Annotated in this window: 59 protein-coding genes and 1 pseudogene (2 of these 60 cut by a window edge); 21 read left to right on the top strand and 39 right to left on the bottom strand. The window is 55.7% G+C overall.

Features of this window, described 5'->3' with window-relative positions:
* The 6 genes in view from FE783_RS19380 to FE783_RS19355 are tightly spaced (at most 1 nt apart) and all read right to left on the bottom strand, a layout consistent with a single transcriptional unit that may run on beyond the window.
* Positions 1–838, bottom strand: partial view of a baseplate J/gp47 family protein gene (locus FE783_RS19380; RefSeq protein ID WP_138881034.1) — the 5' portion only. The gene continues 716 nt to the left of window position 1, outside the view; the window shows 838 of its 1,554 coding nt (coding positions 1–838); its start codon is at positions 836–838; the stop codon falls past the left edge of the window.
* Positions 838–1,299, bottom strand: a complete 462-nt coding sequence (locus tag FE783_RS19375; RefSeq protein WP_138881033.1) for a DUF2634 domain-containing protein — start codon at positions 1,297–1,299, stop codon at positions 838–840. Before FE783_RS19375 ends, FE783_RS19380 begins: the two co-directional genes overlap by 1 nt.
* Before the next feature lies 1 nt (position 1,300).
* Positions 1,301–1,669 (bottom strand): hypothetical protein, encoded by a 369-nt coding sequence (locus FE783_RS19370; protein ID WP_138881032.1) that lies wholly within the window; start codon positions 1,667–1,669, stop codon positions 1,301–1,303.
* Positions 1,656–2,666: an XkdQ/YqbQ family protein gene (locus FE783_RS19365; RefSeq protein ID WP_138881031.1), complete on the bottom strand. Its 1,011-nt coding sequence runs from the start codon at positions 2,664–2,666 to the stop codon at positions 1,656–1,658. Before FE783_RS19365 ends, FE783_RS19370 begins: the two co-directional genes overlap by 14 nt.
* Positions 2,663–3,337 carry a LysM peptidoglycan-binding domain-containing protein gene (locus tag FE783_RS19360; RefSeq protein WP_338015876.1) on the bottom strand — a complete coding sequence of 225 codons (675 nt, stop codon included), beginning with the start codon at positions 3,335–3,337 and terminating at the stop codon, positions 2,663–2,665. The genes FE783_RS19365 and FE783_RS19360 overlap by 4 nt, the downstream gene beginning before the upstream one ends.
* A complete protein-coding gene (locus FE783_RS19355; protein WP_138881030.1) occupies positions 3,334–5,433 on the bottom strand; it encodes a ribosomal eL19 family protein in 2,100 nt (699 codons plus the stop codon). Before FE783_RS19355 ends, FE783_RS19360 begins: the two co-directional genes overlap by 4 nt.
* 361 nt (positions 5,434–5,794) lie before the next feature.
* Here FE783_RS19355 and FE783_RS19350 point away from each other — a divergent pair, with 361 nt between their 5' ends.
* On the top strand, positions 5,795–6,007 hold the full coding sequence (locus tag FE783_RS19350; RefSeq protein WP_138881029.1) for a hypothetical protein: 213 nt from the start codon (positions 5,795–5,797) through the stop codon (positions 6,005–6,007).
* 168 nt (positions 6,008–6,175) lie between these two features.
* Here FE783_RS19350 and FE783_RS37995 read toward each other — a convergent pair whose 3' ends face one another.
* The 8 genes from FE783_RS37995 to FE783_RS19315 form a co-directional block, all read right to left on the bottom strand.
* Positions 6,176–6,334, bottom strand: a complete 159-nt coding sequence (locus FE783_RS37995; RefSeq protein WP_202916216.1) for a hypothetical protein — start codon at positions 6,332–6,334, stop codon at positions 6,176–6,178.
* A gap of 23 nt (positions 6,335–6,357) precedes the next feature.
* Complete coding sequence (locus FE783_RS19345) at positions 6,358–6,747, bottom strand: phage tail assembly chaperone (RefSeq protein ID WP_138881028.1); 390 nt, start codon at positions 6,745–6,747, stop codon at positions 6,358–6,360.
* Between the two features lie 26 nt (positions 6,748–6,773).
* Complete coding sequence (locus tag FE783_RS19340) at positions 6,774–7,178, bottom strand: phage tail tube protein (protein ID WP_138881027.1); 405 nt, start codon at positions 7,176–7,178, stop codon at positions 6,774–6,776.
* A gap of 14 nt (positions 7,179–7,192) precedes the next feature.
* The gene (locus FE783_RS19335) at positions 7,193–8,662 is read right to left on the bottom strand and encodes a phage tail sheath family protein (RefSeq protein ID WP_138881026.1); all 1,470 of its coding nucleotides are present in this window, start codon (positions 8,660–8,662) and stop codon (positions 7,193–7,195) included.
* Positions 8,662–8,883: a YqzN/YkzM domain-containing protein gene (locus FE783_RS19330; protein ID WP_138881025.1), complete on the bottom strand. Its 222-nt coding sequence runs from the start codon at positions 8,881–8,883 to the stop codon at positions 8,662–8,664. The genes FE783_RS19335 and FE783_RS19330 overlap by 1 nt, the downstream gene beginning before the upstream one ends.
* A 42-nt stretch (positions 8,884–8,925) precedes the next feature.
* Positions 8,926–9,759 (bottom strand): hypothetical protein, encoded by an 834-nt coding sequence (locus tag FE783_RS19325; RefSeq protein WP_138881024.1) that lies wholly within the window; start codon positions 9,757–9,759, stop codon positions 8,926–8,928.
* A gap of 116 nt (positions 9,760–9,875) precedes the next feature.
* Positions 9,876–10,097, bottom strand: a complete 222-nt coding sequence (locus tag FE783_RS19320) for a hypothetical protein (RefSeq protein WP_138881023.1) — start codon at positions 10,095–10,097, stop codon at positions 9,876–9,878.
* Between the two features lie 322 nt (positions 10,098–10,419).
* Positions 10,420–11,052: a hypothetical protein gene (locus tag FE783_RS19315; RefSeq protein ID WP_138881022.1), complete on the bottom strand. Its 633-nt coding sequence runs from the start codon at positions 11,050–11,052 to the stop codon at positions 10,420–10,422.
* A 461-nt stretch (positions 11,053–11,513) separates the two neighbouring features.
* Between FE783_RS19315 and FE783_RS19310 the strand changes: the two genes are divergently transcribed.
* The 3 genes from FE783_RS19310 to FE783_RS19300 all read left to right on the top strand — a co-directional run bounded on the left by FE783_RS19310 (position 11,514) and on the right by FE783_RS19300 (position 13,282).
* On the top strand, positions 11,514–11,894 hold the full coding sequence (locus tag FE783_RS19310) for a helix-turn-helix domain-containing protein (RefSeq protein ID WP_138881021.1): 381 nt from the start codon (positions 11,514–11,516) through the stop codon (positions 11,892–11,894).
* A gap of 346 nt (positions 11,895–12,240) precedes the next feature.
* On the top strand, positions 12,241–12,873 hold the full coding sequence (locus tag FE783_RS19305) for an ImmA/IrrE family metallo-endopeptidase (RefSeq protein WP_138881020.1): 633 nt from the start codon (positions 12,241–12,243) through the stop codon (positions 12,871–12,873).
* A complete protein-coding gene (locus FE783_RS19300; protein ID WP_138881019.1) occupies positions 12,860–13,282 on the top strand; it encodes a LexA family transcriptional regulator in 423 nt (140 codons plus the stop codon). The genes FE783_RS19305 and FE783_RS19300 overlap by 14 nt, the downstream gene beginning before the upstream one ends.
* 12 nt (positions 13,283–13,294) lie before the next feature.
* Here the strand turns inward: FE783_RS19300 and FE783_RS19295 are convergent, their stop codons facing one another.
* Genes FE783_RS19295 through FE783_RS19285 form a run of 3 tightly spaced genes read right to left on the bottom strand, consistent with a single transcriptional unit; the run spans position 13,295 to position 15,561 of the window.
* Positions 13,295–14,407 carry a PAS domain-containing sensor histidine kinase gene (locus tag FE783_RS19295; RefSeq protein ID WP_420799751.1) on the bottom strand — a complete coding sequence of 371 codons (1,113 nt, stop codon included), beginning with the start codon at positions 14,405–14,407 and terminating at the stop codon, positions 13,295–13,297.
* A complete protein-coding gene (locus FE783_RS19290) occupies positions 14,400–15,053 on the bottom strand; it encodes a response regulator transcription factor (RefSeq protein WP_138881018.1) in 654 nt (217 codons plus the stop codon). Before FE783_RS19290 ends, FE783_RS19295 begins: the two co-directional genes overlap by 8 nt.
* A 58-nt stretch (positions 15,054–15,111) precedes the next feature.
* Entirely contained in the window at positions 15,112–15,561 is a 450-nt protein-coding gene (locus tag FE783_RS19285) for a GAF domain-containing protein (protein WP_138881017.1), read from the bottom strand.
* Positions 15,562–15,856: 295 nt separating this feature from the next.
* On the opposite strand from FE783_RS19285, the gene FE783_RS19280 reads away from it, so the two are divergent.
* The gene (locus FE783_RS19280) at positions 15,857–16,600 is read left to right on the top strand and encodes a Crp/Fnr family transcriptional regulator (protein ID WP_238403156.1); all 744 of its coding nucleotides are present in this window, start codon (positions 15,857–15,859) and stop codon (positions 16,598–16,600) included.
* A gap of 116 nt (positions 16,601–16,716) precedes the next feature.
* On the opposite strand, the gene FE783_RS19275 is transcribed toward FE783_RS19280, so the two are convergent.
* On the bottom strand, positions 16,717–17,223 hold the full coding sequence (locus FE783_RS19275; protein ID WP_138881016.1) for a CcdC family protein: 507 nt from the start codon (positions 17,221–17,223) through the stop codon (positions 16,717–16,719).
* A gap of 266 nt (positions 17,224–17,489) precedes the next feature.
* Between FE783_RS19275 and FE783_RS19270 the strand changes: the two genes are divergently transcribed.
* Together FE783_RS19270 and FE783_RS19265 are read left to right on the top strand one after the other, a co-directional pair.
* On the top strand, positions 17,490–18,236 hold the full coding sequence (locus tag FE783_RS19270; RefSeq protein ID WP_138881015.1) for an ABC transporter ATP-binding protein: 747 nt from the start codon (positions 17,490–17,492) through the stop codon (positions 18,234–18,236).
* The gene (locus FE783_RS19265) at positions 18,233–20,197 is read left to right on the top strand and encodes an ABC transporter permease (protein WP_138881014.1); all 1,965 of its coding nucleotides are present in this window, start codon (positions 18,233–18,235) and stop codon (positions 20,195–20,197) included. The genes FE783_RS19270 and FE783_RS19265 overlap by 4 nt, the downstream gene beginning before the upstream one ends.
* Positions 20,198–20,231: 34 nt before the next feature.
* Here the strand turns inward: FE783_RS19265 and FE783_RS19260 are convergent, their stop codons facing one another.
* The gene (locus tag FE783_RS19260; RefSeq protein WP_138881013.1) at positions 20,232–21,236 is read right to left on the bottom strand and encodes a sensor histidine kinase; all 1,005 of its coding nucleotides are present in this window, start codon (positions 21,234–21,236) and stop codon (positions 20,232–20,234) included.
* Positions 21,233–21,904 (bottom strand): response regulator transcription factor, encoded by a 672-nt coding sequence (locus FE783_RS19255; RefSeq protein WP_138881012.1) that lies wholly within the window; start codon positions 21,902–21,904, stop codon positions 21,233–21,235. The genes FE783_RS19260 and FE783_RS19255 overlap by 4 nt, the downstream gene beginning before the upstream one ends.
* A 166-nt stretch (positions 21,905–22,070) precedes the next feature.
* Here FE783_RS19255 and FE783_RS19250 point away from each other — a divergent pair, with 166 nt between their 5' ends.
* The 4 genes and pseudogenes from FE783_RS19250 (at position 22,071) to FE783_RS19235 (ending at position 26,838) form a co-directional block, all read left to right on the top strand.
* On the top strand, positions 22,071–22,571 hold the full coding sequence (locus tag FE783_RS19250) for a MarR family winged helix-turn-helix transcriptional regulator (protein ID WP_138881011.1): 501 nt from the start codon (positions 22,071–22,073) through the stop codon (positions 22,569–22,571).
* Positions 22,540–24,300, top strand: coding sequence for an ABC transporter ATP-binding protein (locus FE783_RS19245; protein ID WP_238403155.1), 1,761 nt, complete (start codon positions 22,540–22,542; stop codon positions 24,298–24,300). The genes FE783_RS19250 and FE783_RS19245 overlap by 32 nt, the downstream gene beginning before the upstream one ends.
* Positions 24,301–24,343: 43 nt before the next feature.
* A pseudogene (locus tag FE783_RS19240) lies at positions 24,344–26,158 on the top strand (ABC transporter ATP-binding protein).
* 206 nt (positions 26,159–26,364) lie between these two features.
* Positions 26,365–26,838 carry a hypothetical protein gene (locus tag FE783_RS19235; protein ID WP_138881010.1) on the top strand — a complete coding sequence of 158 codons (474 nt, stop codon included), beginning with the start codon at positions 26,365–26,367 and terminating at the stop codon, positions 26,836–26,838.
* A 52-nt stretch (positions 26,839–26,890) separates the two neighbouring features.
* Here the strand turns inward: FE783_RS19235 and FE783_RS19230 are convergent, their stop codons facing one another.
* From FE783_RS19230 to FE783_RS19200, 7 genes are all read right to left on the bottom strand, one after another.
* Positions 26,891–27,424 carry a DinB family protein gene (locus FE783_RS19230; protein ID WP_138881009.1) on the bottom strand — a complete coding sequence of 178 codons (534 nt, stop codon included), beginning with the start codon at positions 27,422–27,424 and terminating at the stop codon, positions 26,891–26,893.
* A 62-nt stretch (positions 27,425–27,486) separates the two neighbouring features.
* Positions 27,487–28,119 (bottom strand): hypothetical protein, encoded by a 633-nt coding sequence (locus FE783_RS19225; protein WP_138881008.1) that lies wholly within the window; start codon positions 28,117–28,119, stop codon positions 27,487–27,489.
* Between the two features lie 46 nt (positions 28,120–28,165).
* On the bottom strand, positions 28,166–28,375 hold the full coding sequence (locus FE783_RS19220) for a YwbE family protein (protein ID WP_138881131.1): 210 nt from the start codon (positions 28,373–28,375) through the stop codon (positions 28,166–28,168).
* Complete coding sequence (locus FE783_RS19215; protein ID WP_138881007.1) at positions 28,372–28,983, bottom strand: class I SAM-dependent methyltransferase; 612 nt, start codon at positions 28,981–28,983, stop codon at positions 28,372–28,374. Before FE783_RS19215 ends, FE783_RS19220 begins: the two co-directional genes overlap by 4 nt.
* 182 nt (positions 28,984–29,165) lie before the next feature.
* The gene (locus FE783_RS19210; protein ID WP_138881006.1) at positions 29,166–29,531 is read right to left on the bottom strand and encodes a response regulator; all 366 of its coding nucleotides are present in this window, start codon (positions 29,529–29,531) and stop codon (positions 29,166–29,168) included.
* A 140-nt stretch (positions 29,532–29,671) separates the two neighbouring features.
* Positions 29,672–30,262 carry a TVP38/TMEM64 family protein gene (locus FE783_RS19205; RefSeq protein WP_138881005.1) on the bottom strand — a complete coding sequence of 197 codons (591 nt, stop codon included), beginning with the start codon at positions 30,260–30,262 and terminating at the stop codon, positions 29,672–29,674.
* A 110-nt stretch (positions 30,263–30,372) separates the two neighbouring features.
* Entirely contained in the window at positions 30,373–31,728 is a 1,356-nt protein-coding gene (locus FE783_RS19200; protein WP_138881004.1) for a dicarboxylate/amino acid:cation symporter, read from the bottom strand.
* Positions 31,729–32,029: 301 nt separating this feature from the next.
* Between FE783_RS19200 and FE783_RS19195 the strand changes: the two genes are divergently transcribed.
* From FE783_RS19195 to FE783_RS19185, 3 genes are read left to right on the top strand one after another with little or no spacing between them, the layout of a single operon-like run.
* A complete protein-coding gene (locus FE783_RS19195; RefSeq protein WP_138881003.1) occupies positions 32,030–32,680 on the top strand; it encodes a PadR family transcriptional regulator in 651 nt (216 codons plus the stop codon).
* Positions 32,680–34,524, top strand: coding sequence for an ABC transporter ATP-binding protein (locus FE783_RS19190; RefSeq protein ID WP_138881002.1), 1,845 nt, complete (start codon positions 32,680–32,682; stop codon positions 34,522–34,524). Before FE783_RS19195 ends, FE783_RS19190 begins: the two co-directional genes overlap by 1 nt.
* 39 nt (positions 34,525–34,563) lie before the next feature.
* Positions 34,564–35,592 (top strand): potassium channel family protein, encoded by a 1,029-nt coding sequence (locus FE783_RS19185; RefSeq protein WP_138881001.1) that lies wholly within the window; start codon positions 34,564–34,566, stop codon positions 35,590–35,592.
* A 261-nt stretch (positions 35,593–35,853) separates the two neighbouring features.
* Here the strand turns inward: FE783_RS19185 and FE783_RS19180 are convergent, their stop codons facing one another.
* Positions 35,854–36,603, bottom strand: a complete 750-nt coding sequence (locus FE783_RS19180; protein WP_138881000.1) for a DUF4097 family beta strand repeat-containing protein — start codon at positions 36,601–36,603, stop codon at positions 35,854–35,856.
* Between the two features lie 203 nt (positions 36,604–36,806).
* Between FE783_RS19180 and FE783_RS19175 the strand changes: the two genes are divergently transcribed.
* The 3 genes from FE783_RS19175 to FE783_RS19165 all read left to right on the top strand — a co-directional run bounded on the left by FE783_RS19175 (position 36,807) and on the right by FE783_RS19165 (position 39,637).
* The gene (locus FE783_RS19175) at positions 36,807–37,019 is read left to right on the top strand and encodes a hypothetical protein (protein ID WP_138880999.1); all 213 of its coding nucleotides are present in this window, start codon (positions 36,807–36,809) and stop codon (positions 37,017–37,019) included.
* A 51-nt stretch (positions 37,020–37,070) separates the two neighbouring features.
* Entirely contained in the window at positions 37,071–37,433 is a 363-nt protein-coding gene (locus FE783_RS19170; RefSeq protein WP_138881130.1) for a VOC family protein, read from the top strand.
* A gap of 320 nt (positions 37,434–37,753) precedes the next feature.
* A complete protein-coding gene (locus FE783_RS19165; RefSeq protein ID WP_138880998.1) occupies positions 37,754–39,637 on the top strand; it encodes an acyltransferase family protein in 1,884 nt (627 codons plus the stop codon).
* A gap of 82 nt (positions 39,638–39,719) precedes the next feature.
* Here FE783_RS19165 and FE783_RS19160 read toward each other — a convergent pair whose 3' ends face one another.
* A complete protein-coding gene (locus FE783_RS19160) occupies positions 39,720–40,610 on the bottom strand; it encodes a LysR family transcriptional regulator (protein WP_138880997.1) in 891 nt (296 codons plus the stop codon).
* A 132-nt stretch (positions 40,611–40,742) separates the two neighbouring features.
* Here FE783_RS19160 and FE783_RS19155 point away from each other — a divergent pair, with 132 nt between their 5' ends.
* Positions 40,743–41,807: a YeiH family protein gene (locus tag FE783_RS19155; RefSeq protein ID WP_138880996.1), complete on the top strand. Its 1,065-nt coding sequence runs from the start codon at positions 40,743–40,745 to the stop codon at positions 41,805–41,807.
* Between the two features lie 53 nt (positions 41,808–41,860).
* Here the strand turns inward: FE783_RS19155 and FE783_RS19150 are convergent, their stop codons facing one another.
* From FE783_RS19150 to FE783_RS19130, 5 genes are all read right to left on the bottom strand, one after another.
* A complete protein-coding gene (locus FE783_RS19150; RefSeq protein ID WP_138880995.1) occupies positions 41,861–43,039 on the bottom strand; it encodes an NAD(P)/FAD-dependent oxidoreductase in 1,179 nt (392 codons plus the stop codon).
* A 37-nt stretch (positions 43,040–43,076) separates the two neighbouring features.
* Positions 43,077–43,499: a DUF1641 domain-containing protein gene (locus FE783_RS19145; RefSeq protein WP_138880994.1), complete on the bottom strand. Its 423-nt coding sequence runs from the start codon at positions 43,497–43,499 to the stop codon at positions 43,077–43,079.
* Between the two features lie 424 nt (positions 43,500–43,923).
* Positions 43,924–45,150: a multidrug effflux MFS transporter gene (locus FE783_RS19140; RefSeq protein WP_138880993.1), complete on the bottom strand. Its 1,227-nt coding sequence runs from the start codon at positions 45,148–45,150 to the stop codon at positions 43,924–43,926.
* Between the two features lie 146 nt (positions 45,151–45,296).
* Positions 45,297–46,172, bottom strand: coding sequence for a copper amine oxidase N-terminal domain-containing protein (locus tag FE783_RS19135; protein WP_138880992.1), 876 nt, complete (start codon positions 46,170–46,172; stop codon positions 45,297–45,299).
* 91 nt (positions 46,173–46,263) lie between these two features.
* On the bottom strand, positions 46,264–48,558 hold the full coding sequence (locus FE783_RS19130; RefSeq protein ID WP_138880991.1) for a helicase C-terminal domain-containing protein: 2,295 nt from the start codon (positions 48,556–48,558) through the stop codon (positions 46,264–46,266).
* 140 nt (positions 48,559–48,698) lie between these two features.
* Between FE783_RS19130 and FE783_RS19125 the strand changes: the two genes are divergently transcribed.
* Positions 48,699–50,063, top strand: a complete 1,365-nt coding sequence (locus tag FE783_RS19125; RefSeq protein ID WP_138880990.1) for a TrkH family potassium uptake protein — start codon at positions 48,699–48,701, stop codon at positions 50,061–50,063.
* 74 nt (positions 50,064–50,137) lie between these two features.
* On the opposite strand, the gene FE783_RS19120 is transcribed toward FE783_RS19125, so the two are convergent.
* A complete protein-coding gene (locus FE783_RS19120) occupies positions 50,138–51,124 on the bottom strand; it encodes a VOC family protein (RefSeq protein ID WP_138880989.1) in 987 nt (328 codons plus the stop codon).
* A gap of 167 nt (positions 51,125–51,291) precedes the next feature.
* On the opposite strand from FE783_RS19120, the gene FE783_RS19115 reads away from it, so the two are divergent.
* Both FE783_RS19115 and FE783_RS19110 read left to right on the top strand, forming a co-directional pair.
* A complete protein-coding gene (locus FE783_RS19115) occupies positions 51,292–51,912 on the top strand; it encodes a TetR/AcrR family transcriptional regulator (protein WP_138880988.1) in 621 nt (206 codons plus the stop codon).
* A gap of 3 nt (positions 51,913–51,915) precedes the next feature.
* Positions 51,916–52,377 carry a DUF2269 family protein gene (locus FE783_RS19110; RefSeq protein WP_138880987.1) on the top strand — a complete coding sequence of 154 codons (462 nt, stop codon included), beginning with the start codon at positions 51,916–51,918 and terminating at the stop codon, positions 52,375–52,377.
* Between the two features lie 67 nt (positions 52,378–52,444).
* Here FE783_RS19110 and FE783_RS19105 read toward each other — a convergent pair whose 3' ends face one another.
* The 4 genes from FE783_RS19105 to aguB all read right to left on the bottom strand — a co-directional run.
* Complete coding sequence (locus FE783_RS19105) at positions 52,445–53,305, bottom strand: MetQ/NlpA family ABC transporter substrate-binding protein (RefSeq protein WP_138880986.1); 861 nt, start codon at positions 53,303–53,305, stop codon at positions 52,445–52,447.
* Between the two features lie 44 nt (positions 53,306–53,349).
* The gene (locus FE783_RS19100) at positions 53,350–54,015 is read right to left on the bottom strand and encodes a methionine ABC transporter permease (RefSeq protein ID WP_138880985.1); all 666 of its coding nucleotides are present in this window, start codon (positions 54,013–54,015) and stop codon (positions 53,350–53,352) included.
* The gene (locus FE783_RS19095; protein ID WP_138880984.1) at positions 54,005–55,024 is read right to left on the bottom strand and encodes a methionine ABC transporter ATP-binding protein; all 1,020 of its coding nucleotides are present in this window, start codon (positions 55,022–55,024) and stop codon (positions 54,005–54,007) included. The genes FE783_RS19100 and FE783_RS19095 overlap by 11 nt, the downstream gene beginning before the upstream one ends.
* 201 nt (positions 55,025–55,225) lie before the next feature.
* Positions 55,226–56,005 carry the 3' portion of an N-carbamoylputrescine amidase gene (aguB, locus tag FE783_RS19090; RefSeq protein ID WP_138880983.1) on the bottom strand. 96 nt of this gene lie beyond the right edge of the window, so the window shows 780 of its 876 coding nt (coding positions 97–876); the start codon falls outside the window, past its right edge; its stop codon occupies positions 55,226–55,228.

The following is a 56,005-nucleotide window of genomic DNA, read 5'->3' as shown; positions in this document are numbered from 1 at the left end:
CGATCGAAACCCCATACCCGCTAGTTGTCATCGTTCCGGGGACTACTGCGTGTTTCCACGACGGGGCAATAAAGGCTTGCACCTTATCCACCAGAGCCTGATCAGCCGGTTCATTGTTGCTGCCAATAATGGCTACGCTGACCGTTCCAGGACCGTCCCTAACCGGTACGACGGAAACGCCCCCGACCCCGGGCACTTCCAACGCCCAGTTGATATAGTCGGCCTTATTTCCGCCGGCGGACGGACTTCGCACCTTCTGTAGAAAACGCACGGATAAAGAGGCATCCGTCTCCGTATCGATTCCACCTCCGAAAGCAGCGGCATTGGTTACGGTCGTCACCCCTGGTACGGGAGTAACTACAATACTGATCGCCCCTGAGGATACATTGCCGATTGCTCCGGCCTGCAAAGCCTCCACCGCGACCGTCGCCGCGCCGGTACCATCCAATGTAATTTCTTGCTTCGTCACAAACTCCACCGACGAAGTCCCTGTCACCCGATCCGCCGGAGTCGCCACTCGTATCCCTGTCGGAACGACGGTGCCTACTTTGCCGGTAAGCTTTACTTGCCCTGTTGCCTTCACCGCCGCGCGTCGGGTCAATCCATGTTCTTCGCAGCGCAAATCCAAATAACTCCCGAACGTCGTGCCGGCAAAGCCGCGGCGCAGCACCTCCTGCGCCCATATCGCCGCTTGGGCAAGCTCGATCGAGGCCGGGGCGACGGCGTCCCATATAAAAGAGCCCTCCGATTTGTCTAGATCGGAGGGCAGGCTGTCCAGCATGCGCTGGCGTATCGATTCTTCCGTTTGGTCCTGCAAATAATTCGGCAATGTCGCCATCAGCTTGTCACCACGCTTCCGTCAATCCTGGATTTTTGCCCGCGTACGTTCGTCACTTCGCACTGGAAATAGCAGCGATCGCCCTCCCACTCGAACGCAAACCCGTCCACCCGGTTCGTACGGGGATCGGTCAAGAGCGATTCCCTCGTTATACGGACAATCTCCGATTCATTCGCCCGGCGCGTCAAGTTCCGCGGGATCAACTCATCGAACTCTTGCCCGTAATTGCGCGAATACGCGAGATATGTGTACCGTTCGGTATGCAGTGTCTTTTTGCACCATTCCAGCCATGCCTCGGCATCGGTGCTAGCGGCTATTTTACCGGTGGGAGTGGTGACGAAATCTCCCTTCTCAAAGTCGAAACGCCAACTGCGTCCAAATTTGACACGCTCTCCTGCAGTTCCGTCGACTTCTGTAACGGTAGGGACGCCCCCGCCGGATAATGGGAATAAATTCGGCATTCTAACGCACCACCTTGCAAATGACGACCGCCTCGGAGCCGCTCGCTACGGGAACGGCCAATACGCGGTCGCCGGGCTTCAAGCCTTCTTTGAACATCAAGCCTACTCCTTCGATTTCCGTTTCCTCGAACTGAAACGTACTGGTGCCGGGCATACCCGTAACGGTTCCGGTTAGCGAGAAGGCGGGAAGCTTCAGCTTCGTTTCCCAGTCGGCTACCAAATAGTCTTTGATTTCATGCTTGAACGAATCGAGCTTCAGACCGCTCGCGGTCATCGTACCCATTTCTGCGGGAATACCCGTCACGGCGGTTGAGGCGTGTCCGGCCATCCGGCTTTCCAAGGCGGCAGCCAGTTTTTTATACGGGTCCATCCAGAAAGCACCTCCTTTTGACATAGTCCAACGAGGCCAATTCGAGATTCATTTTTCCGGGGCGGCCAAGCTCGTGCTTCACCGATGTGACGATCAGCTCCATCCCGCTTCCGACCAACTCTACTTTATCCCCCGCGCGTATCGTATTGACGTCGATGGCGGACACGCTCAACGTTTCCTGAATGCCGGCGAGAAAGCTTTTGGCCGCTGTTACCGCTTCGCTTACCGTAGTGATGTCGCTGTCCATGACGACCTTCTGCAGCGTGCCGTAAAGCTCCGTTTCCTTCGTTTCGACGGCGAGAATTTCCGTAGCGCTCTCGGGATTGTCTTCCTTGCCCAACACCTTTACCTTCGTAACCGCGCCTTCTAACGTTCTCCGCTGTGTAATCGACTCGAGATTGCCGCCTGGCTCCAGAGCCCACACGGTTTCATTGCCGCCAATCGGAAACAGCTCCAACCCGTTCGGCGTCATCCGCGGACGATACATCCATCCGCCCTTGCGCGCCGTTTCCTTGAGATCGGAAACGATCATGGAATAGATGGACTGCGAGCGATATACTTTTTTGCTCAACGTGTATACGGTGTCGGGTATTTGCCCAAGCGGGATGTTCCAATCCGCCGCATATTTCTCCAGCCTCTGTGACGCGGTTTGTCCGGCGGGAAATAAATATTCGTCATCGGATTTGGCCAAATAAATCGTCCGGTCGTACAAGGTTACCTCAAGCCGGTCCGCGCCGCGATAGCTGTTCTGGCATTCCCATACGACACCCGGATTCAATAAGTACACCATATCCGAACCTCGATAGGGGATCCCCGATACCCGGATTTCCTGACCGGGACGAATCCCTGGAAAATCGGCCGGCATCATCATATTTACCGTTGCCCGATAGGCGATTTCATCGAGAGATTCCTCCAGCGTCATACTTTCGATCAAATCGCCCAGCATATAGCGGTTGTCCAGCACGACTTCGTACGCACGATGCTCCGCAAGGCTCATGATGGCATCACCAGCTCTTGCCCGGGGTAAATGAGATCGGAATTCGGGCCGATGACGGCCCTGTTCATCTCATAAATGTCGCGCCAACGGCTCCCGGAGCCCAGATTCAGCTTGGCAATCGCCCATAACGAATCCCCGGGCTTCACCGTGTATGTGATCGGCACAGGCTTCAAATCCGGCCGCGGCTCCGTCGCCGCGCTTCCGCCTCCGATCTCGGCAAGCGTACGGATCTGGTAATCTCTCCAAGTCCGGAACGTCAAGTCGAAGTAAACGTCACCGGGCTCATTGGGCCGGAATGTACTATTGTGGGAAGAGATGATGACCAGCACATTTACCTCGGAGGGGACAATCATAAGGCGAAGGGGCTGCCGGTCCGACATCCAAGTGTTGATCTGGTTCATCGTCAATTGCGGATCCGGGATGTTCTCGTAACGGCAGTAGCTGAGGTCGGACTGCGCCGGGAAGAAGGAGGAGAAGGAGATCTCCTTGATTTTCTCCCCGTGCGGAAAATCGACCTCACCCAAGTTCATAATCTGGAACGTCTCGTAGCTGCGGTCCCGCTTAATGCTGATTTCCGACGGATTCACCGGAAACCACAGCTTCAGTCCGGCCGCGTCCTCCAGCGTAATGTCGAACTGCTTCATCAGATTGGAATATGTTATTGCGCTCATCCCGTCACCACCTGATTATCCATGGACGCTTTTATTTTGTTGACGATATCCCAGCCGATTCGTCTGGCTAGGCTTTCTTCGTCGATTTCTTCTTTGGGCATTACGACTTGGACGCCTTCGACGGAGATGTTGTAGGCATTGTCGCCGGAAGCCGCCGCCATGTTGCCCTTACCAGCATAACTGGCATTACGATTTGCGGCTGTCTTCGATTTGTTTACTTTGGTAGAAGGATAAAGTTCCAAGTTGGGTTTCGTATCGGGAATTTTCGTGGAGACCGGTACTTGGCCCGGTTTATGTTCTGCGGCTGATGATGGGGACGTTTTTTTGCCGAAAAGCTTGCCCCCTACAAAGTTCCCGAGTTTATCTCCCAGCATGCCGCCGATCATACCTCCGGCGACCGTGCCGATTCCAGGCAAAATCATGCTTCCTAGCGCGGCTCCGAGGGCGGCTCCGCCCGCTCCAAATGCTACCGCTGTAGCAGCCTGACCTTTATTCTCGGCAGTAGCAATTTCCATTGCCCCCGATGCGAGTCTTAAAGGTGCTGCAGTCTTTGCTCCCGCCTTTAATAGCTTGCCGGCACCCTTCGCGACATTTTTCAAAGAGAATTTCTTGGCAGCGTTCACACTCCGATTACTGGTCTCTACAGAATCGGGCTCAAAACGGCCATAATCGGGGGCACGACCCTCACGTTTTGGCACTGGAGTCCTTGGGACTGCACCTCCCTTGGCGCCGGTACGGCCTTTTGCCCCTTTTTTGGGGTTCTTTTTGCCTTCCCCATCCGTTGAGCCTCCGTAGGATGCTCCTCCACCTCCCGAGCCTCCGCCCCCGCCAAACAAACTTAATAAATTTTTTAGCGCAGCGGCAAGCGTGTCGATAGCTTTGGAGAAATTCCCAATCGATTTGGCGAATTCATCCGGAATTTTTGCGAAAGATCCGATCGATTTGGCGAATCTTTCTGGGATGTCCGCGAACGAGGCAATCGACTTAGCGAACTTTGCCGGAACGTTTGCCAACTCACCCAATGACTTTGCGAACTTGGATGGGATCTCCGCAAACGAACCGATTGAGGCGGCGAATTTCTTCGGCACTTCCGCCAACTGACCCAGCGAGCCCGCGAACTTCGACGGAATTTCTGCAAACGAACCGATGGATTCGGCGAATTTCTTCGGCACTTCCGCCAACTCACCCAGAGACTTCGCGAACTTGGACGGGATCTCCGCAAACGAACCGATGGATTCGGCGAATTTCTTCGGTACTTCCGCCAATTGACCCAGCGAGCCTGCGAACTTCGACGGAATCTCAGCAAACGAGCCGATTGAGGCGGCGAATTTCTTCGGCACTTCCGCCAACTGACCCAGCGACCCGGCGAACTTCGACGGAATCTCCGCAAACGAGCCGATCGATTCGGCGAATTTCTTTGGTACTTCCGCCAACTGGCCCAGCGAGCCCGCGAACTTCGACGGGATCTCCGCAAATGAACCGATTGACTCGGCGAATTTCTTCGGCACTTCCGCCAACTGGCCCAGCGAGCCTGCGAACTTCGACGGGATCTCCGCAAATGAACCGATTGACTCGGCGAATTTCTTCGGCACTTCCGCCAGCTGGCCCAGTGAGCCTGCGAACTTCGACGGAATCTCCGCAAACGAGCCGATGGATTCGGCGAATTTTTTTGGTACTTCCGCCAGCTGGCCCAGTGAGCCTGCGAACTTCGACGGAATCTCCGCAAACGAGCCGATGGATTCGGCGAATTTTTTTGGTACCTCCGCAAGCTGACCTAACGAACCGGCGAACTTGGCTGGAATCTCCGCAAACGAACCGATCGATTCGGCGAATTTCTTCGGCACTTCCGCCAGCTTCCCTAGCGATTCCGCGAACTTCGCAGGGATTTCCGCAAACTTTCCGATCGACTCTGCGAACTTCGCCGGCACTTCCGCCAGCTTCCCTAACGACTCTGCAAACTTGGCCGGGATTTCCGCAAACTTTCCTATCGATTCCGCGAACTTCGCCGGTACTTCCGCCAGCTTCCCTAGCGACTCGGCAAACTTCGCCGGGATTTCTACAAACTTTCCTATCGATTCCGCAAACTTCGCCGGCACTTCCGCCAGCTTCCCTAGCGACTCGGCGAACTTCGCCGGGATTTCCGCAAACTTTCCGATCGACTCCGCGAACTTCGCCGGCACTTCCGCCAGCTTCCCTAATGACTCTGCGAACTTGGCGGGAATCTCCGCAAACTTTCCGATCGATTCCGCGAACTTCGCCGGCACTTCCGCCAGCTTCCCTAGCGACTCGGCGAACTTCGCCGGGATTTCCGCAAACTTTCCGATCGATTCCGCGAACTTCGCTGGCACTTCCGCCAGCTTCCCTAGCGACTCGGCGAACTTCGCCGGAATCTCCGCAAACTTTCCTAACGACTCCCTCAGAATGTTAAGAGATGTCGCAAAATCTTTGGGGAGCTCCTTGAATATTTTGATTGCTTCCACAATGTTTTTGACGCCTTCAGTAAAACTTTTAAAAGCATCTGCAAGCGCCTTCACACCTTCGGAAAACGTCTTGAAGTCGTCAAACTTTCCCTTCTTCGGTTCAGTAGCCGCCTCTACCGTAACGGCCACATTGTTGATCGATACTGCCGCTGAAACAACAGTTTTCCCTGCAGTACCGGCCCTTGGCTGAGCCGCTTGCTGCTTGCTCCCGATACTTTCAAGAGCTTTGGCCACACGCCGGGCATACTGCTCAACTCTGTAAAAAGCTACTATCGTCCGATTCACCGATTCCCTCAATCGATCATGCGAACGGGTCAATCGGTCCAAACTATCCAAAGCCGCCATATTCGCCATTTGTTCACCGCCTTCCCGACCTCGACATTTGCGCCCGGGCTTGCCGTTCTTCTGCTTCCAGCTCCATCTCCATACTGGCGAGCAGGAACAGCTGCTCGCCGCGCGGCAGTTGCCAGAACGCTCCGGGGCGCAGGTGGTGCCTGACCCAGATCAAATGGAGCATGCCCGCCAGCCCCCCGGAGTCGATCAGTTTTTTACTTCGTCGAACGTTGTGTTGAATCCGCTCAGATCCAGAACCTCATCCCCGAGGGCGGACAACTCGCCCGCAAGCAGGAGGCGTTTGATGACTTCTTCGCCGCCACTCGCTTCGTATTTCGCCAGCAGCCGGGAGTCCCCCCAGTTAGGGGAGACGGTGGCTGCGGCGATGAGGGCGACGTTGAACTGCTCTTCGTCGAGCCGCTCGGACTTCTGTCCGCGGCGGTCGGAACGCTCGGTGCACCGCTCACGCAGCATGTACACCTGCTTGCCGGTCAGACCGCGAATCTTGATCGGGATGCCGAGACGCGACAGCGTGACCGTTTTCTCCGGAAGCTTGTCGGCGTCGAGCAGTTTTTGCAAAATTTGATCGTCCATCATCGTCGTATTCCTCCCGTATCGATACGTTAAACCGCTTGTACGCGGTCATTCAGCGTGTATTCCTCGAACGTGAAGGAAACCTCTTCCTTCACTTCTTCGCCGGCCGTCCAGTTGGCGAGCTGCAGCTTGTCGAGCATGACGTTTTTGAGCGTGATGGTCTCATAGCCGTACGCCTCCGGATCTTCCAGCTTGCTGATCAGCTCGAATTTGTCGAAGCCGCGGGCGATCATGTCGCTCGTCACTTTGAAACCGCTGATCGTGCCCGTTCCTTTCATCGGTCCTTTCTTGTGCCTAACCCAAGGGTCACCGGCCAAGTTAAGCTCCTTCTTCTGGATTTCCACGTTGGCTTCCAGATGGTTGAAATTGCTTTGCCAAACGCCACCGATAAAGATTTTTCCATACGTTCCCATAAATACGCGACTTGCGTCCATTGTTCAGTTCCCCCTTAGTGCACGATAAACGTGCCGAAAATTTGTTCCATCACATCGGTCAAACGAGCTTCCCAGTTCAAGTACACTTGATCCGGTTCCGGCGTAAATACGGCGTTTGGCCCGTAGTACTGCGGATTCAAGTAGACGTCCCAGCCTTCGGCCTCGATGACGCCGGATTGGGCAAGCGACTGCATATATTGCTTGGCCGCGCCGATCAAGGCAAGGCGGCCTTCGGCGGTGTTGTTTACTTTGCCGATGTAGCTGTTTTCCGCAGAAGCCATAAGATCGGTTTGAATCGCGTCGATTACACGGAGCGTGCGAATTTTTTTCCAGGAATTGTTCTGACCTTGCTTAAGGCTCGTAAGCGAGTTGATGCCGCGGAGCGCCTTGACTTTCTTGCCGTCATGGACAAGCAGGAAAACGCCGCCCGCAGCCGCTTGTTCCTGCTCGCTGCGCGTCCATCGGCGAGTAACGTCCGAGAACGGAGTCGGCGCATAGGTTGCCGATTCGCTCAGCTTCTGTCCGGCGATAAGACCGGCCACGTAGCCGGAGATTTGCGCCGAGCTAAAGCTAACGCTGTCAAGAACAGCGCCTGTACCGACATTGACCACTGCTTCGTGATTGAACGCGGCACTGCGCGCCGTTGCAGTACTGACTGCGGAAGCGGACGTATCGTCTGTTGAGGATCCCCCCAGAACGGCGATAATGGTTTTGCCTTCGGAACGTACGCGATCGATCCAGGAGACGACACTCGTCCGAATCGCCGGATCGGATACGCCGTCAAGCGCAAACAGATTGAACTCCTGCGTCTCGAATGCGGAGAGGGCTGCCGTATAGTCTCCGGCCACGACACTGCCGATTCCGGAGTTTCCACCCACGAACGGGAAGCCGCTACCGTCATTCAATTGACCGTTTCCTTCCGCCAGCTTGGTGGCCACGATCCATTTATTGGCCGGATCAAGGTTAATAGCATCGACTGCCGCTTGAACCGTACCTGCTGTAAAGGTGAACGTCTTCAACAGCGTCGTATCTTCCAGGAGACGGATGTCCTTCTTCGAAGAGTCCACGGGGTTCGCCTGTACCGTTACTTTGAAATGGTTGCCGCGATCTCCGGCATATTTCGCTTCCAGCTTGATGATGTTGACCGGAGTCCCGTCCGAGTCCTGCAGTTGGCAAGCCGCCTTGGCCGCATCAGTGCCGGCAATGCGGTAAGCGAGCACTTTCTTGGCGCCGCCGAGTAAAGCGATTCTCAGGGAGGAGTAAGCAGTCGCTCCGAACGATTCGTTGCTCGTATAGGTTTCATCGATCGCGGACAGTCCGGTAATCTCGACAAACTGATTGACCGGTCCCCAATTCGCCTTTACCGGCATAGCGACGATCCCCCGCGCCCCCGGTTGTACCGCCGCAATCGCAGCAGCCTGAAAATTCATGTACATGCCCGGCAATACGGGCATTTCGGTTTTGCTCCAAGTTCCTCCAGCCATTATCGTTGCACCTTCCTTTGTTGGAATTGGCGGATCAACCGCTCCATTTCTTCAATTGAGTACGTTTCCTTCGCGCTGCCGAACAGCGCGCCCGTCACCACTTCGGGCTTGACGGCGAATAAAGTCTCGGCGCCCGCGAGCAGTTCTTCCCGCGTATACTCGGGACGTCCCGTAAGCTCTGCCTTTGCGGGCTGGGACTGCGCTTCTTTTTTGACGGCCATGTGGATGAATCCCTCCTTTATTCATAAAGGCGGCGTATCGGGCTAGCCGAAACCGCCATCGTAGTGAACTTGTCCGATCAACGGCCAGTTGGGCACCGTTTTCTGTACAATTTGACGGAGTGTTGCGGTTAGCTGTCCTTCCGTTAACCCATCCGCTCCATAGACTGCGGTGACCGTGACCGGTACGATAAACCGCTTCGCAAGGGGCTCGATTGGCAGCTTGGTCGTGCTTCCAAGCTTCTCGGCCAACGTGCCTACCATTGCCAGCCGCTCTTCATCGGTCCGCCCGAGGACGTGACCGACTACATTTCTGCCGAGCTCGATTGTGGATGCGTCCCGATCTGCCGTGGTTACTTGGTCCAACCTCCACAAAACTGCCGGAATCGTGTAATCTTGCGGCCAGCGCTGCCGGTACACCTGCCACTCGGAATTGACAATCGTCGCCGTCCAATCGCATAGCGCCTGTAGACAGGCGTCGGATGGCAGGTTTTCTTCAGACCCGACAGCGTACACAGAGAATCTCAGGACTTGAACAAGAGCCTGTAATGTATCATCGACCCTCTCAGAAGCCGCCAGTCCCTCGTATTGGCATGTAAAATCACGTGCGGATGCCCCTCCCGACAGCTTGATTCCATGAAGCGCTTGAACGGCTTGATCAGCCAGCTCGTCCAGGGCGGCAGCTGAGTCGGTTTCTTCGTGAAGAGCTATTTCGTACGTACGCTTCATCCCAATCCACGGAGACGTCTCTTCCTGTCCGACCAGCTTTACCGTTGCGTATGGCTTCACGGTGGTGCTTGACGGCTCGTGCAAGTCGTAGCAACGTCCTGCTAACGCGGACAGTTCGTCCGCCAATCTTGCTTTAATTACTGCACGCATGTTCGTCCCACCTCGGTTGTAGCTGTTTCAAAATAGTCCCCCTGCTTACCGGGACCTTCAAAATTCGGCCCATCTCTAGGCCGTATACTTTCTGTGTATACCCGCAACCTTCGCCCTCACCCCCTTTCGCGGCTGTTCCCATCCGGAACGGCTTCTTTGATGCATACCGGCAGCATGCAAAACTGACGGCTGGCCTCCCATCTCCCCCATACGCACGCCACGCATTTGACCGGCTGCTTGTAAGGGCAGGCGTCGTCCGGGTTCTCTGGCCCAGCTTGAACGGCTGCATCATGTTGGCTTTCTGTTTGCGCGACCGGTTGGCATTCAGCTCTCATCATCTTTCGTTCCCCCTTCCATTCGGGTGTTCCGATTTCCGGGCAACAAAAAGACCGCCATGGGGGCGGCCGGTTTTCCGGGAAACGGTTGAAGCTTGATCTCCGCTACTAGCGTCGACGTATCAGCTTCTCTGTGCTTTCATGGGAGCTGCTTCTCCATCTGTTCTCCCGTTGTCGACTTGCTGCTAGTTTGTCTATGTGGTGCATCTCGTTTCATTTCGTGTTCCTGTCTCGAGTATACAATGGGAACATATGTTCGCACAAATTCCGTTGCATTTGTCCTTTCCGTCCGAAATGTCATCCGTCTGTGCCGAACTTCAATTGCTTAGGATGCGCCTTTCCGGTCGTCGCCGAAAATGTCCTCGGCCAGTAATCGCACCAGCTCCAGCTTCAGCTCGTGCAGCCGCTGGCGGGAGACTCCGATATGCTGGGCGATGCGGTTCATCCGCTGGCCTTCCATGATGCATTCGAGAATCGTCCGCTGACGGTCATCGCGCAGCCGTTCGGCCGCCGAGTCGATCCGGGTCACTTTCTCCTCCAGCTGCTTCATGCGGTTCCAATACTTCTCGCGCTTCTGCGCCTCCCGGTGAACCGAATCGGCGTGACCCCCTTTTCCTCTCGGCAAGGCGCCGTCCAAGCCGTACACGCCGGTTAGTCCCGATCCGACCTCTTCCAATATACCGCGCAGCCGTTCGATTTCCCGGACCATCCACGGGTAATCCTTTAGTTCTTCCTCGACGAGTTCCATCTGTTCGGTTCTTATAACGTGCCTGTCCGAATCGCGTACATGGTAAGAGGCTCTCGACTCTTTCACTTCCCACTGCGGACATGCTTCGATTTCTCCGATCGAGCGCTGGTGAACCCGGCAAATGCTTTTCGCGCCCCATAAGCTCCCCGGGCAACGGCCGCACACCTCGTCGCGATAATACTCCAACTGTTCCACCGTCGTCTTTTTCATCAATTACAGCCCCTTTCATGATTAGTTTCCTAAGATCGAATAAGAGCTATTTGCATCTCTTATTTCGGGTAAATTATAAGTTTTTTACAAAATAAGATATGTTTGAGAATCGTAGCCGATAAGAGTCTCCAAACCGTTATTTCTTTCCAGCGGCTCCGCCCACGCCACCCAGCCTGCATCGAATGGGTAGAATACGCTAAACGCGTCCGATCTTCCTTTTGAATTATAGGAACGCATGTTCCTGTATAGCTATTATGTACGCGTTACGCGTACTTTTCAACCATTATTTTGTAAATACTTCCTAATATATTGAAAAAAAGTTCGCGTTGTGCGATTATAAAGAAAAGCGAAGTGCATTCATGTTTGAGTAGCAGCATGATCTTTGTTCAAAATGCCGCAGTTCGCTCGAATCGATAAGTACAAGCAGTCAGATCGGCAGAAACGAATGGAGTGTGGCCCCGATGATCGGTGAAACGATCACGCAGCTGCGTAAACAGAAGCGCTGGTCCCAGCAGGTAGTGGCGACCCGTCTCGGCATCGCCAAAAGCACATACGCAGGCTACGAATCGGGGTATCGCGAGCCTTCACTGGACACGCTCCGGCAGTTGGCCGAGCTGTTCGAGGTCAGCCTGGACCGGTTGGTCGGGCAGGAGGCAGCCGAGCAATCCGCGCCGGCGCCTAACCGTACCGCTGCGACAGAACCGGATGACCCGGAGCTCGGAATATGGTTCAAGGAGCTGCTGGAAGCACCGGAGGAGCGAAGGGAAGAACTTCGCAAAATATGGGAGATCATCAAAACCAGGGAAGCCGAGCGGAAGCCCGGTGACAAGCAAGGAGAGTAACAGGAGCAGGGTTTGCAGGGTTTGCAGGGTTTGCAGGGTTTGCAGGGTTTGCAGGGTTTGCAGGGTTTGCAGGGTTTGTAGGGTTTGCAGGGTTTGCAGGGTTCGTACACTCGCGGGTTCGGCAGGGTCCATGGAGCTCTACGCCGCCGGCGCACCAACTTGCCCCTGCGCGGGGATCGAGGCGGACATTTACTCCTTGGACAGCAGCAATTTTAGCCCGCAGAAGCTCACCTCTTAAGGTTCAATATATACCCGATCATCACAGCACGCCCTATAGAGGGCTTTCTTTTCCGCCACAAGGCGAACATATATTCTATTATTCCATCGAAGAAAGGGGACATCGTTCATGTACAACTACCCGTGCACGGCGCTGGAGCAATCGGTCGAGCGACTGTATCGCGCCATGGACATCCGGGAGCCCCATCATTTGGATCCGGAAACGATCGCCCATAAGCTCGGCATCTGGATCCATTACGCGCCTTTCGCGAGCCAGGCTATCGATCGCGGCGGCTTGCAATCGATCGTGCTCGACAACCGCCTGTCGCGGCAGGAGCAGTGGCAGGATTTCGGCCACGAGCTGTGCCACGTGCAGCACCATGCAGGCAATCAGCTTGCCATGGGCGAATCGTTCATCCGCTTCCAGGAGACGAAGGCGAACAATTTTGCCTACCACTTCTGCGTGCCTACCTTCATGCTGCTGCGAAGCGAGCTGCCGAGCCATGAATCCGAAGCGGTTGCCGCGATCGCGTCGGCGTTCGGCGTCACGCCCGAATTCGCCCGAGAACGGCTGCTTCGTCATAACCGGCAGGTTACATCGAATCGGCTGGCGGAGAAGCTGACCGCTTATTTTCATGCGGAGGAATTGTTTAAACGCAGCGAGGGAATCGACTATATCGTACCGACCGGCCGCGCGAAAATGCTGTTTTGCCGCGAACGCGGCGTGCTTGGGTACATGAAGGACAGCGATGCATCCGAATAAAGTAATCCCTGTCGCGGCGACCGGCTATACGAGAAAATGGTTTTCGCTTGACTTGGAGTCGACCGATTTGTCCGGTCGGCCGCACCTGAAGCTGATCGGTTATTCGGACGCTTTGTTCGCGCTGCGGATCGGGGACGGCGGGTTGGAGTCGCTCGGGGTGAAGCGGGGCGATTATTTGCTGTTCAGCACGACCGCCCCGCTCAAGTCGTCCGGCCAAATCTCGCTTGTCCGTCAGGAGGACGAGTATATGATCCGGGAGACGTACTGGAGCGGGGATATGACCGAGCTGCGGGTGCCGGGCGAAGCCTTTCCCTCGCTCAGCGTACCGACCGAGAATATCCGCATCGCGGCTGTGCTTTCCGATGTAATCAAGGACAACGAGCTTGCCCCGATCGTTCGTTTTGACTGACCGACGCCACGTTCAATCGACGGGCACCGTCAACGTCACGGTCGTGCCCGCGCCGGGCGCAGATTCGACGGTCAGCTTTCCGCCGACGCTGCGGGCGCGTTCTTCCATGCTGAACAATCCGACGCCTTGTCCTCTGCGGTCGGCACCGAATCCTTTACCGCGATCCGTCACCGTCGCCACTACTCCGTCCTCCGTCTCCTTGAGTGACACCGAGGCTTCCGAGACGTCGGCATATTTGCCGATATTGGCGAGCGCTTCCTGGATGATCCGGTAAATCGCCGTTTCCTTAAGAACGTCGAGCCGTTTGCGCAAATCGCATTCCAGCTGCACTTGGATGCCGTAATGCTGTGCAAAGTTGGCAATATGCGAGCGGACGGCGGGTACGACACCGAGATCGTCCAGCACGGACGGACGGATTTCCCACGCCAATCCCCTCACGTCCTCCATCAACGCCGAAACGTCGAGTCTCAGCCGTTCCAGCTGAGGATTGTTCTGTTCGGCGATAAGCCTGTCCATTTGAATAAGGAGCGAGAACAAGCTTTGGCCGATCCCGTCGTGCAGCTCGCGGGAAAACCGGCGGCGCTCCTCCTCCTGAATTTCCATCACCCGCGTCATCATGCGCTGCAGCTCTTCTTCCGCTTGCTTCAGCTGCGTCACTTCGTTGCGCACGGCCAAATATTGGTACGGCCTGCCTTGTTCGTCGCGGAAAGGCACGATCGTCGTATTGACCCAGTAATAAGTACCGTCCTTCGCACGGTTCTTGATTTCCCCGCGCCAGATGTTGCCGGACGAAATCGTTCGCCACAGCTCCTTCATGAATTCCTTGCCGTGGTGGCCGGAATTGATGATCCGGTGATCCTGACCAAGCAGCTCGTCTCGGGAATAGCGGGATATCCGGCAAAAAGGATCGTTCACGAACGTAATCATCCCTCTTCTGTCGGTCACGGCCACAATCGTGGACTCGTCGAGCGCCATCTTCAGATCGGACAATTGCTCGAGCGATTGCTTCACCCGTTCGCGGAATGCATCATCCACAATATGACCATCTAGCTGAGCGAGCAGCAACTGCGCGTCTTGACCGATGCCCGCCGATTGCCGTCCGTAACGACCGCGTTCGTTATTCAAAATGCAACAGCCCCTTCTTGAGCGCAAACTTGACGAGCTCCGGCCGCGTCTTCAGCCCAAGCTTCTCCATCAGGTTGCTTTTGTGCGACTCGACGGTTTTGACGCTGATGATCAGATGCTCGGCGATTTCCTTGTTGGAGTAGCCTTTGGCCGTCCAGGCGAGGATTTCCTTCTCCCGGTCGGAGAGCGCTTCGTACGTGCCCGCGTTTTCGCCGTTTTTCACCTTCTCCATATATTCGCCCATAAGCCGTTTCGTAGCCGAAGGGTATAAATAGGCGTCTCCCGTCGCCACCGAGCGGATCGCCGCCACCAGTTCGTCGTGAGGCGCGCTTTTCAGAATATAACCCGAAGCGCCCGCTTGGATCGCCCGGAACAAATATTCCTCGTCGTCGTGCATCGTCAAAATAAGGACCGCCGTGTCGGGCAGCTCCTTCTTCAGCTCCTTCGTCGCCGTCAAGCCGTCTTTGCCATGCGGCATGCTGAGATCCATCAGCACCACGTCGGGACGCAGCTGGGCCGCTCTCGCGATCGCTTCGTCGCCGTCGGCGGCTTCCCCTACGACCTGCAGCCGGTCTTTGCCGTCCAGCAAAGACATTAACCCGGAGCGAACGACCGCATGATCGTCCACCACCATGATCCGGACCATCCTCCATTCGCCTCCTTTTTCCTATATCATAACAATACCGGCGAAATCGCTCAATAGGTTAAACCTGTTGATCGTTTCCGCCGGTAGCAATCGCTTCCATGCCCTGTTCGCCTTCATGCTCCAAAAGCGCCAAGTCGGCGGAGGTATAATCCCGCGCCGTTCGGCTGCCGACCAGCAGCACGCCTGCGACAGCCGCACCGCTCCGAATCGGAATGGCAGCAGCGGCCAACAGGTTCTCCGCCAGCATGATCGGATAGTCCCGCCGCCGTTTCTCGGCATCCGGCTCCGTCCCGCGTATGACGAGCGGCCTTCCGTGCCTGACGACCCAGCCGGCGATCCCCATTCCCGCCTTTTCCTTCATATGCATGAACCGTTCGTTCGCATTCCCGCTGCCGCATATCCAGCGGATCATCCGATCCGCGTCGTGACCGGTGGCTGCGACGGCGGCAAAATCGGACAACGTCCGCTCGCGCAAAAGCTCCAGCCTCTTCACCATTTCCGCGTTCATGGCCGGCACCCCCTTGCCCTCCCTTCTATACGCCCCTCTTACCGTTCTTTCATTTAAATGTATTGTAAACGATAGCCGCTCTCCTGTATGTCGGGGAATTCCCTGAAAATCGCCGCGCAATCCACCTATAGCCCTTCATGTAGCGGTCCGGGCCAGTTATACCGGACAGGAGGTGTGATTTTCCTCACAACAACATAGGGGAATTCGAGCCGAAAGTTCAGGAAATCCCCTGATATCCGATCACGCGATCTGACGGTATGATAGAAGCAACAAGAAGTTGAAGGGGGCACTCCTCATGACGGCGCACTGCATGGAGCAAAAAACCAAATCCGTTTCGTCCGGCGAAGGGAACAAACCGTTTTTATCGAAAACCAATTTCGACAAATGGAGCGGGCTTATGACCATGAAGACGGCTGCGGCCGGAACGCGGCTGTTCTGGGAAGGAGAGCCGGCGGGCAAGCTGTACTACATCCAGTCCGGACGGGTCAAGACAAAGAAGACGACGGAAGACGGCAAAGACTTGATCTTATCCGTGCTCGGACGCGGCGATTTGATCGGGGAATTCGGAGCTTACGGCGATACGACGCATAGCTACTGCGCCGAAGTGTACGAGGATGCGGAGATCGGAGTCGTACAGGAACGGGATTTGGAAGCCTTGCTTCGGCGGGACGGAGAGTTCGCGGTGGAGTTTATGAAATGGATCGGCCTGATGAACCGGATCGTCCAATCGAAATTCCGCGATTTGCTGCTATACGGCAAGCCGGGCGCCCTTGCCTCCACGCTCATCCGCATGAGCAACACGTACGGTACCCTGGACAAGGACGGCATCCGGATCGAACTGAAAATGACCAACTCGGATATGGCCGAGCTGATCGGCACCACGCGGGAAAGCGTCAACCGGATGCTCAGCTCGCTGAAAGAGGAAGGCACGATATCCGTATCGGATAACCGGATCGTTATTCGCCGTATCGACGATTTGCGCCGCGTCTGCAACTGCCCTTCGTATCCGGCATGTCCGAAAGAAATTTGCCGGCTCTAAAGCTTCATATAGGAGCCAAGTTTCACAATTTCAAATGGGGAAACTTGCTCAGAGATACAGCAAAAACCCGCACCACAGCCCATAAAGCCGTGGAAGGCGGGTTTTTACCCGTTCGTTCATCGCTGATCGCCGTCTCCGCTTTCCTTCGTCAAGCTGTCGAGCATAGCCCGATATCTGTGCGCCATCGCCAGCCTCCATGGCACAATCATACCGAAGGCGAGCAGGAAGAATATAGCCCCCGTCTGCGGAATGGTGACCGCCTGCTCGACCAGATCGTGAAGCAGCAGCCGGACGATGAGCAGCCCGATAACGATAACAACGAACGCTTTGGAGCGCACCAAATAAATGTCCCCGCCTCGGACTTCGAATTTCGACGACCAGATGAGAGGATAAGCAAACAATAGCGCTCCGGCCAAAAAAGCGGCAGCGGCCCACAACCACGGAATGTGCGTGAAAGGAAACAAAAACATGGCGAAGCCGGTTGACATGCCAAGCGGCGGAACTAATATTTTTTTCAGCGAAGTCGGCTTGGACGACGCCTTCAGACGTACCGCGACGACCGCTAGGCCGCCGACCAAGGCGACGGCAATCGGCGCGATTTGGGGAATGGATATCGTGGTCACTCCGGACACCTCCGTACTCCTTGCATAGGAATGCCATACTCCCTTATCTTACTCCTAACGGCTTACCTACATCAAATGTACGGCGCTTGCCCGTAATTCCGTTAAAGTTCCTTAGTGACAAAAACGTCACTTTGCATCGCGTTACTTCTATGGATGCGAATCCGGAACGTGTCTATAGTAAGGATAGATCGCTTATGTCCGTGCCGACACCACGGAATAACTGTAAATTCAGTGAATGTACAGGATAGAAAGGATGGGAGACTGCGATGCAAAACGTGATCCAAACCAAAAACTTGTCCAAAAACTACGGCACGACAACCGTACTCAAAAATATCGATTTGACGATCCAGGCGGGAGAATTTACGGCGATTATGGGGCCCTCCGGTTCGGGGAAATCGACGCTGATGAATGTGCTGTCTACGATCGACCGGTTTTCCGGCGGCGAGGTGTGGCTGGAGGGGAAATCTTTGCTCGATCTGAAGAAGAAGTCGCTGAGACAATTTCGCCAAGAACGCATGGGATTTATTTTTCAAGACTATAACTTGCTCGATACGCTGACGGTGAAAGAAAATATTTTGCTGCCGCTCTCGCTGCGCAAATTCGGAACGGAAGAGATGGAAAGCCGGCTGAAGCCCATCGTACAGGCGCTGAATATCGAAGCTATTGTCGACAAATATCCGAGTGAAATATCGGGCGGGCAAAAACAGCGGACGGCGTCGGCACGGGCGATCATTACGAAACCGGCGATCGTATTCGCCGATGAACCGACGGGAGCGCTCGATTCGCGGTCCGCTACGCAGCTATTGGAGCAGCTGGTCGGATTGAATGAAACGTTCGGTACGACGATCATGATGGTTACTCATGATAGTTATGCGGCGAGTTACTGCAAAAGAGTCATTTTTCTGCGAGACGGAGGAATCGTCAACGAGATCTACGCCGGTGCTCAAGTCCAGAAAACGTTCTATGACCGCATTCTGGAAACCCAGAGCTTGATGGGGGGCAAACCGAGATGAGTCTGCTCGATCTGACGATCCGGAACGTCAAGCGGAATTTCCGGCTTTACTCGATCTATTTATTCTCCATGATTACGGGCGTTATCATTCAGTTTACGTTCTCGTCCCTCATGTATAACGAAGATATTATGGGTGCCCTGCAAAATCGCAATAATTTTCAAACCGGCGTGTCCATCGCTTCGATTGTCGTCTTCATGTTCATCATTTTCTTTATTCTTTACGCCAACTCGTTCTTCATGAGGCAGCGCAAAAAAGAATTCGGCATGTATTTGCTGTACGGCATGAACGAATGGCAAATCACGCGGATGATCTTTTACGAGACCCTGTTTATAAGCGCGATTTCTTTGGCTGCGGGGGTACTGCTCGGAGGATTGATGTCCAAGCTGTTCGGCATGCTGCTCATGAATTTGATGCAGTACGATCAAGTCATCTCGCTGGCGTTCCCCGTGCAATCGATCGCCTCGACCGCGGGCGTGTTTTTCTTGCTCGCTGTCATCATCAGCGTCCAAAGCTATATCATGGTAAACCGGGTGCAGCTTACGGAACTGTTCCATGCCAGGCAAAGGACGGAGAAGCCTATCCCGGTTTCAGCCGGTATGGCGATTCTATCCGTACTCTTGATCGGAATGGCCTTCGCATTGATCGCAAGCGGCAAAGGGTCGATTTTCTGGAGTGATTATGCGAATTTCAGCATGATTGCGGTCACGATCGGCATTATCGCCGGAACGTACTTGTTTTTCCGCCAATTCGCAGGCTGGCTGCTTCAGTCGATAAGCCGCCGCAAAACGTATCACGAAGGCAATACGGTGCTGTGGACCTCCTCTTTGCGTTTCCAGATCAGGGGCAACACTTTGAATTTGACGTTTATTTCGCTGTTCAGTGCGGCGATCATGATGCTGATCTGCTTCATGACGATCAATTATAAGGTACAGTTCGAGGCGGTAGAGCGGAATTTGCCCAACGACATAGCATTCCACACGCTGGATCGTACGACAAACGGCCAAATCGACGACTTGATCAAAAGCTCCAAGCATGCGATCCGCTTCCACCTGACGCATGAGGGCTTAGCCGCATCTCCCGTGGCCGATATGAATACCGCTTTTGAAAATCCCGAATATTTCACACCCGACGTCCTGCTCGTGCCGGAGCAATCGTACAACGAGCTGATCGCGCTGCGAGGCCACAAGGAAGGCGTAGAGCTGCAGGGGAACGAAGCGGTCGCCCTATCGCAAGGGACGGACTTTCCGATACAATATGCACCGGGCAAGCAGCCGGGCTTCACCGTCAAGACGGATGCGGAAACGACATTCAAGCTGATCGAGAAAAAGGACTACGCGTACCTCGGCTGGTCATCCAATCCGGTTTCCTCAATGATCAAGAAGCCTGCGGTGCTCGTCATTTCCGATGAGACGTACCGAAGCTTACAAAATCATGCGGACAAGAAATCGTTTGAGATTTACGGGCTTCGGGATGCAAAAAACGCCGAGGAGCTATCGAAGCAAGTGCACGCGATCGTCACGCAAACGCCGGGTGCTTATTACTCCTCGTTCGCGGACGTGTACTCCAAGCAAATCGAAGGCTCGTCGTTGATGCTGTTCGCAAGCGGTTTTCTTGCTCTGATCGCAATTTTCGCGCTGGCCAGCGTCATTTACTTCAAACAGCTGCGCGAAGCGACGGACGAACGGCTGCAATATGCCATTCTGCGCAAAATCGGCGTGGAAAACCGGCAAATGAAAAGCGTGATCCGCAAGCAGCTGCTGTTTGTTTTCTTGCCGCCGCTCGTGCTTGGCATGCTGTACAGCTGGTTTATAATCAAGTATTACATTCTCGATTCGGTGAAGGATTTCCCTGGGCTTCCGGGCATGGTTCTGGCCATCATGGGCGTCTACTTCCTGATCTATCTGTTGTTCTACATCTCTTCCACGAACGTTTATTATAAAATCGTAAACGAGAATCATTAAGAAGCACGTCAAAAAGCGCAGTGACCGGCAGCAGTCATTGCGCATTTTGGCCGTTTCTTTGCAGCATGTACAGATACGGGTCGTGGTTGATCGGAAAGTGAATCGTGAACTCAGTAAAGCTTCCGACGGCGGATTCGCATGTGATGTAGTGCCCCAGCTTCTTCGACAGCTCCTGGGCCAAATATAAACCCATTCCCGTCGATTTCACATGCGTGCGTCCGTTCGTACCCGTAAATCCCCGATTGAAGATCCGCGGCAAATCCTTCGGGTCGATGCCGATTCCGCTGTCTCGTATGACGAGCAGCTTCTCCTGCTGCGCGACTCGTGCCGAGATCGATATTTCCCCATGGTCATTCGTATATTTCAAGCTGTTCGTGATAAGCTGGTTGACGATAAATAAGAGCCACTTCGAATCGCTCTGCACGATGATGGACGGCGTGTCCAAACGGATTTTTATTTTTTTGGCGATGAACGTTCGGGAATGCGACTTGACGACTTCCTTGGCCAGCTGCTCCAGATCGCAATTCACGATCTCGTAGTCTTGATTGAAGCTGTCGAGCTTGGCGTAATACAACGCTTGGTCCACGTAATGCTCGATTCGCGATAGTTCTTGCGCCAAGCTTCCGGGATCGACTTCCGTTTGCTGCATCAATCGAAGAACGGCGATCGGCGTCTTGATCTCGTGGAACCAGGAGACGATAAAATCGTAGTACTCCTTCTGCTTGGCTTGTACCTCGTTCAAGGCGCGGATGTGCTTAACCTCGGCCTGCTCGATCGCCTCCCGATACGCTTCGGCCTCCAAAGACAGCGGCACGGTATCTTCATCGTGCATGCGGCGAATGGCCTGCCCATTCTTCATATAACGATGAAGCAGGAAAGCCGCCGCCCACAATAGGACCAGCGTCAGCGCATAGAAGAACGTTTGCCATCGCCATGAGATTTGCGGGTCTGCGGCAAACACCATAATCGTCAGAACGAAAGCTACGGCGTACAAGAAAAGATACGGCTTCTCATACTTGAGGAATCGCCAAAATCTCATTCGATGATATACCCCATTCCTTTGCGGGTGACGATGAAATCGTCGAGCCCGAGCAGAGCGATTTTGCGTCGCAGCCGGTTCACGTTGACGGTCAGCGTGTTGTCGTCGATAAACTGCTCCTCGTTCCAAAGCACCTGCATCAAATCGTCCCGGGAGACGATTTTCCCGATATTGCGCATCATCGTTTGCAGCATGATGAACTCGTTCCGCGACAGCTCGGTCGACCGGTCCCCATACTGGACGGAGGAGTTGGACAGGTGAAAAATAAGCTGGCGGTGGACCAATTGTAGGCTCTCATCCTGGTAAGTATAGTTGCGCCGAAGCAGTGCGCTTACTTTCGCCACAAGCACGCCCAAGTCGAACGGTTTCTGCACGAAATCGTCCGCCCCCATATTGATCGCCATGATGACATCCATATTCTGATTGCGCGAGGACAGGAAAAGAATCGGCACCTTGGACACGGAACGAATTTGCTGACACCAGTAAAAGCCGTCATACATCGGCAAATTGACGTCCATCAGCACCAAGTGCGGCTGTCCCGCCGCGAATTGGTCCAATACCCGGTCGAAAGAAGAAACCTCGATCACGTCGTATTGCCATTTACGCAGCGCGTCGGCTACGATTGCTCTGATCTTTTCGTCGTCTTCTATGATCATGATTCGAAACAAAGGTATTCCTCCAACTCAAGGTGGACTCGTTATAGGTCATTATAACATTTGTCCGCCCTGAAAAAGCCGGCCGAAATGAGATTCCCCTAAATGCTTCTTGACACGCCATGACGATCGTTTTACGCTAACTATTATATTAGCCGACTAACGAAAGGGATGGATGGTTATGGATCCGAAATCGGCCGAGACGTCTCTTATGCGCATGATGGCCGGCATTATGCGGCAGCACCACTACAATTCCCACCTCATGCTGAAGGATCAGGACGTGCACCCCGGCCAACCGCCGGTTTTATTCGAGCTGTCCCGTAACGACGGGCTTCGTCAGAGCGAGCTCGCCCGGCGGATGCGCGTCAAACCCGCAACCGTCACCGTCATGCTCAACCGGATGGTTAAGAACGGCCATGTCGAACGGAGACCCGACCCGCAGGATCAGCGCGTATCGCGCGTTTATTTGACGGACAAAGGGCGGGCGGCCGTCGATGAAGTAAGGGCGGCGCTCCATAAGAGCGAAGATCGCGTATTGGAAGGCATTACGCCGGAAGAGAAAATGCTGCTTCGCCGTCTGCTGATCCACATGTTCGACAATGTGAAGAAGTACGAGCAGATCATTAGCCGGCAAACGAAGGAGGAGCCGAATGATGCCGAGAACGCGAATCCGCTGGATTGATTATTTAAAGCCTTACTGGCTCCCGGTGCTGCTCGCTCCCTTGCTCATGCTCGTCGAAGTGTTCATGGACCTGCTGCAGCCGAAGCTGATGGCCGATATCGTCAACAACGGAGTGATGACGGGAGACTTGGCCTATATTCGGCAAACCGGACTGCTCATGCTCGGCGTCGCCATTGTCGGGCTCATAGGGGGGATCGGGTGCACCGTCTTCTCGAGTATCGCCTCGCAGCATTTCGGCGCGGATTTGCGCCAAGACGTGTTCGGCAAAGTGCAGTCGTTCTCATTCCGCAATCTGGACCGGTTCAAGACCGGGTCGCTCGTCACGAGGCTGACGAACGATGTAGTCCAAATGCAGAACCTTGTCCAGATGACGCTGCGCATTCTGGTCCGGTCGCCGTTTCTCGCGATTGGAAGCTGCATCATGGCCTTCGTGCTCAGTCCGAGGCTTGCGATTATTCTCGTCGTAGCGATGCCCGTGCTGTTCGTTGCCCAATATTATCTGATCCGGGCTTCATTCCCGTTGTTCTCCAAGGTGCAGAACAAGCTGGACGGCGTCAACACCGTGCTTCAGGAAAATTTGTCCGGCATCCGCGTCGTCAAAGCTTTCGTCCGTTCCGCTTACGAGAATAGCCGCTTCGGCAAAGCGAATGCCGATTTCACCGAAATCGCCGTCAAAGCTTCGCGTATCGTCGCGATCAACATGCCGATCATGATGTTCATCATGAATGCGAGCATCGTCGCCGTCCTTTGGTTCGGCGCCGGCCTGAACTGGAACGGTTCGCTTCAGATCGGCGATTTGATCGCGTTTATTAATTACGTCACCCAGCTGCTCTCCTCGCTGCTCATGGTCGGCATGATGATGGTGTCCGTATCGCGGGCGAAGGCGTCGGGCGATCGGATCCGCGAAGTACTGGACACGGAGCCGGAAATTTGCGATGCCATAGACGCCAAGACCGGCGTAATCCGGGACGGACGGCTCGAATTCGACCGCGTCTCTTTCGGATACGATGCCGCACGGGGCGAATATGAGCTGAAGGACATACGTTTTACGGCCGAACCGGGGCAAACGGTTGCCATTCTCGGCTCCACCGGATCCGGGAAATCTACGCTGGTAAACCTGATCTCGCGGCTCTATGAAGTGACGGACGGCTCGATCCGGATCGACGGCGTCGATATACGCCATATTCGGCTGGAGCACCTGCGCCGGGAGGTGGCGATGGTGCTTCAGCAGGCGATCTTGTTCAGCGGCACGGTGCGCGACAACATCCGTTTCAGCAGGCCGGATGCTTCCCAGGAGGAGGTCGAGGCGGCGGCACGGGCGGCGCAGGCGCACGAATTTATTGAGCGGATGCCGGACGGCTACGACTCGATGATCGGACAGCGGGGGGTCAATTTGTCCGGCGGACAAAAGCAGCGGATTTCGATTGCCCGCGCGCTGCTCGCCCGCCCGTCGATTCTCGTCCTGGACGACAGCACGAGCGCCGTCGATGTCGGGACGGAATCGCGCATTCAACGGGCTCTGAAGGAGCTGATGAACGCAAGCACGACGATCCTCATCGCACAGCGCATTTCCTCGGTCATAGACGCGGACAACATTATCGTCATGGAAGAAGGGCGGATCGTGGCGACCGGGACTCACGGACAATTGATGCGGTCTTGCGCCGTCTACCAGGACATCTACGAATCCCAGCTCGGGAAGGAGGAAATGAGCCATGGCGGAATTGCATAACCGTAACGCCGGCGTGCAGACGCAATCGCAGCCGATGCCGCCGATGGGCGGGCCGGGCCCGATGGGAATGGGCGGCGGGCCGGGACACGGCGCACGGGGGATGATGCCTAAGGTGCGGCCGAAGCGGCTCGGTCCGACGCTGAAACGGCTGTGGAGCTATGTCGGCCGGTAGCGGACTGGACTTGTAGGGGTAATCGTCCTGACCGCGCTCGGCTCGGGGCTCGCTTTGGTCGGCCCTTATTTGCTCGGACGGGCGATCGATCTTTACATTATTCCAAGAGACTATGACGGTCTCTTATGGCTATGCTGTAACCTGCTCGGCATTTATGTGCTGAGCGCGGCCATGAGCTGGATTCAGGCTTATGTAATGGCCGGCGTGTCCCAGCGCACGGTACGGGAAATGCGGCGCGACATGTTCGAGCATCTGCAGAAGCTGCCGCTGCGCTTCTTCGACAGCCGGACGCACGGCGAGCTGATGAGCCGGACGACGAATGACGTCGAGAACGTATCCAATTCGCTCAACCAAAGCTTGTCGCAGCTTATCAACAGCGTCCTTACCGTAATCGGCTCGCTTACGCTCATGCTCGGGCTGAACGTATGGCTCACGCTCGTCAGCCTTGTCACGATTCCGCTCACGATGCTCGTAACGGCCCAGATCGCGAAACGAACCCGCAAGCATTTTACGGCGCAGCAGCGGCACCTCGGCGAACTGAACGGATATATCGAGGAGACGGTTACCGGACAGAAGGTGGTCAAATCGTTCCATCAGGAAAAGCAGGCGCTGCAGCAGTTCCGGTCGCACAATGAACAATTGAGGAGCGTCGGCATCCGCGCGCAAATATTGTCCGGTCTCATGGGTCCGGTCAACAACGTCATCAACAACGCAAGCTTCGCGCTGATCGCCGCGATCGGCGGCTGGATGGCGATCGGCGGCTTCACCACCATCGGCGTCGTCGTCAGCTTCCTGAACTATTCCCGCCAGTTTACCCGGCCGATCAACGAGCTGGCCAACCAGTTCAACATGATCCAGTCCGCCATAGCGGGAGCCGAGAGGGTCTTCGAAATTATGGATACGGCTACCGAATATGACGGCCGTCCCGCCGCCGCCATCGACAAGCCGATTCGCGGAGAAGTTCGCTTCGACAATGTCACATTTTGCTATAAGGAAGGCGTACCTGTATTAAAGAACGTTACGCTTACGGCCACGCCGGGCGATACGATCGCTCTGGTCGGACCTACGGGTGCGGGGAAAACGACGATCGTGAACCTGCTCACCCGCTTCTACGATATCGATCAGGGGACGGTTACCGTCGACGGGCACAATTTGCGCGAGTGGGATAAGAACCGGCTCCGCAGTCAGCTCGGCATCGTGCTGCAGGACGCTTATTTGTTCTCGGATACGATCCGCGAAAATATCCGCTACGGCCGTCTCGACGCCACCGACGAACAAATCGAAGCGGCCGCCAAGCTGGCGAACGCGGACGCGTTCATCCGCAAGCTGCCGAACGGCTATGATACGCAGCTTTCGGCGGAAGGCGGCAATTTGAGCCAAGGCCAGCGCCAGCTCCTTACGATCGCGCGGGCCATTCTCGCCGATCCGGCGATCCTCATCCTGGACGAAGCGACAAGCAGCGTCGACACGCGCACGGAAATGCATATCCAAGAGGCGATGAAATCGCTTATGAAGGGCCGGACCAGCTTCGTCATCGCGCACCGGCTGAGCACGATCCGCGAGGCGGACCAAATACTGGTCATCCATGGCGGCGAAATAATCGAACGCGGAACCCACCACGAGCTGCTGGCGCGCGAAGGCTTCTACCATGAGCTGTATACGAGCCAGTTCAAGCGGGTCGGTTAACACCAAGAAAATCGGAAAAAGCCCTGCAATCCGAAACGATCGTTCCGGGATGCGGGGCTTTCCTATAGCCCGGCTAAACGCCGCACGCCTCATTTTCACTCTTGACCGGAAACTTGCCTTTGCTTTACAATTAGCCCCAGTGACTATTTCCGTCAAATGCGATGGACTTACTTTATTATGCAGCCCGGAGGAACGACAAAACCGTCATGTTGATCAAATCGGCCGTCATTTGCAGTTATTTGCTAGTAGCTTATTGGCTTTCTTCGCACTTCGGCATTTTGAAAATGTGCTTCTACCCGACTTTGGGAGCGTTCAGCTACTTTTTCATCAGCCGCAGCCTGAACAAGAACGAAGCGTCCAAAGTCGTTGCCGCAGCAGTTGCCGCTTCAGCGGCAGGAAGCATGTTTCACTTGCTTAGCCCGGGCCCCTTGGCGTTTCTGCTTACGTGCATATTGACGATCGCCATCATCCAATTCATCAAGATTCAGGCGGCCCCGATATTGGCCGTCGCGCTCATTCCTTTCTTTGCGCCGCTGCCGACCGTCTGGACGCTCCCCGTATTCGTGTGCGGCTCGCTGATCGGCCTGCTGGGCGCGCTGAAAGTTTCGAACGGGCTGGAAGCCGTCTGGGCCATGGTCCGGGTAGGAGCGAAAGCCGAAACGAAAGCCGCCGATCTGTAACGGACTCCCTGTCCGTCAGACGGCGGCTCGCTTTGTATCCTAGCCAGGCGTATTACTGCTTGCCGACAACCGCGGCGTAACGCTCTTGCAGGATTCGGCCGTGATGAAGCTCATGACCCGCTAGTACATACGCCAGCGCACGCGCCGTAATGGCATTGCCGTTTACCATGGCACTTCTCCCCCAAGCTTGCTCGGGCAAGCTTGCGATCAAGGAAAGCGTAGCGCGGCGCACGGCGACAAACCCTTCAAGCAGGCTCGTGAGCGATTGCCGTTCGAAATCCGCTCCGCGGACATAGTCGTTCTCGTCGAAGCCCGGAAGCGGGGATACATCGCCCCTGGCGGCGCACAGCATCCGGTAGCTCATCACGCGCTCCGTGTCGGCCACATGTCCGAGCAGCTGCTTGACGCTCCATTTATCCGGACCGTACCGGTAACCGGCGTCCTCCTCACGGATCGATCCGTACAGCCGGAGTACCTGCTCCGTCTGCGCATCCAGCAGCTCCGTCAAATCGCCTTCCGGCACAAGTCCGATATAGGCGGCAAAATAACCGGGGTGTTCGGCAGGATCAGGTTTATGCAAGCTCATAATCGTCTCGCTCCTTTTCTTTTTTTGTTCCGCAAACTCCGCACGCGGACATCCGCTCCAGCTTACGAACGCTCGGCCGCTTTAACTAACGCTTTGGCGGCTTTGCGCACCGTCGGCTTGGCGTGCTCGGCATACTCGAGCCCAATCCGCATCGCTTCCAACGCCAGCTGCGGCGCTTGTCCGACAGCTTCACGCAGCCCTTTCAATGCTCTTGCCGCATGCTTTCCTTCCCACACGGTCAGTGCCTCCATTAGCAGCGGATACACTCGTTCCGCCGCATCCGCTCCGGTTTTGGCGGTTTGCCCAAGCGCGTCTATCGCATAATCGCGAACGATCGTGCTGGAATCGTTCCGCACAAGCTGCTCCAGTCGGGGCAGCAAGGCGGCTGCACGTTCCGGCGCCAAGTCCGCGATCAGCGCCAGTGCGTGCATGGCCTCCCATCTCACTCTCGTCGTCTTGTGGGACAGCAATCCCGCCAGCTGTCCGAAATACGGCACGACCAAGCCGGGACTCCGTTCCGCCACCTTCGTCATCACTTCCGCGCAATCCCCCGCCAGGGCGGCGTCTTTCCCGGTCAGGGCCCCGGCCACCTCCGCGAGCAGCTCCGGATGGTCCAGACAGCGTTCCGCCGCCACCCGGTTCGCCTCCTCCGTGCGGTCTCCGACCTGCGAAGAAAGCTCGGCGACGATACTCATCGGCTCCATCTCCTTTCTCTGACACCGGACAGGCCGCTGCATACCGTCATGACTGCCCGGATATGATCTGCTTCACCCTCCCGACTTGTCCGTCCTGCAGGCGCACTTTGATCCCGTGAGGATGGTCCGGCGATTTCGTCAAGATGTCCTTGACGATGCCCCGGGTCGTTTTGCCCGTCCGCTGATCCTGCTTCAGCACGATGTCCACTTCCTGCCCCGGCGCAATTCCGGCGCGCTTCTTGCCGTCTCCGTTCATTTCACGCATACCGCTACTCCGATAAAATACCGGAGCCCTTCCCTTCGTTGTTGTTCAAACGTAACGCCCCGCTGATAGTACAGCTCGACTTCGGCAAAGCCTCCGAACAGCTCCCGGAACTGCTCCTCGGTAAATTGGTGCACATGAAACGGCTCGCTCGTCGGCATCCCTCTCCCTCGCCCGAACGGACTCGACAGGACAAGCGTGCCGCCGGGCTTCAGCATGCGGCGCAAATTGTCCATGAAGGCGCGGTCGTCCTGCACATGCTCGATCGTTTCGAAGCTGAGGATCGTATCGAATAAGCCTAGCCGGTCCGGGAGACGCGAGTCCGTTGCGTCGCCTTGCACATAGGTCACCTTCTGGTGATGATACTCGCGGCTCGCATAACGGATCGTTTCTTCGTCCAGATCGACTCCGAGCAGCTCCGTCACTTCCCTCTTCCGCTCCTTCGCGACCATGTGGCAGCCGTAGCCGGTTCCGCAAGCGATATCCAGCACCCTTCCTCTTGCGTAAGGGGAGGCGAAATAATAGCGGGCAAGGTGCTCGAGCAGCATGCCGTTCATCGGCTTCAGCAGCTTCGGAATAATCCGTTCCCCGGTCCACTGCATTCGTCATCGCCCCCTTTATCCGTCCCTGTCCTGCTCCGTCTGTTATCTTCACTATAATCACCGGATACGCGGAAAGCAATCCGGCCCGCATACGCACGATTATAAACGCCAAAAAAAAGCCGCGGAACAATCGATCTGTCCGTGGCTTGTCTATCTGTCGACCGGTCATGCATGATGCAGTTTCAATATCCGACCAGCACCTTCGTAACGGCTTCCAGTACGCGGCCGCTTTGAAAAGGCTTGACGATGAAATCTCTCGCGCCGGACTGGATCGCTTCGACGATAAGCTTTTGCTGACCCATGGCGGAGCACATAATCACTTTGGCTCCCGGATCGGTGCTGCGAATCAACCGGAGCGCTTCGATGCCCTCCATCTCCGGCATCGTAATGTCCATCGTGACCACATCGGGCCGGTACGCCTTGTATTTCTCCACCGCTTCGATGCCGTTGGCCGCCTCGCACAGCACTTCGTGGCCGCCCGTTTCCAGTATGACCTTGAGCATCTGCCGCATGAATGCCGCATCGTCCACCACCAATATTTTCGCCATGCACGCCCGCCTCCACCCGACAATTTCCTATTTCACGCATCATACCAAAGAACGCTGAACAAATTCTGAACAAGCCGGCAGCCGCCTGGCCGGGTTAGGAAAAAACAAAAAGCCTCCCCGAAGGAAGGCTCTGGTACGCGCTATTTGAAATATTTCGATTCGATCTTTCGCCCGGTAATCGCCATCAGTCCGAACACCCCGACGATCAGCACCAGCTTCCACGGCTGCGTGAACAGAGCGACAAGATCATAACCCACGAACGACACCATCAGAATCATGACCCCTTTGCCGAGTGCAGTTGCCGTTATAAAAGTATGGAACGGCACCTTGGATATGCCGGATACGAGATTGACGAGAAACGACGGCGTGAACGGAAAGCAGGCGAGCAGGAATATCGGCATGAAGCCGTGCCGCTCCAGCCAATGGATGAGCCGCGTCGATCGCGGGCTTTTCCTCTCCACGAAGTGGCGCAGCCGCCCGCCGAACCGGCGTACGATCCAGAACACGGTGACCGCTCCGCAGAACACCCCGATCCATGACAGCAGAAATCCTTCTCCGAGCCCATATATATTCACATTGGCGATCAGAATCGCCACAAGCGGCAAAAAAGGAAAGAGCGACTCCAGCCACGCGGCGAACAGACCTGGAAACGGCCCGAGCGCCTCGAACTGGTTCAACACACGCTCCATGTCTTCCAAATTTAACCCCGACAGATCGAAGCTTTCCATCATCCGATTCGTTTCACCCCTGTATAGTTACTATCACTATACTACCGGGAAACGATCAAAAGCAAATCCGCCATGGGGCTTGCGGCGACCTGTACGAAGGTCCGGTTCTCCGCTTAGGCGGCCCCGACTTCAAGCGGGTCTTCCTCGTTTCGATCGAACGCTTCGCGGTCGAATTCGCCTTCCGCATTGGCCACGAGAAGCGAGGTGACGGTCGTGCCGGTGGCATTGACGGCGGTACGGCCCATGTCGATGACCGATTCAACCGCAATTACCAGCCCCATTCCTTCCAGCGGCAGCCCGAGCGCGGTCAGGACGACCGTCGTCGAAATGGTCGCAGGACCCGGTACTCCGGCTACGCCGATGGACGAGATGACGGCGACGAGAATGAGCACGATATAGTCGGATACGCTGAGCTGAACGTTATATACTCGGGCGACGAAGACCGCCACGATGGCCGGCCACACGCCGCCGCAGCCGTTGAAGTTCATCGTTGCGCCGAGTGGAGCTACGAAGCTGGCGATTCTCGGCGATACGCGCAGACGTTTCGTAATGACTTCCAAGTTAACGGGAAGCGTAGCATAACTGCTCCGGGTCGTAAACGCGACGGCAACGGTCGGATACGCTTTTTTGAAAAACTTGATCGGATTGACCTTTGCCACCAGGGCGACGAGTCCGCCGAACACAAGCACGAAATGGATAATGAGCGCCGCGTACGAAGCGCCGATCAGCTTCACGAGCGGAGTCAGCGTCTCGAGGCCGTATTTGGCCGCCATCGCGCCGACGAGAGCATATACGCCGTACGGAGTCAGGCGGATGACATATTTCACGACTTGGTGAAGAATTTGCGTGAGCGATTGGATCAGCGTCTTCACAGGAGCGACGACGTCCGGTTTTTTCGAGCCGACGTGAATGATCGCTACCGCGATGAAAATGGCGAATATAAGGATAGGCACCACTTTGCCTCCGGCCGCATCGCTGAACGGATTGGAAGGTACCAGGTCGAGAATGACCTGCGAGAACGTCGGAATGTCCCGCGGCTTGTAGTCTTTCGGCACGGCCGCCTGAATGCCGGACCCCGGATCGACGATCAGGGCGACGATAAGCCCGATGATGGCGGCGATCCCCGTCGTAAGCAGAAACCACGAGATCGTTTTCACGCCGATTTTACGCAGCTGGCCCAGATTGGACAATTGGGCGATACTGTTGATCACCAGAATGAATACTAACGGAATGACCAGCATTTTGATCAAATTGACGTAAATCGTCCCGATCGTGCTGACACTTTTGTAGTCCAGCTTGTAGCTGTTGAACAGAATGCCGGCCACCAGGCCGATCCCCAGCGCGATAAGAACCCGCGTACCGAAGCCGACTCTTTTCTTGGCGAGTAAGTACAGAAAAGCGATTACCCCGATCGAGACAACGAGGCTGATCCAGTTCGTCTGAAGCGCAATCCATAAGTTGTTTTTCAAACCTGCTCATCTCCTTTTGGTATACCCCACATTTCCGGTAGGAATTATGTACACAACAATACTCCCGAATTCACTTTATTGTCAATCTTTTTTTTCAAAACCTCTTGAAAATGAAAATGTTGGAAATATCGGGCTTGAACGAGAAAGCCTTTTCTTTAAATATACCCTCTTTTTCCCCGCTCATGATAAAAAACTTGCATGCTTCACGTTCAAGCGCCCTTTTCTATGTCCATCGGGATATTATATCGTTTACTATCAATAACGATATATCGTATTATATGGTTAAAAGGAGCTGAGCCCTATGCGCCATGGAGATCGAGGAGGATGGGACGATAGGCGAGGTCCGGGATACGGAGGCCGATGCGGACCGGGAAACGGGGGACGAGGCGGTCCCGGAAGACGGTATTTCGGCCGCGGCAGCGTGAAATATGCGCTGCTGGAGCTGCTGTCCGCAGAACCGATGCACGGGTATCAAATGATGAAAGCGCTTGAAGAAAAATCGGACGGCCAATATACGCCGAGCGCCGGCTCCATATACCCGACTCTGCAAATGTTGGAAGACCGGGGCTGGATTGAATCCGACGATACGGACGGCAAGAAGGTGTATCGTCCGACGGAAGCGGGTTTGAACGCGCTGCGGGAGTGGCTTGGCAGGGACAGAAAAGAGCGGCCGCAGGGGGACGCAGAATGCGCCGTATCGTCCCGGGAGCGGAGGCTCGCCGACGGCTTCGAGCTCCTCCACCTGTTGACGAAAGCCGAGCGGAGAGCGGCCGTCGATACGGAGTTTGCCGTCCGGGTTCAGCGTTTTCTGGACGGAGCGCTGCAGGACTTGCGGTCGCTGGCTGCCTGTGAGCGGCCAGATGATCGGAAGGCAAGAGGCGGATACGGACCGGACGACCGCAGACGTCCCGACGGCGAGCCTTTTACCAAGGAAGAGGAGCGTGAATCGTAATGGAAACGGGATGGGCCAGAGAGGGATTGCCGGGCGGCGGGCCGAGGGGCCGGTTCGGAGCAGGCGACGACGGAGGCAAGCGGAAGCTGAAGGACCGGACCATACGGAATATGTACAAACGGATGTTTTTCCACGTCAAGGGGCGTTGGGCGCTTATGCTGCTGGCGCTCGCTTGCCTGATCGGCAACTCGCTGCTGGAATTCGTCATTCCGCAATTGTCCCGCTACACGATCGACGACGTAATTCCGGCTGGAAATTACGGAGCGCTCCCCTGGGTAGCCCTTGGGGTGCTGGGGACGGCCGTTCTGCTCGGGTTGTTCGGCTACTTGAGCAGCAACTCACTCGCCTCCGTCGGACAGCGCGCGATATTCGATCTTCGCAATGAATTGTACCGCCATATGCAAAGTCTCGATATGGCTTTCTACGACCGGAACCGGACCGGCGATCTGATGTCGAGGGTGACCAGCGACGTCGGCATGCTGCAGCAGCTTGTCTCCTCCGGCATGATGCAAATCGTGACCGACCTGTTCACGTTTACGGCTATCGCGCTGTATATGCTGTATGTCGACTGGCAGCTTACCCTGCTTATGCTGGCCACCTTCCCCCTCATGATCTTGACCACGAGAAAATTCAGCGGAAGGTTCCGCACTTCGTTCAAAACCGTGCAGCAATCGGTCGCGGAGGTTAGCAACCATCTTCAAGACACGCTGTCCGGCATTCGGGTCATCAAGTCGTTCGCAAACGAAGACTACGAATCGGGACGTTTCGCCGAACGGAGCGAGACGAACATGAAAGCCAATCTCCGCACCGTACGGCTGCGCGCCATTTACGAGCCGATCATCGATCTGCTCAATTATCTCGGCATGGTTGCCGTGCTCGTGTTCGGCGCTTGGCAGACGATGCGCGGAGAGTTGACGATCGGAGCGATCGTGGCGTTTCTCGCCTACCTTCGGCTGCTGCAAAACCCGATCCGGCACTTCAGCCGCATCCTCAACACGATCCAGCAATCCGCCGCGGCTTACGAGCGGATCATGGAAGTACTGGAGACGAAGCCCGAAGTGACGGAGAAGGAAGACGCTATCGCGCTGCCGCCTATCCGCGGCCACATCGTATTCAGCGGCGTCGGCTTCTCCTACCGCAATGACGTGCCCGTGCTGCGCGATTTCAATCTGGAATTCAATCCGGGCAAAGTAACGGCGCTGGTAGGCCCGTCGGGTGCGGGCAAATCGACGGTCGCCCATCTCATCGCCCGTTTCTACGATCCGCAGCAAGGAACGATTACGATCGACGGCTATTCGTTGAAAGATATCGCTTCGAAATCGCTGCGCGAGCAGATGGGCGTCGTCTCGCAGGAGATCGTGCTGTTCAACGGCACCGTCCGGGACAATATTATGTACGGCAAGCCGGGCGCAACCGACGAAGAGATCATAGCCGCGGCGAAAGCGGCCAACGCCCACGACTTCATCTCCTCGTTTCCGAAAGGCTACGATTCGGAAATCGGAGAACGCGGCGTGAAGCTGTCCGGCGGCCAGAAGCAGCGGCTCTCGATCGCCCGGGCGATCTTGAAAAATCCGCGGCTGATCGTACTGGACGAAGCGACCGCCTCCCTCGACACGGAGTCCGAGCATCTGATCCAGGAGGCGCTGGCCCGGCTGCTTGCAGGACGCACCTGCCTCGTCATCGCGCACCGGCTGTCCACGATCCAGTCGGCCGACCGGATCGTCGTGCTGGACCAGGGGACGATTGCCGAGAGCGGCAAGCACGAGGAGCTGCTGCAATTGAACGGCAAATACCGCAGACTGTACGATATGCAATTCCCTCAAGAACAGAAGGCGAATATGTGATATAATCCTCTCGAACGAACGCGCGGCGGGAGGAATGGCATGCTTTTTTTCAGCAAGCTTCTATTGCGCTTGATTCAAATGAACAATGGTATCGTCTTCGGGGCGGCCGGTTTCCTGCTCCTGCTCAGTTCCCTGCTGATTTACTTACTGGAGCCCGAGACGTTTCTGCATCCGTTCAACGGGTTTTGGTGGGTCATGACGACCGTCACCACAGTCGGTTACGGAGACTTTTATCCGAAGACGGCGGCAGGCAAAATGCTCGGCATATTCCTGTATATATTCGGCATCGGCCTCATTTCCATCGTCATCAGCAAATCGGTCGACTTCATATTCGCCTATAACCGCAAAAAGGAGGAGGGCAAGCTGCGCTACAAAGGGGAGAATCATTTCGTGCTCATCGACTGGAGCAAGCACGCCGAGCTCGCGATCCAGGAAATCGTCAGCAGCGATCCGGAAGCCAATATCGTGCTGATCGCCCAGCTGGCCAAAAATCCCGCCTCCCACGAGCGTGTCCATTACATCCAGGGCAACCCGGTGCAGCGGCAAACGCTGGACGACGCCAACCTGTCCAAGGCAAGAGCCGTGTTCATCTTCGCCGACGAGACGACGGACAGCCATAGCCTGATCCGCGACAACTCCTTTATCGACGGGAAGACGCTTCTGATCGCAACGGCGATCGAGCGGAATTTCAGTCAACTCCATACGGTCGTGGAAGTGAAGGACCGGGACAATATTCCCAATTTCACCCACGTGAAGGTAGATGAATTTATCGTAGCATCCGAAACCGTGTCCCGGCTCGCGGTACGCTCCGCGTTCAACCCGGGCGCTTCCCGAATCGTGTCGCAGCTGCTGACAAGCCGGGACAGCGGGGACTTGTACGAGATCCGCAAGCGGCCGCATTGGCGCACTTTCCGCGATGCGTTCGACGAGCTGCTGAAGGAAGGCGCGACCTTGCTGTCCGAAGGCGAGCAATTGAACGTCAACCGCCGGCTGAACGAAACGATTCCCGACGACGCCCGTCTCTTCGTTATATGCGATTCCGATACCTACAAACGGCTGAACCGGTGAGTCCGGGAATCAGCTCCTACATCCCCATAAGAAAAACGTCTATCGACGTACTTCAAGGATGAGCGACCGCTACTCTCACCCCAAAAAGTGACGCTATCCTTCGAAGATTACGCCGGGTACTTTTCGGGGACCCCGAACAGCGGAAGTTTCTCTTGGTAAGGAAAGTCTCACTTCGCTTTAGTGCTTTAGCGAACTTAAACTTTCCTTATCGTTAAAGCGAAACAGGAGAGGCATACCGCCCCTCCTGTTCCCGTCTTGCCTTCATTTCTTCGAATATTTGCCCTTTACTTCCTCGACCTTCGCTCCGCCGGAGCCGTCGCTCAAGATCGTCACGTCGCCGTCCACGCCGCGGATGTTAATATCCCCGCTGCCATCCTCCACCGTAACGCCGCCCTTTACGTTCGTCACCCGGATCTCTCCGCTTTCGTCTTTTAGGCTCACATTCCCGGTATGGTCACGGATGACGATATCGCCCGATTCGTCGTCGACGCTCGCGTCTCCGATCACATCCGATAGTTCGATTGCCCCCGATTCGTCCTCGATATCCAGCTTGCCTTGTATATGTTGAAGTGCGATATCTCCGGAATCGTCATCGATATTTACGTTCCCCCGGATATCGGTAATCGATATGTCGCCGGAGTCGTCTTCCACATCCAAGTTCATGTTAGCCGGCACCGTTACCGTAACGTCCATCGTCCGGTTGTTAAAGCCGATAGAAGGTTTCAATTTTGACACAAGCTTCGCGGATTTGCCATCCGGCTCGAGCGTAAACACGATCGACTCGTCCTTCAGGCCGTCCGAGCTTTTGATGACCGCAACCGCATGAATCGATGTCGCTTTGTCGTCGCCCTTGATCGTCAAATCGCCCGATCCGGCATCCACCTTGAGCGTCTCGATCGATTTGGCCGACAGCTCCTTCTCTCGCCGCTCTTCCTTCATATTCCAACCGCATCCGGTCCATACGATCATTCCGGCCAGCATAACAACCGGCACTCCCCAACGCTTCCACATGTTCGCCAACTCCCAGCAGCTTCTCGTAATCACGCTTGCCTCATGCTACCAATATAGCATAGAGAATTCCGTCTTTATACAGACTTGCGGGTAGTCTCGACCCGGTCCGGGGTCGGGTTGGTACGGGCGGCTTCCTTCTTCCGGTCGCCCCGGATCGTGTATAATAGGTTGCAAACGGCGTAAAAAGGGAGGCAAGCAGCTGGATGCGATACGAGGAAAGAGAGCCGGACGAGGCGTTGATCATCGACCTGCATCAATGCATGCTCGATTTCGGATACTACGATTACGCCCACTTTTCCAAAGACTTCAAGCTTTGCTTGGGTATTACTCCGGCCGAATATAAAAGCTGGATGCAGCGGAAGTTCGCCGCTTTGGGCGAAGCGCGGGATGTCGGTTTTTTACAAGACGAGCCCTAAGCCCGGATGATACAGTAGTTCTGGACAACATCAGCACAGGAGGAACGAATGATGATTTCAAAAATTGCGACTGCGGCCGTTTACGTAGAGGATCAGCAGAAAGCCAAAACATTCTGGACGGAGAAAGCGGGCTTCGAAATCGTGCGGGAAACGCCGATGGGCCCGAACGCTTATTGGCTGGAGGTAGCTCCGAAAGGCGCCGAGTCGGCACTCGTCCTTTATCCGAGGAGCATGATGGCGAATTGGAGCGAAATGAAGCCGTCGATCGTGTTCCTGTGCGACGATATCGACTCCACCTACGCGACGATGAAGCAGAACGGCGTCCGTTTCGAGGGGGAGCCGCAGAAGATGCAATGGGGCGCCTACGCGACGTTTCTGGACGAAGACGGCAATTCTTTTTTGCTGAAGCAATAACGGAAGATCAGTTATCGGGAAGACTTCTTCCTCCCCTCGGGGACGAAGGAGTCTTTTTTGTCGCGCGAGGAGGGCTGCCGTCGCTTTTTTTTCAATTTTAATCAAATAACAAACCTATTCATCCGGCTTACCGTCTATAATTTATATCAGGAAATGCGATCTAAATACCGCAACCGTGGGACGAAGGCGAAAGGAACGAACGCACATGAACCTCATAAGGACAAAAGACAGCAAGAGCAGTACGGGTTCGGATTTAATCTGCAACAAACGGTTGCGAGTATCGGCACAAACCGCCGCATTCGGTGAAGGAGGCAGCAGGCATGCCTAATCCGAGCGGCGCCAGCGGGCGCTATATGGCCGGGCTGGATGGATTGCGGGCGCTTGCGGTTATCGCCGTCATCGTCTATCACCTCGATCCGGGGCGGGTACCCGGCGGGCTGCTCGGGGTCAGCGTGTTTTTCGTGCTGTCCGGGTATCTCATTACCAACCTTCTTGCCGGCGAATGGCGGCGGAACGGCCGAATCGAACTGAAGCCTTTCCTCATTAGGCGCGCCAGACGACTGCTGCCGGCGATGTTTGTCATGCTTGCGGTTGTCGCCGCGTGGATCGCGCTATTCGACCGCTCCCGCCTTCCTGCGATGCAAGGCGATCTGGCCGCGGCCGTTCTGTATGTAAGCAACTGGTGGCTCGTATTCCGTCAAGTGTCTTATTTCGAAAGCTTCGGGCCGCTCTCGCCGCTCGGCCATCTATGGTCGCTCGCGGTGGAGGAGCAATTTTACTTGTTGTGGCCGTTCCTCGTCGCTCTAGGCTTCCGTTATGCGCCGCGCCGCGGACAACTCACCGGACTTATTGCCGCGGGAGCGGCCGTATCGGCGCTCGCCATGGCGCTCATCTACGAACCGGGAACGGACCCGAGCCGGGTCTATTACGGCACCGACACCCGGGCGTTCGGTCTTCTCATCGGAGCCGCGTTAGCGATTGTATGGCCTTCCGGGAAGCTGCCTATGAGTCTCTCCGCCCGATCGCGAGCCGCTCTCGATTCGGTTGGCGGAGCGGCGTTGCTCGTCGTGCTCGGCATGATCGTATGGACGAACGAGTACGACGCGTTCCTCTATCGCGGAGGGATGGTTGTTCTGTCCATAGCCGCCGCATTAGTGGTGGCGGCGCTTGCTCACCCGGCTTCGCGGCTAGGCGGCCTGATGGGCTGGAAGCCGCTGCGATGGGTCGGCATACGCTCCTATGGCATTTATTTATGGCACTATCCGGTCATCGTTCTAACGAAGCCGGCCGTTCAGACCGGCGGTGCCGATCCGGTTCTCATCATCGTCCAGATCGCCACAAGCGTCGGGCTTGCCGCTTTTTCTTGGCGGTTCATCGAGCAGCCGATCCGCCATGGCGCGGTACGGAAGCTGTGGATGAAATGGCGCAACCGGAAATGGACCGGTCGACGTACTCCCGGCCCGCAATTGGCTGCTATGGCAAGCATGCTGCTGGCGGTCATCATCCTCGGCGGCGCCGGTGCTGTCAAGGTGCTGCCTGGCGAAGCCTACGTTAGCGCACCGGTAGCGGCGACAACGCCTCCGTTCCCTCAGCAGAAGCCGGATTCAGAAACGACTTCCGAGCCTGGCGAGCCTGAGCCGACCGGCCACGTCACGGAACCGCCGCTCCCGCTCCACCCGAGTCCGCCGGCAGCCGGTCATAATCCGGCCGGCCCTCCCCCGCAGGCAGCGTCGGACAGAGGCAAAGGCGTCACGGTCATCGGCGATTCGGTTATTCTGGATGCCGAGCCGTATTTGCAGAAGCTTCTGCCCGGTATCGTCGTCGACGGCAAAGTCGGCAGACAGCTAACTCAAGCGGCGGACGTCGTCGAGGAGCTTAAATCCAAAAACGGTCTGGGCAGCCGCGTCATCATAGAGCTGGGCACCAACGGCACCTTTCCCAAGAAAAAGCTGGAGTCGCTGCTTGGCTCGCTCGGCGATGTGCATCAAATCGTACTCGTCAATACCCGGGTCCCGCGTCCGTGGCAGGATGAGGTCAACTCCACTCTGGAGGAAGTCGCGGAGTCCTTTCCGAACACAACGCTGGTCGATTGGTATGCGGCTAGCGAAGACAAAAACAATTTGTTCGCGGCAGACGGCGTACACCTGAACACCGAAGGCGCGGAATATTACGCTTCGCTTGTGGCCAAAGCGATCGGCTCGTAAGAGTGAACGAAAAGCAACAGCCGCCTTGAACGCCTTATGTCGGCGATTCATGGCGGCTTTTTGGTATATGCGGAGCCAATTCTCACTCCGGGGCACAGCCGTCCTTCAACAGAAGCTCCTTGAATACTTCGCTCGCTCGGGTATGAAACTTCGTATTAGGTGTAACAAGGTAAAATCGGCGCGACACCGGAGTCCCGATCACGTTCAGACGCCGCATCGAGCCGAGCGCGATCTCCTTGCGGACCGCCCAATGGGAGAGCAACGTCACGCCCAGCCCGGCCTCCACCGATTCCTTAATCAGCTGGGTGCTGCCAAACTCCATAAAATGCGGCGGCCGCGAGCCGAACCGCGCAAACATCGCTTCGGCCGCTTCCCTCGTCCCCGATCCCGGCTCCCGGACGATCCACGTCTCCTCCTTCAGCTCCTTATATTCAACCGTCTCCTTGTCCGCGAAACGATGACCGCTTGCAACCATAATGTGCATCAGATCTTCGGCTATAGGCTCGATATGCAGCTTCTCGTGTTTGAGCTCCCCTTCGACGATACCGATATCCAACTCGTTATCCGCGATCCCTTCGGATATTTGCTTCGTATTCCCGATCGTGATCGATGGCCGTATTAACGGATACTGCGTCTGCAGGCGGGCGATAATACGGGGAAGCACATATTCGCCGTACGTATAGCTCGCCCCGATCGCAAGAGCGCCGCTCGCTTGATGCATCATATCATCGACCAAGCCCTGCATGCGTGAATACAGCCCTACGATTTCTTTGGCATGATGATAAACGATTTCCCCCGCCTTGTTCAGCCGGACATGCTTGTTGTTGCGCTCCAGCAGTGTCGTGCCGAGCGTCCTCTCCAGCATCTGAATATATTGGCTGACCGCCGGCTGGGTCATATGCAGCTCTTCCGCCGCCCGGGTAAAATTTCTTTTCTCGGCTACCGTAATAAAAACGAGCAGCGACTGATCCATTCTCCCCTCTCCCTTGCAAGCGCATTTAATCATAAGTGTTAACTTATGATTTTAATCATAATGATTTATTTTATTTATTGCAATTTCAAGCGTATGCTGGAGGTACAGTACGAACTGACAGGAGTGGGCATGATGACTATTCCATTAACGAAACCGGCTCCGGCTTCCGCGATTTCGAAACGTTCGAACGATTCGCGCGGCAAAAGGAGTACATCGACGTTCCGGACGTGGTCCGGCGGTGTCGGATTTACATTGGCAATCGCGCTGCTCGGCTGGGGAGCGGCTCATATTCCGGGACTCGACCGGATGGGACCGCTCGCCTGCGCGATCGCGCTTGCCGTAGCGTACCGCCATTTCCTCGGGTACCCCGAGCGGCTGCGCCAAGGCATTCAATTTTCCTCCAAAATCCTGCTGCGGCTCGCTATCGTTCTATTCGGGCTGAAATTGAATATCGAGGTCGTGCTTCATGACGGCCTGGGCCTGCTCGTACGGGACGCGGCGACGATCGCATTCGCCATAGGGCTGACCGTCTGGTTAGGCAAACGGTTCAAAGCCGATTCGGCGGTAACCTTGCTGCTCGGCATCGGTACCGGTATCTGCGGCGCCGCCGCCATCGCCGCCGTCTCTCCCATCCTGAATTCAAAGGACGAGGATACGGCCATCGGCGCGGGAATGATCGCTTTAGTGGGCACTATATTCGCCGTCGGCTACGCTCTGCTCCGTCCTTTTCTGCCTATGTCCGCCGTAGACTACGGGGCTTGGTCGGGGGTAAGTCTGCACGAAATCGCTCATGTGGCGCTGGCCGCCGCTCCCGCCGGGCAGGATGCTTTGGCAACCGGACTGCTGGCCAAGCTCGGACGCGTGCTGTTGCTTGTTCCTCTCAGCCTGTTGCTGCTCGCCTGGAAGAAACGTTCGGGGACGATGCAGACCGGGGCCAAGATGGATTTCCCTTGGTTTCTGCTTGGCTTTATCGCCATGAGCGTATTCGGCAGCTATGTATGGGGCAAATTAATACCGGCTCCGGAACGCATCATGAGCGGTATTTCTATTGGAACGACGCTCCTTCTGTCGATGGCAATGGTCGGACTCGGTCTGAATGTCAACCTGAAGCAGCTTCGTTCCAAAGCGCTGCGGCCGCTTGCGGCCATGGCGATTACATCGGTTCTTTTGTCCGTTCTGACTTACTTGACGATTTGAAACGAAAAAAAAGGATGCCAGCGACGGCATCCTTCTTCTTATGCGATAAACGATTAGTAAGCCAGCGAGAACAGCCCGTTGATATGGGACAAGTAGCGAACGTTGCTCGCTTCTTTCATGAACGATGCCGGGAAGCCTTTCAGCTTCGTCTTGTTGCCGCCGATCGTACCGAAAGCGTCTTTGCGGCCGAGACTTCCGAGCGTACCGGAGAATACCGGCTCGAACGTATCCATCTTCGCGCCTTGGAAATAAGCATGCATATTGTAGCCGACCAATTCGCCCATTTGCCAAGCGAGTTGTGCCGTAGGAGGGAACGGACGTCCTTCCGGGCTCATAACGACCGCGCTGTCGCCGGCGAGGAATACGTCAGGATGCGAAGTCGATTGCAGCGTTTCCGTAACCGTCGCGCGGCCGCGGTTTACTTCGATACCGCAGTTCGCTACTACGGAATTGCCTTGAACGCCGCCAGTCCAGACGAGCGTGCTCGTTTCGAGCGTGCTTCCGTCCTTCAAGGAAACGACCGTAGGCTGCATTTCCGTAATCGCTACGCCGATCAAGAACTTCACGCCGCGTTTCTCCAAACTTTTCTGAGCGTGCTCGATCAGATCCGGAGCGAAGCCCATCAGAATGGAAGGAGCGGCTTCCACGCAGTACAGCGAAATATCGTTGTAGTCTACGGCATATTTGCGGCAAAGCTCGGGGAGCATGTCTGCAAACTCGCCGACCAGCTCGATACCGGTCAGACCGCCGCCGCCGACTACGAACGTAGCGTCCGCTTTGTTGCCGGTTTTGCTGTAAGCTTCGACGCGTGCTTCGACGTGAGCGCGGAGCTTGTTGGCGTCGTTTACCGATTTCAAGATAAAGCTGTGCTCTTGAAGTCCCGGAATTCCGAAGAAAGCCGTTTCGCTGCCAAGTGCCACTACAAGCGCGTCATATTTCAAGAAAGCGCCGCCTGCAAGCTTGACGGTCTTTTGATCCGGCGAAATTTCCTGCACGGTGTCGACCATCAGGTTGATTTGTTTACCGCGCAGCAGCTTCTCGAGCGGAAGCGCTACGGCTTTCTCCGCCAGGTTGCCTGCGGCAAGGCGGTGCAGCTCGGTAATGATTTGGTGGGACGGATAACGGTTCACGACCGTAATAGTCGCTTCTTCGGCCGTCATATATTTGCGAGTGGTCATCGCGGCCAGCAAACCGCCGTACCCGCCGCCCAATATTACTATTTGCTTCGACATACGTATCCTCCGTTCTGATTTCGGCGTTGCTTAAACTTTAGCCTTGCTTCCGACGCTCGCCCAGCACTTCCAGGAACGCTTGCGCGTAACGGAGCGATTGCTGCACTTGCGGATCCTTCAACATTTTAAGCAAACCAAACAGCCCGATCGTGGACGTCTCCGCTTGGGCACGGTCGCCGGCTTCGATTGCTGCGGAAGCGATCCCTTTCGCTTTCTCGGTAATCGGCTTGACGAACTCGTCCATGCCGCCCTTCAGATCTTCGATAAGTACGCGGTCGGTCGATACGCCCTGAACGAAATCGTAAGCCTTCGTCATGAGAGTGACCATCTCCGCCAGCTTCGGCATGTTCTCGACGAGTACCGTCAGCGATTGCTGCACCTCGGGTTTCATCAATTGATCGAGTACATCCTCCCGTGCAGCCGGAGCCAGAACCGCTTCTTGCGTGGTTGTTTCTGACATGTGTAAAGTCCTCCTTTGCGTTGAAATAGAAGCCCGCCGAGTAACCCGATACCTGTTCAAGCAAGGTTGACGTACGTCTTTCGCATAAAAGTCAGATGATGGCGAAAACGATTCACGGACGCCCGACAGTTGTTCCATTTTTCACAAGTACGGCCTGAATGCGCGAAAGGCCGCATCAGGTCGCAAAAGTTCGGGTATCCGATCTGTAGATGTACGAATCTTCCTATTTCCAAGAGCAGGGACAGGATCGCTACGAACCCTATATGACTCCTATTATACCCCTCAACGGATAAATAGGAAAAATCAATTTTTGGCATTTGTGAACATTATGTGACAATATCCCCACGGCAGCCGCTTGACAATCTTTTCACGTGATTATGTCAACTTATGTCAGGTGGTGTTGGTTCATGTACCTTTACATTTGTCATTCTTGGTTTGTTTTCTTCAGCCCGATCAACGCGATGAACAGGAGAAGACCCCCAATGTCGCCGGCCGCAATAACGAGTCCCATAGGCAGCGCCGTAGCCTCTCCGCCAAGCCCGACCAGCGGCGCTACGATTCCACCGAACAGAAACGTCATAACGCCGAGCAGAGCGGAAGCGCTGCCGGCCGACTTTGCCTGATTGCGCATGGCCAAAGAGAACGATGCCGTATTCACTACGCCGACGCTCGACACGACGAAGAACAAAGGAACAAGGATGCCGTACAGTCCTGCTCCCGCCCATATCGCGATCAACAGCGCCGTTCCCCCGCAGACGGCCATCACGAGGCCGCCGATCAGCAGCTGCGACTCCCTGAACCGTCCGGCCAACCGGCCCGTCACTTGGCTGGCTATAATAATGCCGACGCCGTTAATCGCGAAGCAGAGGCTGAACATTTGCGGAGACGCCCCGTAAATGTTCTGCAGAACAAAGGGCGATCCGGCGATGTAAGCGAACATGGCCGCGGTCACAAATCCCGAGGACAAGGCGTAGCCCATAAAAGACCGGTCGCCGGCTATTTTGCCGAACGTAAGCCATGTTTGCTTCAAGCCGCCCCGTGATCTGCGTTCGGCCGGAAGCGTCTCAGTCAGCCCGAAAAGCACGGCAAGCAGCGTCAACAAGCCGAGCGCGGCCAGCACGAAAAAAATCCCCCGCCAATCCATGAGCTGCAGCAGCTGCGCGCCCGCAATAGGCGCGATAATCGGCGCGGCCCCGTTCACGAGGGACAGTGTAGCAAAAAACTTCGTCAGCTCCGTTCCGGAATACAGATCCCGCACCACCGCACGAGAAATCACGATGCCCACCGCACCCGCCGCCCCTTGGACGAACCGCATCGCCACGAAGGACCAAATAGACGGACTGAACACGCAAAGGAGCGAGGCCGCCGCATACAGCACGAGCCCGAAGAGCAGCGGCTTGCGTCTGCCGCGAACGTCGCTCAAGGGACCGGCCAGCAGCTGCCCCAAGGCTAGCCCGGCGAGGCAGGACGTTAGACTAAGCTGAGCAAGCGATGCGGTCGTATGTAGTTCGTCGGAGAGCTGCGGCAGGGCGGGCAAGTACATATCAAGCGAGAACGGCCCGAAAGCCGATAACGTGCCCAGCACCAAAGCAAGCCAAAGCCGGCTCGGACTTTGGGCCGCACGCAGTCCGACAGCGGATTGTTCCTTCATTGTCGGCTTTTCCTTTCTAACGATTTGATGTAACAATTATAGTTACAATTTTCGCAAGCCGTCAACCCCAAGAACACGTTTGCTTACAGCAAGAAAGGCCGGACTAAGCCGCTGTGGGCTCGTTCCGACCTTCATTCGGTCTCGTTTTATTGTTGTTCGTAAATGACCACAAATTGTGTCTCGGCTTCCCATTCTACCGCAGCCTTTAAAGCTTCGCTGACGAATCGAACAGGTACGACGGTGCTTCCTTCCACAATGGCCGCCGGCACTTCAAGCGTAATTTCCTGGCCGTTCACATAGGCGGTCTTGCTGTCGATGAACAGCTTCACCGTGATATCGCCCCGGGTAACCGTGACGGAACGTTCTTCCGGATTCCAGCTTACGTCCGCTTTCAGCGCTTCGGAAATGGCCCGAAACGGAACCAACGTGCTGCCGTCACGGATGAATGGAGGAACTTCAAACTTAGGCTCTTCGCCGTTAACGTACAGCTTCACGCCGGTTTTGTCCACTTTATCGAGAAGCTTGCCGAGCTTCTTGTACGAATCGAGATTTTTTACGTTCGCCTTAACGGCTTCCTTCTGCACATAGACAGCCTCGTTTACATTGCCCTTCTTGTCCAGCAAATCGGCTGCTGCCGAAAGCGCCGCGTCTTTTTCTTGAATGGCCTGCAGCTCCGTTTTCATCGCATCCGTTAACGCAAAGTCGTAACGGGTAAGCAGCAAATCGGCAAGTACGGCTCCCGCCGGCTTGTCCTTCACGTTCTCGATTGCGTTAAGCAGCCCTTTGTACCCTTGAGCTTCTTGACCCGGACCGTATGTACTGTCGGTTACGCTCGAATTGCCTTTCCCGGCTTTGTCGTCCTTGTCCGAATTGCCATTGCCCGAATTGGCCGTCGACTCGACCACCGCTTTCGATTGCTTGTCCTCGCTGCCCGCGTTGTCCGACTTCGCCGATACGGCTGCGCCAACCATGCTTGACGATAATACGGCGAGAATCGCCAAATACGCAATCTTTTTCTTCATCTGTCATTCTCCTCCTAGTAGTTAATTTTATTTACTACAAGAGTTGTTCGAGAGCCATTGTTGTATTAAGTGGGTGCCAACTTCAATTTTCTCACCGTAAAATCGTCGCCGGTTTCCACTCCTCCGGCAGAAGCGCGTTGTAATCGGGCTGCAGAAACCGGTCGTCCACCAGCACCAGCGTCCCGCGGTCCTGCTCGGTCCGGATGAGCCGCCCCCCTGCCTGAAGCACCTTATTCATCCCCGGATATTTGTAGGCATAGTCGAACCCGTTCCTCCCCGTCCCGTCGAAGTACTGTCTGATCCAATCGCGCTCCCGGCCGAATTGGGGCAAACCGACTCCGACGACGACGACTCCGGTCAGACGGTCCCCAGTCAAGTCGACTCCTTCGGAGAACACGCCTCCCATGACGGCGAAACCGAGCAGCGTCCTCTCTGCCCCGCTCCGAAATGAAGCCAGAAACGATTCGCGCTCCTCCTCGGACATCCCACCCTGCTGTACAAGCACATCTCCCGGAAACTCAGTCTCGGCAAATCGCGAATATACTTCGTTCATGTACTCGTACGAAGGGAAAAAGACCAAATAGTTGCCCGGCCTTTCCCGGGCTGCTTGATGAAGCATCGCGGCGATAGGCTCCTTCGACCGTTCCCGGTCGCGGTATCGCGTGGACACGGGCAGCAGCAGAACATCCAACTGCTCTTTGCGAAAGGGAGACGGGATCGCAATCGTGTAATCGTCCGCTTCTCCGCCCAGCATGTCCCGATAATAAGAGATCGGGGACAGCGTCGCCGAGAAATACACTTGCGACCGGTACCCTTTGCCCATCAGCCGCAGCATGCCCGAAGGATCGACGCACAATAGCTTCATCCTGACCTCGCTTCGCTCGAACTCGGCGAAGGAGATATATTTCTCATCATAATACCCGGCCGTACGGATAAAATGCTGGGCGGCGTAATACGTATCCGTAAGCAACTGGCGATATTCGCCCTCCGGCGCTCCGAGGAGCTCCGCCTCCGCCTCGGCGGAGAAAGCTTCCAGCAGCGGAATGAACGTCTGCGGCTCTTCCTCCGGCAGCAGGACGCCGCTCTGCTCCATGTTTTTTTTCCTTAGCGTGATGAAGGCGTCATTAACGGCTTTGACCGTATCGTAAAGCGCGCGGCTGCGGGCTTTCGTTTGCCGTTTCAGCTCGAGGAACGGGGATTTGATCAGCTCCGCCGAGTACATATCCCTGCCCCGGTCGACCAGATTGTGCGCTTCGTCGATCAGCACGGCGGTCTGCCGCTTCTGCTCATCGAGCAGCCGCTTCAGCGATATGCGCGGATCGTACACGTAGTTGTAATCGCAAATGACCGCATCCGCCGCATAAGCCGCATCGAGCGAAAATTCGAACGGGCACACTCGGTGCTTCCGGGCATACGCCTCTATGACCTCCCGGTTGATTGCCGTTTCCCCGGACCACAAATCGGACAAAGCGCCGTTGATCCGGTCGTAATAGCCGTCCGCAAACTCGCAAAACTCTTTCTGGCAGCGCGTCTCTTCTTTAAAGCATATTTTTTCTTTGGCGGTCAGCGTCACGCACCGCAAACGGAGCCCCTTCGAGCGCATTAGCGCAAACGCTTCTTCCGCCAAAGTCCGCGTCGTCGTTTTGGCCGTCAAATAGAACAGCCGTCGAAGCACGCCTTCGCCGATAGCTTTGACGGCGGGAAACAGCGTCGATATCGTCTTGCCTGTGCCGGTAGGCGCTCTCGCGAACAGCCGCTTCTGCTCCGCGATCGATTTGTATACCGCCCCGGCGAATTTGCGCTGACCTTGCCGGTAAGCTTCGAACGGGAACGGCAGCTCCTTGATGCTTCGCCCGCGTTCCTCGGCATGCCGCAGCTGCAGCCTGGCATAAGGATCGTACGCTTGCAGCAGCATAAGCACGAAAGCTTCCAGCTCGGCATAAGTCAGCGTACGCTCGAATCGCTTCTGCTCCTCCGACTTGCGGTGGACATACGTCAGCCGGATCGTCATATGATCCTTTCCGTCGGCTTTGGCGTACATGTACGCGTAGCATTGGGCCTGGGCCCAATGCACGGGGTAGGTTTCTTCCGTAATCAGCTCCAATTGGCCGGCGGTCGACTTGATCTCCTCAACAGTCACTTCGTCCCCGTTGAACAACAGCCCGTCGCAGCGGCCCTCTAGCCGATATACGATATCGCCGTATTCAACGTCGGCTTCGACGTAAGCTTCTTTGCGGTCGGTTTCTTTGTACGTCTGCTGAATGCTTCGATGGGCCTTCGTTCCTTCCGTCAGCGGAGAGCCGGTACGAAAACCCGATTCGATGCTTCCGCCGCGGAACACGTATTCCACGAGCGGGCGCACCGATATTTCGACGATGTCGGGCATATAGGATCACCTGCGTTCGATTGCTGATATCACGAAAACATTTGTTCGCCTTCGATTATACCATATATGACCGAACTTCTTTACTTTTGATTCCCCGGCCTATAGAATAGATCGCAAACAACGTATACGAGGTTGTCTCTATGTTCGGTAACTCCCCATCGAAAATAAAGCGGTTCCGGCCCAACCCGCCGCAAGCTCTGGCATTCGGTTTTATCGTCATGATCGTAGTCGGCTCCGTCCTGCTGTCTCTGCCGATCTCTTCTTCCGTCAAGGCGGGAATGCCGTTTATAGACGCTTTGTTTATGGCGACATCCGCCACTTGCGTGACGGGACTTGCTTTCTATAATATCGGTCAGGATTTCTCCGCATTCGGGCAAATGGTGCTCCTGCTTCTCGTCCAAATTGGCGGGCTAGGGTTTATGACCGTGGCCACTTTGGCCGCACTCGTCTTCCGCAGACGGATTTCGTTCCGGGAACGCCTTATTTTGCAGGAAGCGATGAACCAAACGACGACGGAAGGGATCGTCCGCCTCATCCGCAAGGTGCTGCTGTACGCTCTCGTTATCGAAGCGGTCGGCGCGCTGATCTTGACGATTCGTTGGGCGTTCGAGATGCCGTTCGGCCAAGCTCTCTATTTCGGCGTCTTTCACAGCATTTCGATTTTCAACAATGCCGGGTTCGACTTGTTCGGGATGTTCCCGGATCGGGCGGGCAGCCTGATCCATTACGTCGAAGATCCGATCGTCAACGTGGTCACCATCGTACTGATCGTGCTCGGGGGCATCGGGTTCATCGTCATTTCCGACCTGCTGTCCTACCCCCGGAACAAGAAGCTCACTTTGCACAGCAAAGTCGTGCTGTCCGTTTCGGGCGGGCTGATCGGGCTCGGGACGCTGGTCATCTTCCTGTTCGAATTTACGAATCCATCGACACTCGGGCCGTTGTCGCCTGTAGGCAAAACGTTAGGGGCGATGTTCCAGTCGGTGACGGCGCGCTCGGCCGGCTTGAGCACGCTCGACGTCGGCATGCTGCGGCAAGCGACGCAGTTTTTCATCATCATCCTGATGTTCATCGGCGCGGCTCCCGGTTCTTCCGGCGGCGGCATCAAAGTTACGACGTTCGCCATTCTGATCGGCGCGATGATCGCGATGGTGCGCGGCAAAGAAGATATCGTCATGTTCCGCTATCGGATCGCCAAAGACCGGATCTATAAAGCGATTACGTTTACGCTGCTATCCTTCTTTCTTATCGTGATCGCCGCCATGGTGCTGTCAACGACGGAGAACTTCCCGTTTCTCGGCATCCTGTTCGAAGTAACGTCCGCTTATGGTACGGCCGGGATGTCGATGGGCTTGACGTCGCAATTGACGACGTTCGGCAAGCTCGTCATCATCGTACTCATGTTCGTCGGACGGCTCGGGCCGGTGACGCTTGCCTTCACATTAACGCCGAAGGTGGAGAAAGAGCTGTTCCGTTATCCGGAGGGCAAAATTACGATCGGATAAGAAGCGGACTAAAATAAGGCTGCCGATGATTGAATTCCCGTCATCGACAGCCTTTTAAGTTTCGGAGTCCGCCTCTACATGCTGCTTACATTGAAACGATTGCCGTCCGGGTCGTATACGTGGAAATGGACCATGCCTCGCTGGACGAATCCGCCGATCTCGGATACGGAGGCGCCGCTTTCCCGCAGAAACCGGTGATACGCGAAGAAATCTTCCCGGCTCTGGACGAAGCACCGCGTCCGGAACAGCCCGTCTACCGGCCCGGTTCCCGGCATGCCGGGATATTCCTCCAGCACCCAGCGCGAATGGCCTTCCGGATGGTAGTTGATCCCGAGCGTCATTACCGCATACCCTTCCTCCGAGCGATCCGCCTCTAGCTCCATGCCGATATAGTGCTCGTACCATTCGATAGAGCGTTTCAAATCTCGGACCATGACCCGGAACACGTTATAGTCCGCGAAAGCGCCATCCTTCAGAGCACGGTCCTCAACGGCGGTGAGCAGCATCCGGTCGTCGATCGCCCAGAAGTCGAAGGCTTCCCTGCCTTGGCGGTCCGTGTACAGCTCGGACACACGAATCCCGGCCTCCCGAAAGGCGCTATGCTTATCGCGCAAGCTTCTCGTACTCCAGCACCATCGGATGTGCGGGTCGACAGCTTCGCGTTTCGCCGGAGGGAATGGAGAACTGTCCGCGGCGGCACCCGATTGAATCCAGATTCCCCAGCCCATATGCGTCATCCGTCCTACAGCCGATTTCGGATCGGGCTTCCAGTTTTCCTGCTGGGCCACCTTCCACCCCATATATTCTTGGCACCATTGTATCGCAGGCTCATGCTCGTCCATGGTCGTCTCTATAACGCCGCCATCGTAAAGCACCGCCGGTACGAACCGCTCGACACCCATCGGCTCGTCTAGTCGTTCCGCTTCCCCGGAAGCCCCGTTCTGCAGGTCGTTGCGACCTCCTTGGATTATTTTTAGCGCAGCGGGCGTCTGATTCGGTCTGTAGCCTTCGTCATTCCGCTTATGCGGCTGCACGTTTCGTTCCTTCGCTTCATTTTCCATATTGGTTTCCTCCAGACGGATTGTGTATTGGGATATGTCGTCATTTTAGCACAGCCGTATTCGAGGCAGATGTCCGTTTTTATCAAGTTTTTTAAGCTCAAGCAGCAAATTTAATTTACAAACCGATGGTCGGTTTATATAATAAGAAGTAAAAAGGAGGGTTTCACGTGAAACAGGAACAGCGAAGGCAGCAGACTCTCCAACTGCTGCTCGAGACCGTCAAACAGTTGATTGCCGAGAAAGGCTGCGACACCATCAAAATGAGCGACATCATGGACCGGTCCGGCTTGTCCAAAGGCGCGATTTTCCATTACGTGAAGACGAAGGATGAATTATTCGCGCTGCTCTTGCAGGAGCGGCTCGAGGAGATCGACAGCCGGTTTGTCGGGGAAGTGAACCGACCGAACAAGAACAACGAGTTCGAGGGGCCTTTGCGGGAAATTACGAATAAGCTGTCGATGCTGGAAGATCGGCAAGACGTCACCAATCAAATCGTGATGTATTTGCTCGGCAAAAGCGGGCAGCCTGCAGTAGCGGAAGCACTGCAATCGTTCTATGAGCAGTCGTTTCGCCTGTCCAAGCAATGGATCGTCACCGGGCAAAGCCATGGCGTCATTCCCGAATCGATCGATGCGGACAAGACGGCCGAGCTGTTTATGCTGATTTCATTCGGGCTGCGCATGAGGTCGGCGATTCCAGTCGGCACCCCTGCTTTTAGCGCCGATGATTTCGCCGCCTTTATGGCCGATACGCTGAACCCCCGATCAACCGAACGGAAGGAGCTTTAGTCTATGAATCTACTTCTCTTTATGCACATAGCCGGCGCTCTCCTCTTTGTAGGCAACATCATTACCGCAGCTTTTTGGAAAATACGCGCCGATGCCACCCGAAATCCGGTCGTCATTCACGAGGCGGCCAAAAACGTCATGCTCGCCGATTATGTCTTTACACTGCCGGGGCTTGCTCTCCTTATCGTGTCGGGCGTCTCGATGGCTGTCCGTTCCGGCTCGTTCCAATCGGGCTTCAACTGGCTGACGCTGTCGCTCCTTTTGTTTGCCGTAACGGGCATCCTTTGGCTTGGCATCCTTATTCCTCTGCAGCGCGGCATGATTCGCCACAGCAAGCAATCGGTCGACTCCGGCGTCGTCTCCTCCGAATACCGCAAGGCATCGTTGTATTGGGCCGTATTCGGCACGGTCACCACGCTGCTCCCCATTGTCATTATGTACCTGATGATCGCCAAAAGCTTCTGACTGTCCCGACAAAACGAAAGAGAGCTGCCGAACGAATTCGGCAGCTCCCGGTACATCCGCACCTATATTATTTCCCGGTCATCCATTGCGGCTTGGAGAACCCTTTGAATTGCTCGTCGATCGTCTTCTCGAATTCCTTCGATTGAACGACTTCCTTCAAATCTTTGGCCAGCTGGCTGTCCGCGTCGGCGGTTTTGACAGCGATGATGTTGCGGTAGTTTTCCGCCATGTTTTCCAGCTTCAAAGCTTTCGTCAAGTCCATTCCTGCGGCGAGGGCGAAGTTGCCGGGAACTACGGCAAGGGCGGTGCTGTCCAGCGTACGGGGCAGCGAAGCCGCTTCTACCGGCTTGAACTGGATGCCCTTCGGATTGTCCGCGATATCTTTCTCGGACAGCGTGGCCACGTTCACGTCCTTCTTGATCGTAACCAAGCCGATGTCCTGGAGCATCAGCAGCGAGCGGGCCAGGTTCGCCGGGTCGTTCGCAATCGTCAGCAGGCTTCCTTTCTCGATCGAATCGAGCGTCTTGAATTTATTGGAGTACAAGCCCATCGGAGCTGTAGGCACACTAATAATTTCCTTCAGATCCAGCTTGTTGTCGTTCGCGAACTGCCTCAAGTACAGCACGTGCTGGAACAGGTTGGCGTCGATCGATCCGTTGGCCAACGCTTTGTTCGGCTGTACATAATCGTTGAACTCGACGAGCTCGATTTTGTAGCCCTTCTTCTCCATCAGCGGCTTGATCGCCTTCGTCACCATATCGCTGTATGGGCCGGCCGTCGCTCCGAATTTCACCGTTTTCTTCTGCTCTTCCTTCTTGCCTGCGCTGCCCGACGACTCCGCGCCTCCGGATGTTTGGTTGTTTCCGCATGCGGCCAGCAGCACCAATACGACCGCAAAAATGGCAAATAGCGAAAGCTTCCTTCTCATATTTCCCCTTCTCCCTCTCTGTCTCGACGTGTTGTATAAGTTTCTCAACGCTTATCGACCTTGCGCGCGGCCCAATCGCCGAACCATTGAATGAGTTGGACCATTACGACCAGGACGATAACCGTAGTGAACAGCACTTCGTTGTTGTACCTGTAATAGCCGAAGCGGATGGCTAGATCGCCGATCCCTCCGCCGCCGACCGTTCCCGCCATCGCGGAGAAGCCGAGCAGGCTGATCGCCGTTATCGTCAACCCGGATATGATGCCGGACTTCGCTTCGGGCAGCAGCACCTCGCGAATGATGAGCCATGGCTTGGCGCCGGCGGCTACGGCCGCTTCGATAACGCCTTTGCTCACTTCCCGGAGCGACGATTCCACGAGCCGGGCATAGAACGGAATCGCAGCGACGGATAGCGGGACGGATGCCGCCGTCGGCCCTATCGTCGTACCGAGCATCCATTGCGTGAACGGCAGCAGCAGGACGAGCAGGATCAGGAACGGAATGGAACGGATGATGTTGGCGATTAGCCCGAGCGCTCCATTGAGCGCGCGATTTTCCGCGAACAAGCCTTTGTCGCTCACGAACAGCAAAATCCCGATCGGGATCCCTACCACGATCGCGACGGCGAGCGATATGCCTACCATGTACAGCGTCTCGTAAAAAGCTTTGAGCATATCGGGCATCAATTGGAGCAGTGAATCAATCGACATTCGCCATCACCTCCACACCGCAGCCTCGCCCTTTTAGAAACCGGACGGCCCCCTCGATTTGCTCCGAATCCCCCGTCACTTCCATAATGAAGGTACCGAGAGGCCTGTCTCCGATATATTCGATCTTGCCGTGCAAAATATTCGCGCGGATGCCGCTTCCCTTCAGCAGCTCGTAAATAACCGCCTGCTCGGCGACATCATTGCGGAACAGCACCTTCAGCACTTTGCCTGCCGGGTCCAGCTTGTCCCACAGCTTCTGCGGCAGCTTGAATTCGAGCGCATGCTGGATAAACTGCTTCGTCAGCGGCTGTACGGGATTCGCAAACACCTCGTAGACGTCCCCCTGCTCGATCAGTTGGCCGCTTTGCATAATCGCGACGCGGTGGCACAAATCTTTGACCACTTCCATCTCGTGGGTAATGAGCACGATCGTCAAGCCCAGCTCGCGGTTGATCTGCTTGAGCAGCGCCAATATCGATTGCGTCGTCGTCGGATCGAGCGCCGAGGTCGGTTCGTCGCACAGCAACACTTGCGGCTCGTTGGCGAGCGCCCTGGCAATGCCTACCCGCTGCTTCTGGCCCCCGCTCAGCTGCGCCGGGTATTGGTCCGCTTTGTCTGCGAGCCCGACGAGATCGAGCAGCTCGTTTACCCGCGGCAGTATGCGGGGTTTGGGCATTCCCGCCGCTTTAAGCGCGAAGGCTACGTTCTCGGACACCGTCTTGCTCGCGATCAGATGAAAATGCTGAAAAATCATCCCGATCTTCTGACGCGCCAGCCGAAGACCGTTCGCGGACAGCGTAGTCAAATCCACGCCGTCGACCGATACTTGGCCCGAGGTCGGCTTCTCCAGCAAATTGATGCACCGGAGCACGGAGCTTTTCCCCGCTCCGCTGTAGCCGACGATACCGAATATTTCCCCTTTGCCGATCGTCAGGCTGACGCGGTCGACACCTATGACCGTCCCCTTCTTCGTCTTGTACTCTTTGTATAAATCAACCAATTGGATCATCGTCTTCCCCCCAAACACGCACAACTGACAAAAACAGACATTTATCGATTTTTAGTGTCGATATTAGTCGAATAAAATAAATCTTACTGATGTACTCGGATTTTGTCAACGCATTTCCGAATTGTTAAATATTTGGACAAAACAACAAGGACGCCCTTCGGCGCCCTAAGCACTTGCTTATGACTTCCCCTATCTCGAAACTTACAGCATCGTCTCTCCGTCATACGAGGTGATGATCTTGTACAGGTCCGGCCGGCGGTCCCGGAAAATGCCCCACTCGATCCGCTGCGTCTCGAGCAGGTCCAGATCGAATTCGGCGACGAGCACCGCTTCTTCGCTGCGGCCCGCTTCCGCGATTTTGTTGCCTTGCGGTCCGGCTATGAAGGACGAGCCGTAGAAGTGGATCGTCGAATCGTCGTCCCCTTCTTCGCCGATCCGATTGGAGGCGATAACCGGCATCAGGTTTTGCGCGGCGTGGCCGAGCATGCACATTTGCCAATGGTCCTTCGAATCGATCGAGCCGTCCTGCGGCTCCGAGCCGATAGCGGTCGGATAGAACAGCAGCTCCGCTCCCATCAGTGCCATGCACCTGGCCGCTTCCGGGTACCACTGATCCCAGCAGACGCCTACCCCGATTTTGGCGTAACGGGTTTTCCATACTTTGAAGCCCGTATCCCCGGGGTTGAAATAAAATTTCTCTTCGTAGCCGGGACCGTCGGGAATATGGCTCTTGCGGTATTTACCGAGCACCTCGCCGTCCGCGTCGATGACGGCCAGCGAATTGTAGCGGGCGTAATTTTTTTTCTCGTAGAAGCTGATCGGCAGCACGACCTTCAGCTCTTTGGCTACCTCGCGGAAATGGTTGACCGCTTTATTATGCTCCAGTTCCGTCGCATATACGTAATAATCCGCCTTCTCCTTCTGGCAGAAGTAAGGCGTCTCGAACAGCTCCTGCAGCAATATGATTTGCGCGCCTTCCGC

Source organism: Paenibacillus mesophilus (assembly GCF_005938385.1).
GTDB classification, from domain to species: domain Bacteria; phylum Bacillota; class Bacilli; order Paenibacillales; family NBRC-103111; genus Paenibacillus_AB; species Paenibacillus_AB mesophilus.
This window is presented reverse-complemented; position numbering and strand designations above follow the sequence as displayed.

Bases quoted from the DNA above. Each gene is read 5' to 3' on its own strand.
- FE783_RS19340 (WP_138881027.1), bottom strand. From the start codon at position 7,178: ATGGACGCAAGTCGCGTATTTATGGGAACGTATGGAAAAATCTTTATC.
- FE783_RS19360 (WP_338015876.1), bottom strand. From the start codon at position 3,337: ATGAGCGCAATAACATATTCCAATCTGATGAAGCAGTTCGACATTACG.
- FE783_RS19375 (WP_138881033.1), bottom strand. From the start codon at position 1,299: ATGCCGAATTTATTCCCATTATCCGGCGGGGGCGTCCCTACCGTTACA.
- FE783_RS37995 (WP_202916216.1), bottom strand. From the start codon at position 6,334: ATGCTCCATTTGATCTGGGTCAGGCACCACCTGCGCCCCGGAGCGTTC.
- FE783_RS19300 (WP_138881019.1), top strand. From the start codon at position 12,860: ATGCATCCGAATAAAGTAATCCCTGTCGCGGCGACCGGCTATACGAGA.
- FE783_RS19305 (WP_138881020.1), top strand. From the start codon at position 12,241: ATGTACAACTACCCGTGCACGGCGCTGGAGCAATCGGTCGAGCGACTG.
- FE783_RS19095 (WP_138880984.1), bottom strand. From the start codon at position 55,024: ATGATCCAATTGGTTGATTTATACAAAGAGTACAAGACGAAGAAGGGG.
- FE783_RS19365 (WP_138881031.1), bottom strand. From the start codon at position 2,666: ATGAGCCTTGCGGAGCATCGTGCGTACGAAGTCGTGCTGGACAACCGC.
- FE783_RS19315 (WP_138881022.1), bottom strand. From the start codon at position 11,052: ATGAAAAAGACGACGGTGGAACAGTTGGAGTATTATCGCGACGAGGTG.
- FE783_RS19320 (WP_138881023.1), bottom strand. From the start codon at position 10,097: ATGATGAGAGCTGAATGCCAACCGGTCGCGCAAACAGAAAGCCAACAT.
- FE783_RS19345 (WP_138881028.1), bottom strand. From the start codon at position 6,747: ATGATGGACGATCAAATTTTGCAAAAACTGCTCGACGCCGACAAGCTT.
- FE783_RS19150 (WP_138880995.1), bottom strand. From the start codon at position 43,039: ATGTCGAAGCAAATAGTAATATTGGGCGGCGGGTACGGCGGTTTGCTG.
- FE783_RS19335 (WP_138881026.1), bottom strand. From the start codon at position 8,662: ATGGCTGGAGGAACTTGGAGCAAAACCGAAATGCCCGTATTGCCGGGC.
- FE783_RS19160 (WP_138880997.1), bottom strand. From the start codon at position 40,610: ATGGATCAGTCGCTGCTCGTTTTTATTACGGTAGCCGAGAAAAGAAAT.
- FE783_RS19185 (WP_138881001.1), top strand. From the start codon at position 34,564: ATGCTTTTTTTCAGCAAGCTTCTATTGCGCTTGATTCAAATGAACAAT.
- FE783_RS19140 (WP_138880993.1), bottom strand. From the start codon at position 45,150: ATGAAGGAACAATCCGCTGTCGGACTGCGTGCGGCCCAAAGTCCGAGC.
- FE783_RS19190 (WP_138881002.1), top strand. From the start codon at position 32,680: ATGGAAACGGGATGGGCCAGAGAGGGATTGCCGGGCGGCGGGCCGAGG.
- FE783_RS19265 (WP_138881014.1), top strand. From the start codon at position 18,233: ATGAGTCTGCTCGATCTGACGATCCGGAACGTCAAGCGGAATTTCCGG.
- FE783_RS19330 (WP_138881025.1), bottom strand. From the start codon at position 8,883: ATGGCCGTCAAAAAAGAAGCGCAGTCCCAGCCCGCAAAGGCAGAGCTT.
- FE783_RS19235 (WP_138881010.1), top strand. From the start codon at position 26,365: ATGTTGATCAAATCGGCCGTCATTTGCAGTTATTTGCTAGTAGCTTAT.
- FE783_RS19135 (WP_138880992.1), bottom strand. From the start codon at position 46,172: ATGAAGAAAAAGATTGCGTATTTGGCGATTCTCGCCGTATTATCGTCA.
- FE783_RS19260 (WP_138881013.1), bottom strand. From the start codon at position 21,236: ATGAGATTTTGGCGATTCCTCAAGTATGAGAAGCCGTATCTTTTCTTG.
- FE783_RS19105 (WP_138880986.1), bottom strand. From the start codon at position 53,305: ATGAGAAGGAAGCTTTCGCTATTTGCCATTTTTGCGGTCGTATTGGTG.
- FE783_RS19290 (WP_138881018.1), bottom strand. From the start codon at position 15,053: ATGGTCCGGATCATGGTGGTGGACGATCATGCGGTCGTTCGCTCCGGG.
- FE783_RS19270 (WP_138881015.1), top strand. From the start codon at position 17,490: ATGCAAAACGTGATCCAAACCAAAAACTTGTCCAAAAACTACGGCACG.
- FE783_RS19310 (WP_138881021.1), top strand. From the start codon at position 11,514: ATGATCGGTGAAACGATCACGCAGCTGCGTAAACAGAAGCGCTGGTCC.
- FE783_RS19125 (WP_138880990.1), top strand. From the start codon at position 48,699: ATGTTCGGTAACTCCCCATCGAAAATAAAGCGGTTCCGGCCCAACCCG.
- FE783_RS19245 (WP_238403155.1), top strand. From the start codon at position 22,540: ATGATGCCGAGAACGCGAATCCGCTGGATTGATTATTTAAAGCCTTAC.
- FE783_RS19225 (WP_138881008.1), bottom strand. From the start codon at position 28,119: ATGAGTATCGTCGCCGAGCTTTCTTCGCAGGTCGGAGACCGCACGGAG.
- FE783_RS19120 (WP_138880989.1), bottom strand. From the start codon at position 51,124: ATGGAAAATGAAGCGAAGGAACGAAACGTGCAGCCGCATAAGCGGAAT.
- FE783_RS19165 (WP_138880998.1), top strand. From the start codon at position 37,754: ATGCCTAATCCGAGCGGCGCCAGCGGGCGCTATATGGCCGGGCTGGAT.
- FE783_RS19250 (WP_138881011.1), top strand. From the start codon at position 22,071: ATGGATCCGAAATCGGCCGAGACGTCTCTTATGCGCATGATGGCCGGC.
- FE783_RS19195 (WP_138881003.1), top strand. From the start codon at position 32,030: ATGCGCCATGGAGATCGAGGAGGATGGGACGATAGGCGAGGTCCGGGA.
- FE783_RS19100 (WP_138880985.1), bottom strand. From the start codon at position 54,015: ATGTCGATTGATTCACTGCTCCAATTGATGCCCGATATGCTCAAAGCT.
- FE783_RS19205 (WP_138881005.1), bottom strand. From the start codon at position 30,262: ATGATGGAAAGCTTCGATCTGTCGGGGTTAAATTTGGAAGACATGGAG.
- FE783_RS19145 (WP_138880994.1), bottom strand. From the start codon at position 43,499: ATGTCAGAAACAACCACGCAAGAAGCGGTTCTGGCTCCGGCTGCACGG.
- FE783_RS19175 (WP_138880999.1), top strand. From the start codon at position 36,807: ATGCGATACGAGGAAAGAGAGCCGGACGAGGCGTTGATCATCGACCTG.
- FE783_RS19215 (WP_138881007.1), bottom strand. From the start codon at position 28,983: ATGCAGTGGACCGGGGAACGGATTATTCCGAAGCTGCTGAAGCCGATG.
- FE783_RS19180 (WP_138881000.1), bottom strand. From the start codon at position 36,603: ATGTGGAAGCGTTGGGGAGTGCCGGTTGTTATGCTGGCCGGAATGATC.
- FE783_RS19170 (WP_138881130.1), top strand. From the start codon at position 37,071: ATGATTTCAAAAATTGCGACTGCGGCCGTTTACGTAGAGGATCAGCAG.
- FE783_RS19230 (WP_138881009.1), bottom strand. From the start codon at position 27,424: ATGAGCTTGCATAAACCTGATCCTGCCGAACACCCCGGTTATTTTGCC.
- FE783_RS19285 (WP_138881017.1), bottom strand. From the start codon at position 15,561: ATGAACGCGGAAATGGTGAAGAGGCTGGAGCTTTTGCGCGAGCGGACG.
- FE783_RS19130 (WP_138880991.1), bottom strand. From the start codon at position 48,558: ATGCCCGACATCGTCGAAATATCGGTGCGCCCGCTCGTGGAATACGTG.
- FE783_RS19155 (WP_138880996.1), top strand. From the start codon at position 40,743: ATGACTATTCCATTAACGAAACCGGCTCCGGCTTCCGCGATTTCGAAA.
- FE783_RS19325 (WP_138881024.1), bottom strand. From the start codon at position 9,759: ATGCGTGCAGTAATTAAAGCAAGATTGGCGGACGAACTGTCCGCGTTA.
- FE783_RS19220 (WP_138881131.1), bottom strand. From the start codon at position 28,375: ATGAACGGAGACGGCAAGAAGCGCGCCGGAATTGCGCCGGGGCAGGAA.
- FE783_RS19280 (WP_238403156.1), top strand. From the start codon at position 15,857: ATGACGGCGCACTGCATGGAGCAAAAAACCAAATCCGTTTCGTCCGGC.
- FE783_RS19370 (WP_138881032.1), bottom strand. From the start codon at position 1,669: ATGGACCCGTATAAAAAACTGGCTGCCGCCTTGGAAAGCCGGATGGCC.
- FE783_RS19110 (WP_138880987.1), top strand. From the start codon at position 51,916: ATGAATCTACTTCTCTTTATGCACATAGCCGGCGCTCTCCTCTTTGTA.
- FE783_RS19210 (WP_138881006.1), bottom strand. From the start codon at position 29,531: ATGGCGAAAATATTGGTGGTGGACGATGCGGCATTCATGCGGCAGATG.